This window comes from Parerythrobacter lutipelagi, assembly GCF_005434975.1.
GTDB lineage: Bacteria > Pseudomonadota > Alphaproteobacteria > Sphingomonadales > Sphingomonadaceae > Parerythrobacter_A > Parerythrobacter_A lutipelagi.
Genome location: NZ_SKCJ01000002.1, coordinates 736,964 through 792,959, shown reverse-complemented (window position 1 = coordinate 792,959; position 55,996 = coordinate 736,964). Strand labels below are relative to the sequence as shown.

At 61.5% G+C, this 55,996-nt stretch carries 58 protein-coding genes (2 of these 58 cut by a window edge); 18 read left to right on the top strand and 40 right to left on the bottom strand.

All coding sequences use genetic code 11. The annotated features are described in order from the left end of the window. Positions 1-75: the beginning of an electron transfer flavoprotein-ubiquinone oxidoreductase gene (locus tag E0502_RS12180; RefSeq protein WP_240049056.1), read on the bottom strand. Its footprint begins 1,587 nt before the window's first position; 75 of the gene's 1,662 nt are visible here — the first part of the coding sequence; the start codon lies at positions 73-75; the stop codon falls past the left edge of the window. A 102-nt stretch (positions 76-177) separates the two neighbouring features. On the opposite strand from E0502_RS12180, the gene E0502_RS12175 reads away from it, so the two are divergent. Genes E0502_RS12175 through E0502_RS12155 form a run of 5 tightly spaced genes read left to right on the top strand, consistent with a single transcriptional unit; the run spans position 178 to position 4,922 of the window. Next, positions 178-942: a uracil-DNA glycosylase family protein gene (locus E0502_RS12175; RefSeq protein ID WP_137678263.1), complete on the top strand. Its 765-nt coding sequence runs from the start codon at positions 178-180 to the stop codon at positions 940-942. A gap of 7 nt (positions 943-949) precedes the next feature. After that, complete coding sequence (locus E0502_RS12170) at positions 950-2,713, top strand: lytic transglycosylase domain-containing protein (RefSeq protein ID WP_137678262.1); 1,764 nt, start codon at positions 950-952, stop codon at positions 2,711-2,713. Continuing rightward, positions 2,713-3,240 carry a molybdenum cofactor biosynthesis protein B gene (moaB, locus tag E0502_RS12165; RefSeq protein ID WP_137678261.1) on the top strand — a complete coding sequence of 176 codons (528 nt, stop codon included), beginning with the start codon at positions 2,713-2,715 and terminating at the stop codon, positions 3,238-3,240. Before E0502_RS12170 ends, moaB begins: the two co-directional genes overlap by 1 nt. Position 3,241: 1 nt before the next feature. Further along, positions 3,242-3,781 carry a DUF4304 domain-containing protein gene (locus E0502_RS12160; RefSeq protein ID WP_137678260.1) on the top strand — a complete coding sequence of 180 codons (540 nt, stop codon included), beginning with the start codon at positions 3,242-3,244 and terminating at the stop codon, positions 3,779-3,781. A 40-nt stretch (positions 3,782-3,821) separates the two neighbouring features. Beyond that, positions 3,822-4,922 carry a PA0069 family radical SAM protein gene (locus E0502_RS12155; RefSeq protein ID WP_137678259.1) on the top strand — a complete coding sequence of 367 codons (1,101 nt, stop codon included), beginning with the start codon at positions 3,822-3,824 and terminating at the stop codon, positions 4,920-4,922. Here E0502_RS12155 and E0502_RS12150 read toward each other — a convergent pair. The 3 genes from E0502_RS12150 to E0502_RS12140 are packed head-to-tail and all read right to left on the bottom strand — an operon-like array spanning position 4,919 to position 7,522. After that, a complete protein-coding gene (locus E0502_RS12150) occupies positions 4,919-5,350 on the bottom strand; it encodes a DUF1330 domain-containing protein (RefSeq protein ID WP_137678258.1) in 432 nt (143 codons plus the stop codon). The genes E0502_RS12155 and E0502_RS12150 overlap by 4 nt on opposite strands. A gap of 11 nt (positions 5,351-5,361) precedes the next feature. Further along, complete coding sequence (locus E0502_RS12145) at positions 5,362-5,907, bottom strand: pseudouridine synthase (protein WP_137678802.1); 546 nt, start codon at positions 5,905-5,907, stop codon at positions 5,362-5,364. Between the two features lie 4 nt (positions 5,908-5,911). After that, positions 5,912-7,522 carry a long-chain fatty acid--CoA ligase gene (locus tag E0502_RS12140; protein WP_240049055.1) on the bottom strand — a complete coding sequence of 537 codons (1,611 nt, stop codon included), beginning with the start codon at positions 7,520-7,522 and terminating at the stop codon, positions 5,912-5,914. 80 nt (positions 7,523-7,602) lie between these two features. Here E0502_RS12140 and E0502_RS12135 point away from each other — a divergent pair, with 80 nt between their 5' ends. Next, a complete protein-coding gene (locus E0502_RS12135; RefSeq protein ID WP_137678257.1) occupies positions 7,603-7,947 on the top strand; it encodes a hypothetical protein in 345 nt (114 codons plus the stop codon). Here the strand turns inward: E0502_RS12135 and dnaE are convergent. The 6 genes from dnaE to E0502_RS12105 form a co-directional block, all read right to left on the bottom strand. Beyond that, positions 7,930-11,403 carry a DNA polymerase III subunit alpha gene (gene dnaE / locus E0502_RS12130; RefSeq protein ID WP_137678256.1) on the bottom strand — a complete coding sequence of 1,158 codons (3,474 nt, stop codon included), beginning with the start codon at positions 11,401-11,403 and terminating at the stop codon, positions 7,930-7,932. The two genes, E0502_RS12135 and dnaE, sit on opposite strands and share 18 nt — an antisense overlap. A 64-nt stretch (positions 11,404-11,467) precedes the next feature. Continuing rightward, the gene (locus E0502_RS12125; protein WP_137678255.1) at positions 11,468-11,818 is read right to left on the bottom strand and encodes a hypothetical protein; all 351 of its coding nucleotides are present in this window, start codon (positions 11,816-11,818) and stop codon (positions 11,468-11,470) included. Between the two features lie 49 nt (positions 11,819-11,867). After that, complete coding sequence (locus E0502_RS12120) at positions 11,868-12,347, bottom strand: glutathione peroxidase (protein ID WP_137678254.1); 480 nt, start codon at positions 12,345-12,347, stop codon at positions 11,868-11,870. Between the two features lie 14 nt (positions 12,348-12,361). Beyond that, positions 12,362-12,886: a hypothetical protein gene (locus tag E0502_RS12115; protein WP_137678253.1), complete on the bottom strand. Its 525-nt coding sequence runs from the start codon at positions 12,884-12,886 to the stop codon at positions 12,362-12,364. A gap of 137 nt (positions 12,887-13,023) precedes the next feature. Beyond that, entirely contained in the window at positions 13,024-13,698 is a 675-nt protein-coding gene (locus E0502_RS12110; RefSeq protein WP_137678252.1) for an ABC transporter ATP-binding protein, read from the bottom strand. Next, positions 13,691-14,932: a lipoprotein-releasing ABC transporter permease subunit gene (locus tag E0502_RS12105; protein WP_137678251.1), complete on the bottom strand. Its 1,242-nt coding sequence runs from the start codon at positions 14,930-14,932 to the stop codon at positions 13,691-13,693. The genes E0502_RS12110 and E0502_RS12105 overlap by 8 nt, the downstream gene beginning before the upstream one ends. A gap of 176 nt (positions 14,933-15,108) precedes the next feature. On the opposite strand from E0502_RS12105, the gene purF reads away from it, so the two are divergent. The 3 genes from purF to E0502_RS12090 all read left to right on the top strand — a co-directional run bounded on the left by purF (position 15,109) and on the right by E0502_RS12090 (position 17,777). Beyond that, positions 15,109-16,575 (top strand): amidophosphoribosyltransferase, encoded by a 1,467-nt coding sequence (gene purF / locus E0502_RS12100; protein WP_137678250.1) that lies wholly within the window; start codon positions 15,109-15,111, stop codon positions 16,573-16,575. Continuing rightward, on the top strand, positions 16,576-17,298 hold the full coding sequence (locus E0502_RS12095; protein ID WP_137678249.1) for an SDR family NAD(P)-dependent oxidoreductase: 723 nt from the start codon (positions 16,576-16,578) through the stop codon (positions 17,296-17,298). A 128-nt stretch (positions 17,299-17,426) separates the two neighbouring features. Continuing rightward, positions 17,427-17,777, top strand: a complete 351-nt coding sequence (locus E0502_RS12090; protein WP_137678248.1) for a PilZ domain-containing protein — start codon at positions 17,427-17,429, stop codon at positions 17,775-17,777. Positions 17,778-17,791: 14 nt separating this feature from the next. Here the strand turns inward: E0502_RS12090 and E0502_RS12085 are convergent, their stop codons facing one another. From E0502_RS12085 to E0502_RS12055, 7 genes are all read right to left on the bottom strand, one after another. After that, positions 17,792-18,979, bottom strand: coding sequence for a serine hydrolase domain-containing protein (locus E0502_RS12085; protein ID WP_240049054.1), 1,188 nt, complete (start codon positions 18,977-18,979; stop codon positions 17,792-17,794). Positions 18,980-18,981: 2 nt separating this feature from the next. Continuing rightward, on the bottom strand, positions 18,982-20,220 hold the full coding sequence (locus tag E0502_RS12080; RefSeq protein ID WP_137678801.1) for a class I SAM-dependent methyltransferase: 1,239 nt from the start codon (positions 20,218-20,220) through the stop codon (positions 18,982-18,984). Between the two features lie 56 nt (positions 20,221-20,276). Continuing rightward, complete coding sequence (locus E0502_RS12075; protein ID WP_137678246.1) at positions 20,277-21,665, bottom strand: cryptochrome/photolyase family protein; 1,389 nt, start codon at positions 21,663-21,665, stop codon at positions 20,277-20,279. A gap of 116 nt (positions 21,666-21,781) precedes the next feature. Then, positions 21,782-22,696, bottom strand: a complete 915-nt coding sequence (locus tag E0502_RS12070; protein WP_137678245.1) for a metal-dependent hydrolase — start codon at positions 22,694-22,696, stop codon at positions 21,782-21,784. 153 nt (positions 22,697-22,849) lie between these two features. Next, positions 22,850-23,899 carry a 2-oxoacid:ferredoxin oxidoreductase subunit beta gene (locus E0502_RS12065; protein WP_137678244.1) on the bottom strand — a complete coding sequence of 350 codons (1,050 nt, stop codon included), beginning with the start codon at positions 23,897-23,899 and terminating at the stop codon, positions 22,850-22,852. Further along, entirely contained in the window at positions 23,896-24,246 is a 351-nt protein-coding gene (locus E0502_RS12060; protein WP_137678243.1) for a hypothetical protein, read from the bottom strand. Before E0502_RS12060 ends, E0502_RS12065 begins: the two co-directional genes overlap by 4 nt. Next, complete coding sequence (locus tag E0502_RS12055) at positions 24,243-26,183, bottom strand: 2-oxoacid:acceptor oxidoreductase subunit alpha (protein ID WP_137678242.1); 1,941 nt, start codon at positions 26,181-26,183, stop codon at positions 24,243-24,245. The genes E0502_RS12060 and E0502_RS12055 overlap by 4 nt, the downstream gene beginning before the upstream one ends. A gap of 172 nt (positions 26,184-26,355) precedes the next feature. Here E0502_RS12055 and E0502_RS12050 point away from each other — a divergent pair, with 172 nt between their 5' ends. Next, positions 26,356-27,306 (top strand): alpha/beta hydrolase, encoded by a 951-nt coding sequence (locus tag E0502_RS12050; RefSeq protein ID WP_137678241.1) that lies wholly within the window; start codon positions 26,356-26,358, stop codon positions 27,304-27,306. Positions 27,307-27,317: 11 nt separating this feature from the next. Beyond that, on the top strand, positions 27,318-27,791 hold the full coding sequence (locus E0502_RS12045) for an RNA pyrophosphohydrolase (protein ID WP_137678240.1): 474 nt from the start codon (positions 27,318-27,320) through the stop codon (positions 27,789-27,791). Between the two features lie 4 nt (positions 27,792-27,795). On the opposite strand, the gene E0502_RS12040 is transcribed toward E0502_RS12045, so the two are convergent. From E0502_RS12040 to E0502_RS12020, 5 genes are all read right to left on the bottom strand, one after another. Continuing rightward, positions 27,796-28,299: a tetratricopeptide repeat protein gene (locus E0502_RS12040; protein WP_240049052.1), complete on the bottom strand. Its 504-nt coding sequence runs from the start codon at positions 28,297-28,299 to the stop codon at positions 27,796-27,798. 59 nt (positions 28,300-28,358) lie between these two features. Continuing rightward, positions 28,359-29,540: an RsmB/NOP family class I SAM-dependent RNA methyltransferase gene (locus E0502_RS12035; protein WP_137678238.1), complete on the bottom strand. Its 1,182-nt coding sequence runs from the start codon at positions 29,538-29,540 to the stop codon at positions 28,359-28,361. An 18-nt stretch (positions 29,541-29,558) separates the two neighbouring features. Beyond that, complete coding sequence (gene guaB, locus E0502_RS12030; protein WP_137678237.1) at positions 29,559-31,022, bottom strand: IMP dehydrogenase; 1,464 nt, start codon at positions 31,020-31,022, stop codon at positions 29,559-29,561. Between the two features lie 97 nt (positions 31,023-31,119). Then, a complete protein-coding gene (locus E0502_RS12025; RefSeq protein WP_137678236.1) occupies positions 31,120-32,592 on the bottom strand; it encodes a M28 family peptidase in 1,473 nt (490 codons plus the stop codon). A gap of 27 nt (positions 32,593-32,619) precedes the next feature. After that, a complete protein-coding gene (locus E0502_RS12020; protein ID WP_137678235.1) occupies positions 32,620-33,375 on the bottom strand; it encodes a 3-hydroxybutyrate dehydrogenase in 756 nt (251 codons plus the stop codon). A 117-nt stretch (positions 33,376-33,492) separates the two neighbouring features. On the opposite strand from E0502_RS12020, the gene ypfJ reads away from it, so the two are divergent. Next, positions 33,493-34,359, top strand: a complete 867-nt coding sequence (gene ypfJ, locus E0502_RS12015) for a KPN_02809 family neutral zinc metallopeptidase (RefSeq protein WP_137678234.1) — start codon at positions 33,493-33,495, stop codon at positions 34,357-34,359. Positions 34,360-34,392: 33 nt separating this feature from the next. Here ypfJ and creD read toward each other — a convergent pair whose 3' ends face one another. From creD to E0502_RS11970, 9 genes are all read right to left on the bottom strand, one after another. Beyond that, positions 34,393-35,787, bottom strand: coding sequence for a cell envelope integrity protein CreD (creD, locus tag E0502_RS12010; protein WP_137678233.1), 1,395 nt, complete (start codon positions 35,785-35,787; stop codon positions 34,393-34,395). Between the two features lie 186 nt (positions 35,788-35,973). Then, positions 35,974-37,560, bottom strand: a complete 1,587-nt coding sequence (locus E0502_RS12005) for a M56 family metallopeptidase (protein ID WP_137678232.1) — start codon at positions 37,558-37,560, stop codon at positions 35,974-35,976. Continuing rightward, the gene (locus E0502_RS12000; RefSeq protein WP_275668362.1) at positions 37,557-37,946 is read right to left on the bottom strand and encodes a BlaI/MecI/CopY family transcriptional regulator; all 390 of its coding nucleotides are present in this window, start codon (positions 37,944-37,946) and stop codon (positions 37,557-37,559) included. Before E0502_RS12000 ends, E0502_RS12005 begins: the two co-directional genes overlap by 4 nt. 141 nt (positions 37,947-38,087) lie before the next feature. Next, a complete protein-coding gene (locus E0502_RS11995; protein WP_137678231.1) occupies positions 38,088-38,582 on the bottom strand; it encodes a hypothetical protein in 495 nt (164 codons plus the stop codon). A 52-nt stretch (positions 38,583-38,634) separates the two neighbouring features. Continuing rightward, positions 38,635-39,153 carry an STM3941 family protein gene (locus tag E0502_RS11990; RefSeq protein ID WP_137678230.1) on the bottom strand — a complete coding sequence of 173 codons (519 nt, stop codon included), beginning with the start codon at positions 39,151-39,153 and terminating at the stop codon, positions 38,635-38,637. Positions 39,154-39,174: 21 nt separating this feature from the next. After that, on the bottom strand, positions 39,175-39,933 hold the full coding sequence (locus E0502_RS11985; RefSeq protein WP_137678229.1) for a hypothetical protein: 759 nt from the start codon (positions 39,931-39,933) through the stop codon (positions 39,175-39,177). 4 nt (positions 39,934-39,937) lie between these two features. Continuing rightward, entirely contained in the window at positions 39,938-41,749 is a 1,812-nt protein-coding gene (sdhA, locus tag E0502_RS11980) for a succinate dehydrogenase flavoprotein subunit (protein ID WP_137678228.1), read from the bottom strand. Further along, positions 41,749-42,138, bottom strand: a complete 390-nt coding sequence (sdhD, locus tag E0502_RS11975; protein WP_137678227.1) for a succinate dehydrogenase, hydrophobic membrane anchor protein — start codon at positions 42,136-42,138, stop codon at positions 41,749-41,751. The genes sdhA and sdhD overlap by 1 nt, the downstream gene beginning before the upstream one ends. Positions 42,139-42,149: 11 nt before the next feature. Further along, entirely contained in the window at positions 42,150-42,584 is a 435-nt protein-coding gene (locus E0502_RS11970) for a succinate dehydrogenase, cytochrome b556 subunit (protein WP_137678226.1), read from the bottom strand. A gap of 111 nt (positions 42,585-42,695) precedes the next feature. On the opposite strand from E0502_RS11970, the gene E0502_RS11965 reads away from it, so the two are divergent. The 5 genes from E0502_RS11965 (at position 42,696) to E0502_RS11945 (ending at position 46,645) form a co-directional block, all read left to right on the top strand. Further along, a complete protein-coding gene (locus E0502_RS11965) occupies positions 42,696-43,421 on the top strand; it encodes an SDR family NAD(P)-dependent oxidoreductase (protein ID WP_137678225.1) in 726 nt (241 codons plus the stop codon). Then, entirely contained in the window at positions 43,411-44,325 is a 915-nt protein-coding gene (gene bla, locus E0502_RS11960) for a subclass B3 metallo-beta-lactamase (protein WP_204517958.1), read from the top strand. Before E0502_RS11965 ends, bla begins: the two co-directional genes overlap by 11 nt. Then, positions 44,315-45,223: a 50S ribosomal protein L11 methyltransferase gene (locus E0502_RS11955; protein WP_137678223.1), complete on the top strand. Its 909-nt coding sequence runs from the start codon at positions 44,315-44,317 to the stop codon at positions 45,221-45,223. The genes bla and E0502_RS11955 overlap by 11 nt, the downstream gene beginning before the upstream one ends. Beyond that, the gene (locus E0502_RS11950; protein ID WP_137678222.1) at positions 45,220-45,906 is read left to right on the top strand and encodes a DUF2459 domain-containing protein; all 687 of its coding nucleotides are present in this window, start codon (positions 45,220-45,222) and stop codon (positions 45,904-45,906) included. Before E0502_RS11955 ends, E0502_RS11950 begins: the two co-directional genes overlap by 4 nt. A 67-nt stretch (positions 45,907-45,973) precedes the next feature. Next, positions 45,974-46,645: an SDR family oxidoreductase gene (locus E0502_RS11945; protein ID WP_137678221.1), complete on the top strand. Its 672-nt coding sequence runs from the start codon at positions 45,974-45,976 to the stop codon at positions 46,643-46,645. On the opposite strand, the gene E0502_RS11940 is transcribed toward E0502_RS11945, so the two are convergent. From E0502_RS11940 to ligA, 3 genes are read right to left on the bottom strand one after another with little or no spacing between them, the layout of a single operon-like run. Then, positions 46,642-47,757 carry a serine hydrolase gene (locus E0502_RS11940; RefSeq protein ID WP_137678220.1) on the bottom strand — a complete coding sequence of 372 codons (1,116 nt, stop codon included), beginning with the start codon at positions 47,755-47,757 and terminating at the stop codon, positions 46,642-46,644. The genes E0502_RS11945 and E0502_RS11940 overlap by 4 nt on opposite strands. A 58-nt stretch (positions 47,758-47,815) precedes the next feature. Beyond that, positions 47,816-48,304, bottom strand: a complete 489-nt coding sequence (locus E0502_RS11935; RefSeq protein WP_137678219.1) for a CinA family protein — start codon at positions 48,302-48,304, stop codon at positions 47,816-47,818. Then, positions 48,304-50,391 carry an NAD-dependent DNA ligase LigA gene (gene ligA / locus E0502_RS11930; RefSeq protein WP_137678218.1) on the bottom strand — a complete coding sequence of 696 codons (2,088 nt, stop codon included), beginning with the start codon at positions 50,389-50,391 and terminating at the stop codon, positions 48,304-48,306. Before ligA ends, E0502_RS11935 begins: the two co-directional genes overlap by 1 nt. 78 nt (positions 50,392-50,469) lie before the next feature. Here ligA and E0502_RS11925 point away from each other — a divergent pair, with 78 nt between their 5' ends. Beyond that, on the top strand, positions 50,470-50,955 hold the full coding sequence (locus tag E0502_RS11925; RefSeq protein ID WP_137678217.1) for a DUF2165 family protein: 486 nt from the start codon (positions 50,470-50,472) through the stop codon (positions 50,953-50,955). A 13-nt stretch (positions 50,956-50,968) separates the two neighbouring features. Here the strand turns inward: E0502_RS11925 and E0502_RS11920 are convergent, their stop codons facing one another. From E0502_RS11920 to E0502_RS11895, 6 genes are all read right to left on the bottom strand, one after another. Beyond that, a complete protein-coding gene (locus E0502_RS11920; protein WP_137678216.1) occupies positions 50,969-51,277 on the bottom strand; it encodes a putative quinol monooxygenase in 309 nt (102 codons plus the stop codon). 146 nt (positions 51,278-51,423) lie between these two features. Further along, positions 51,424-52,122, bottom strand: a complete 699-nt coding sequence (locus tag E0502_RS11915; RefSeq protein WP_137678215.1) for a DUF4240 domain-containing protein — start codon at positions 52,120-52,122, stop codon at positions 51,424-51,426. Beyond that, positions 52,119-53,783, bottom strand: a complete 1,665-nt coding sequence (gene recN, locus E0502_RS11910; RefSeq protein ID WP_137678214.1) for a DNA repair protein RecN — start codon at positions 53,781-53,783, stop codon at positions 52,119-52,121. The genes E0502_RS11915 and recN overlap by 4 nt, the downstream gene beginning before the upstream one ends. A 52-nt stretch (positions 53,784-53,835) precedes the next feature. Next, complete coding sequence (gene nhaA / locus E0502_RS11905; RefSeq protein ID WP_137678213.1) at positions 53,836-55,032, bottom strand: Na+/H+ antiporter NhaA; 1,197 nt, start codon at positions 55,030-55,032, stop codon at positions 53,836-53,838. 77 nt (positions 55,033-55,109) lie between these two features. After that, positions 55,110-55,283: an HP1242/YdcH family protein gene (locus E0502_RS11900; protein ID WP_137678212.1), complete on the bottom strand. Its 174-nt coding sequence runs from the start codon at positions 55,281-55,283 to the stop codon at positions 55,110-55,112. A 233-nt stretch (positions 55,284-55,516) separates the two neighbouring features. Further along, positions 55,517-55,996: the 3' portion of an outer membrane protein assembly factor BamD gene (locus E0502_RS11895; RefSeq protein ID WP_137678211.1), read on the bottom strand. 324 nt of this gene lie beyond the right edge of the window; 480 of the gene's 804 nt are visible here — the last part of the coding sequence; its start codon lies beyond the right edge, outside the window; its stop codon occupies positions 55,517-55,519.

Genomic DNA, 55,996 nt, shown 5'->3' with positions numbered 1-55,996 from the left:
CAAGCCCGCCGGGCCGCCGCCAACAATCACCACATCGCAGGGCATGGATTCTCGTTCTACAGTCTCGGCGCTCATTGCGTCTTTGATCCTTAGTTGCCGGGCGCGCTTTCAATCGCGCAGAAAGTGCCGGAAAGCCTTGTATACTGCGGCGCGAGAGGTCAAGACCCGCGCTCTTCTATGGGCAATCCACGAACTCTCGAACTGATCCAGGACTATGAGGCTGCACGCGAATGGTGGCAGCTGGCAGGCGTCGATTGCGAGTTCGAAAATGACGCTACGGACTGGCTGGCGGAGCCGGAGCAAGCGCCACCGGCGGACGCGCCCGCAATGGTACCCAAGCAAACCAAACCAGCTCGTCCAGCCGCGCCGGAAATCCCCCGCGTCCAATTCGGTGGTGAGAAGTCGGCATGGCCGGTCGATATCGCCAAATTTCAGTCGTGGTGGGTCGACTCGCCCGATGTCGATGGCGGTGGCAGCTATCCTCTGATCGCGCCAAGGGGCAACGCCGGCGCCTCGCTGATGGTCATAGTGCCGGAGCCGGAGCAGACCGATCGCGATGCGCTGCTGTCCGGCCCCGATGGCAAATTGCTGGCAAGCTTTTTGTCGGCTGCTGCGATCAGCCCGGACTCCGTCTACCTCGCCAGTGTCCTGATGCGTCACACACCCTTGCCTGAATGGAAGCAGTTAAAGGCCGATGGGGTCGGTGAACTTCTCGCGCATCACATAAGCCTGGTCGCTCCGAAACGCATTCTTGCCTTCGGGCGCAACATTCTGCCGCTTTTGAGCCACGATACGGCGCAAGACCCTCCTGTTTTACAAGATTTTAACCATGACAGGGGCAGCGTAGCTTTGATGGGTGCTGCCACTCTTGGTGAACTGCTTCGGTCGGTCGGCCGTCGCAAACAATTCTGGCGGCGATGGCTCGACTGGACGGAAGGCTGACGTGAGAATGACCGGTTCAATGCGCATTGCCTTTGCAATCGGCCTGGCGGTCACCGGCGGTGCACTCGCTACACCCGCCTCCGCAAACTCTACGGCCGCAGATTATTTCCGCGCTCGCGCCAACTCCAACAATGTTCCGGAACTGCTGTCGAATTCCGACAAGGAATACTACGCAAAGCTATTCCGCGCGATAGACCGGGAGAACTGGACCGAGGTTGAAAACCTGCTTCAGCAGCGCGACGACGGGCCGCTTCATCAGGCCGCCCGCGCCGAATATTATCTCCACGCCAACAGTCCGCAGGTCCCAGCGGACTCGATCCGCCAGTGGTTATCCGCCGGGACGGATTTGCCGCATGCAGACCGCTTGGCAACGCTCGGCGAAAAGCGCGGGCTCGACGCAACTTATCCGGTCCCGCGCGAGCAGTCCTTTGTCAGCCAGGGCTATGCGTCGAAGCGTATCCTGCCCCGCAGAGTCAACGATGGATCGATGCCCGGTTCGGTCAGCGCGGCGATCCTGGACAAGATCAAGAACGATGACCCCGATGGCGCACGCATCCTGCTTGACGGAGTCGACGCCCAGCTGAGCGGCGAGGCACGCGCAGAATGGCGCCAGCGTGTCGCTTGGAGCTACTTCATAGAGAATCAGGACTCGGCAGCGCTTGGCATGGCCCGCACTGTGTCGGAGGGTTCCGGCGCTTGGGTTGCGGAGGGCGACTGGGTTGCCGGCCTTGCAGCCTGGCGGCTCGACGATTGCGAAATCGCGTCGGTCTATTTCCAGCGGTCCGCACAGCGCGCGACCAATCCCGAGCTTTCAGCGGCAGCTTTCTATTGGGCGAGCCGTTCGCTCATTCGCTGCCGGAATCCCGAAAAGGCTGCCGAACAGCTGCGCGGTGCTGCGCGGATGGACGAAACGCTCTACGGCATGCTCGCACTGGAACAGCTGGGACAAGCCGTTCCGCAGGCGCACAAGACGCCCGATTTCGATGAGTCCGACTGGCGAACCCTGCGCAATGTGCCCAACGTTCGCACCGCCGTGGCACTTTCAGAAATCGGACGCAGCGACCTCGCCGACGAGATCCTGCGCCATCAGGCACGGATCGGTAACGCGTCGCAATATGGTGAACTGTCCCGGCTCGCGCGCGAATTGGGCCTGCCTTCGACCCAGCTGTGGATGGCGCACAACGCGCCGCGCGGTGCGCGCTCCGAACCGGCATTGCGCTATCCCGCGCCGCGCTGGCAACCGGTCAACGGCTGGAAAGTGGATCCGGCGCTGGCTTATGCGCACACGCTGCAGGAATCGAATTTTCGCGCCGCCGTCGTCAGCCCTGCGGGCGCGCGCGGGCTGATGCAGATCATGCCGGCGGCCGCCCGCGACCATGCCGGCAAGATCGGGGTATCAGGCAGCGCGCGTGACCTCTCGCAGCCCGAGATCAACCTCGCCTTCGGGCAAGAGCACCTCGAAATGCTGCGTGACAGCAGCGCGACCGGCGGTTTGCTGCCGAAGATCATGGCTGCGTACAATGCGGGTTTGTCACCAGTCACGCGGTGGAACAGCGAAGTGCGCGACCAGGGTGATGCGCTGCTTTACATGGAAAGCATCCCCTATTGGGAAACGCGCGGCTATGTCGCGATCGTCATGCGCAATTACTGGATGTACGAGCGGCAGGCAGGCGGCCCTTCCCCCAGCCGCGCGGCGTTGGCGCAGGGCATGTGGCCAACCTTTCCTGAACTCTCAGGTGGGAGCGGCGTACGCATAACGCGCCGCGACTGATGGCCGTCGACCTTTCTCTGCAATTCACGCCGCTCAACCTTGCGCTACTCACGGTATCCGACACTCGCACCGCCAGTGACGACACGTCCGGCGATATCCTCGCTGAACGGATCAAGGCTGCAGGCCATCGGCTGGCAGCAAGAGCGATCGAACAAGACGACGTCGAAGGACTGGTCCTGCGGCTCAACAACTGGATCGACGATAGCGCGATAGACGCGATCGTCACGACCGGGGGAACCGGGCTGACGGGACGCGATGTCACGCCCGAAGCACTCGACCGGATCAAGACCCGCGACATCCCCGGGTTCGGCGAACTGTTTCGTATGATCAGCTATTCGACAATAGGGACCAGCACAATACAGAGCCGTGCGTGCGCAGTGCTTTCGCGCGGTACATATATCTTCGCCCTGCCCGGTTCGAACGGTGCAGTGAAGGACGGTTGGGACGGCATCCTCGCAGGGCAGCTCGACAGCCGGAACAAGCCGTGCAACTTCGTACAACTGATGCCCCGCCTGACAGAGGTCTGACATGGCCGCCCGGAAAGCCGGTTCCGGCAATCGTGCGATGCGAAGCGCCCTGCGAGCGCATCTCGAACCCGGCATCGAAGCGTTGGGCTTTTCCGGAAAATATCCCGAATGGCGCCGCGAATCCGGAGACGAGGTCCATTTCATCCTATTGCAGCTGGCGAAATATGGCGGTTCCTTTTCGCTCCAGGCTGCGTGGTCGAAAATCGGTACCGATGGCCAAGACTTGGAGAAAGGATTTGCCCGCACCGAGTTCGAGCAGCGGGCGATCCTGACATGCCCGATCGAATTGTGGACAGTCGAAGGTGCTCGCTGCGATTATCAGTCGAAGGCTTTCGATTATCGATTCATGCTGGACGATGCCGAGGCCTGCGAACGCCTGGCGAAGCAATGCGCAGACGGCCTCAGCGCGCTCGATGACTGGCTCATCACGCGCCGTTTCACGCCACGAGCTGCACCGATAGGCAACACCATCGGCGAATTTCCGAACGATACGGTGTTGCGCGCTATCGCCAGGGCCAAGGCTGAGCTTGGCCTCTATTGATCCCGTGACATTGAGACTTTTGTTCTCTATATGTTCCACCATGTCGGAGCAACCGAAACAGATCAATCACGGGCGCGGCGCGCAGTCGGGCACGGTGCCGCTACGCTTTGGCTTGGCAGACCGTGAGGTCGACGGCGAATGGCGCGACGCGATGGAAGCAATCGATGGACCTCCGGTGAAGCTGCGCACGACCGTGACCGAAGAACATCCGAAGACGATCCTGAGTTTCAACCAGTCGCCCGACATCGCTTTCGACCGCTCGATCAATGCCTATCGTGGGTGCGAGCACGGCTGTGTGTATTGCTTTGCGCGACCGACCCATGCCTATCACGATCTGTCACCGGGCCTCGACTTCGAGACCAAGCTGTTCGCCAAGCCCAACGCGGCGCAATTGCTGCGTGCTACCCTGGCGAAGCCGAAGTACCGCCCTCGCCCGATTGCAATGGGGACTAACACCGATCCCTATCAGCCGATCGAGCGTCAATATCGCATCACCCGGCAAGTGCTTGAAGTGTGCCTTGATGCGCGGCATCCGATTACCATTACAACCAAATCCGACCGGGTGATCGACGATATCGACCTGCTGGCCGAAATGGCGCAGCAACGGCTGGTAGCAGTGGCGATTTCCGTCACGAGCCTCGACCCGCGTCTGTCCGGCAAGCTGGAACCGCGTGCAGCTTCCCCGTCCAAGCGCTTGGCTGCGCTGGAGAAACTGGTCGGCGCGGGTATCCCCTCGCATTGTTCCGTTGCGCCGGTGATCCCGGCCATCACGGACGAGTTCATGGAGGAGATTGTCCAGCGCGCGGCCGCAATCGGTGTCGGTAGTGTCGGCTGGATTCCGCTTCGCCTGCCGCACGAAGTCTCGCCGCTGTTCCGTGAATGGCTTGACGTCCACTATCCTGACCGAGCGGGCAAAGTGATGAGCATCGTGCGCTCGATCCGGGCCAATGCAACAGGAGGGGGCAAGGACAATGACCCGAACTTCTTCAGCCGTATGAAACCGACCGGCGTCTGGGCCGACCTATTCCGCGCCCGCTTCCGATTGGCATGCAAGCGTGCCGGCGTCGGCAAGGCGCAGTTCGAGCTCGATTGCACAAGGTTCAGGCCGCCGGAGGTCGGCGGGCAGATGCGGCTGTTTTAGCCGAACCCTCCCGCGGTATCACCCGGTTTGAACCGCACCAGCCGACTGTCTTGCAAAGCAGCCGTGCGGTTTACTACCGCCTTCTGGTAATCCGGGTCCTTGATCATTTCGAAGAACGCCCCGCTGTTTGGATATTGCGCCACGAAGCCATCGTCCCAGCGCATGTCGTCAGGGCCGGTTACCATCGTCTGGAACGTCCCCCTCCAGACAATCGAGCCGCCCACGCGGTGGAAGATCGGGCCGCTCGTCTTGCCGTATTCCTCATAGGCGCGGCGCCCGGTCCAGCCATTGCCGTGATGCTCATGCCCCTGCGGATACTCGGCCAGCTCGCGGTAGTGCAGCAGGTTGAGCATGTGGATCGGCTCATCTCGCGGTAGATCCTTGAACGCCTGGAAATTCGCCGGGCTAGGGTCGATAAATCGGTCCATCGTGTCTCTCCTCAAATGTCAATTTCGCGCCATTCGCCGGGGGCAAGCGTATCTACGGCCCATTCCCCGACGCGCCAACGAACCAGCCGCAGCGTCGGCAAGCCGACCGCCGCTGTCATGCGCCGGACCTGCCGATTGCGCCCTTCCGAAATGGTCACGGAAATCCAGCTGTCGGGTATGCTCTTGCGCACGCGGATCGGCGGGATCCGGTCCCAGATTTCCGGCGGCTCGATCAGCTGCGCTTGCGCGGGACGGGTCATACCGTCGTTCAACTTTACGCCTGCCCGCAAAGCATCGAGAGCCGGCTCGTTCGCAACGCCTTCCACCTGCACGAAATAGGTTTTGGCTGTCTTGAATTTTGGCTCTGCGATCCGTGCCTGCAACCGCCCGTCATCGGTCAGCAGCAAAAGCCCTTCGCTGTCCTTGTCCAGACGGCCAGCCGGATAGACACCGGGGACATCGACCAGATGTGCCAGCGTATCGTCGACCCCGTCCTTGCCGCCGGTGAATTGCGACAGGACCCCGAACGGCTTGTTGAGCAGGATCAAGCGAGAGATGCGATCAAGCCTCCAGCGTGTAGTCGCTGAACCGCTCGCGCAGGTCTTTCTTGCTGATCTTGCCGGTCGCCGTGTGCGGGATATCATCGACGAATTCGATCGCGTCGGGCATCCACCATTTGGCGATTTGTGGTCGCAAATGATCGAGGATATCGTCAGCCGTCACGTCTTTTCCCTCGGCCTTGACCACGAACAGCACAGGGCGTTCGTCCCACTTCGGGTGCGGCATTCCCACACAGGCGGCTTCAGCCACGCCGTCGTGACCGACAGCGGCATTCTCCAGCTCGACCGAACTGATCCACTCGCCGCCCGATTTGATGACGTCTTTGGTCCGGTCGGTGAGTTGCAGCGTTCCATCAGGGTGGATGATGCCAACATCACCGGTGTCGAACCAGCCGTCATTGCCGACCGCATCCTGCTCTGCCTTGAAATAGCGCTTGATGATCCACGGCCCGCGGATTTGCAGCGCACCCGACGCTTCGCCGTCGCGCGGCAGTTCGGTCATCATGTCGTCGAGATCGACCGTCCGCAGTTCCACGCCGAAGATCGGCCGCCCCTGCATCGCGGTCTTGGCGACCTTCTCCTCGAAACTGAGCTGGTCCCAGTCCCATGTCGGACCGCCAACGGTGCCGATCGGGGATGTTTCCGTCATGCCCCAGGCGTGCTGAACGCGCGTGCCGTTCTTCATCAGTCGCTCGATCATGAATTTCGGGCAAGCCGAGCCGCCAATGGTTGCCGCCTTGAGCGGCGGCAAGTCGATGCCTTCCTTGTCGCAATACTGGAAATGCGCGAGCCAGACGGTCGGTACACCGGCGCTATCGGTCACGCCTTCCCGGATCATAAGTTCGTGCAGGACCGCCGGATCATTGACTGCACTGAAGACGAATTTGATCCCCGCCATCGCGCCCGCATAGGGCAACCCCCAGCTTGCCGCATGGAACATCGGCACCACCGGCAACATCACACTGGCGGAACTGAAATTGAACGCTGCTGGCTGCAATCCCGCGAGCGCGTGCATCAGAGTGGAGCGATGCTCGTATTGCACGCCCTTGGGGTTGCCCGTCGTGCCGCTGGTGTAGCAGATCATGCACGGGTCATTCTCCGCCCCTGCTACCCATTCAAAATTGCCGTCCTGCTCTGCGATCCAGTCTTCGAATGCCGGCGAATTCTCTCCGCTGTCATAACAGACGTAATGTTCGACCGTGGTCCAGCGTTCTTTCATCCGGTCGACAATCGGCTGAAATGCCGCGTCGTAGCACAGCACCTTATCTTCGGCGTGGTTGACGATATATTCCAGTTGATCGTCGAACAGGCGCGGGTTCACCGTGTGGAGCACCCCGCCCATCCCGGCGACGCCGTACCAGCTGACCAAATGGCGGGAGTGGTTCATCGCGAGGCTGGCAACCCGGTCGCCTTTCTCGATGCCAAGCGCCAACAGTGCCTGAGCCATCTTGAGAGCATCGGTGCGAATGCCTGCCCAGTTGGTCCGGGTCTCGGCCCCGTCTGCCCAACGGGTCACAATTTCCCGTTCGCCTGCTTCGCGCGCTGCGTGATCGATCACGTGCGTGACCCGCATGGTCCAGTCTTGCATTGCTCCCAATGGTGCAGTCGCCATAGTCACTCTCTCCGATTATGCTTTGTGTCCTGTCATGCCTTTGCTTGCCAGAATTGGCAATCGGTCTAAGGCTCACGGTCATGCGATGGCTTTATGAACTCAAGCTCTTGGCAGTCGGTATGACAGGGCTCGAGAAAGACGCGCTTCATATCTATGTCGCGCTGATCGTTTTCGTCGCCGCGAACCTTGTGTTCCGCTGGAAAGCACGCAGTGGCAAAGCGCTGCTGGTGGTGCTCATCGTGGCGCTCGGAAATGAAGTGGCCGACATTCGCTACAATATGCAGACGGAAGACAATCCTTATTTATTCAGCAGCTTGCACGACATTGTGAACACGATGCTTTTACCGATATTCCTGGTTATTCTTGCACGGTGGACCGGGATGTTCGAGCGGACGGTGCAGAAGACCTCAAGCGACGAGGCGTAGGTGGGTCGTCCCCCTTCGGGTCGTCAGTGACACCTTTTCCAAGCCTTCCACCAGCGCGAGCCGCTCCGCCAATTCGCCATCAAGCGCAAAGTCGCGGCCGAGGCGCAATTGCGGTTCTGGATCTGCACCTGTCCTGAGCCGCACCAGCACTTCGCCGTGCCCCGGCGTGCCCGATACCAGCGCGAGCTTCAGATCATGCAGCGCTGCCGGGTCGTGCACCTCGAGCGACAACAACATTCGCGAGCCGCCCTTCACTTCTTCCAGCGGGCGGGCCCCGCGAACGGTTATGCGCGGCGGTTCATCAGGACTGGGCGAGTCGAGCTCTACGTTGAGCAGTATCGATGTGCTGTCTTCAGCCCATTGCGTGAACTTCTCGACCAGCGATTCCTCGAAACACGCGGCGCTGAATTGTCCTGTCTGGTCCGAGAAATCAGCCCGAACAAAGTCCTTGCCCTTGCGCGTCTTGCCGCGATTCACTTTCTCCACCATCGCCGCCATCACGGCCGGCTGGCGGCCGCCCGGCGGGGCACCGGATTCCATCAGGCTTTGATATGTTCGTGCTCCATTGGCGGAGGCAACCTGCCAATGTTGCTGGACTGGATGGGCCGAAAAATAGAAGCCGAAATTCTCCCGCTCCTTCGCCATCTTGTCAGCGCGCGACCACTCCTCGGTTTCCTTCAGGCGCAACGTGTCAGTCGAGGCTTCTTCGCCGCCGAACAGGCCACCCTGCCCGCTTTCGCGTTCCCGCGCAGCGCTTTCCGCGACTGCCAGCAGCAGATCGGCGTTCTTGAACAGCCTGGCCCGATTGGGCTCGAGCCGATCGAGCGCACCGGCACAGATCAGGCCCTCAAGCTGGCGTGAGTTCATGCTGCCCTTGGGCAACCGCTCGAAAAACTCCTGCAAATTCTCGAACCAGCCATGCGCCTCGCGCTCGGCGACCAGCGCTTCCATCGCTTTCTCGCCAACGTTGCGGATGCCCGCCAAGGCATAACGCACGGCATAGCCATCATCCGTCCGCTCGACAGAAAATTCAGCCACAGAGCGGTTTACGTCAGGCGGCGCGACCTCGATCCCGTGGCGGCGCGCATCGTCGACGAACAGCGCCAGCTTCTCCGACTGGTGCATATCGAAACACATCGAAGCAGCATAGAATTCTTCCGGATAGTGCGCCTTGAGCCACGCTGTCTGATAGGCGAGCAGTGCGTAAGCGGCGGCATGCGACTTGTTGAAACCGTAGCCGGCAAACTTGTCGATCAAGTCGAACAGTTCAGACGCCTTCTTCGCTTCGATACCGGAATTTGCGGCGCAGCCTTCGATGAAGCGGGCGCGCTGCTTGTCCATCTCTGCCTGGTTCTTCTTGCCCATCGCGCGGCGCAGGAGATCAGCGTCACCGAGCGAGTATCCCGCAAGGATCTGCGCGGCTTGCATCACCTGTTCCTGATAGACGAAAATCCCGTATGTTTCTTCGAGAATTTCAGCCAGCTTCGGGTGCGGGTACTCGATCGGGACCTCGCCAGCCTTGCGTTTGCCGAACAGCGGGATGTTGTCCATCGGGCCCGGGCGGTAGAGACTGACCAGCGCGATAATGTCTTCGAACTTGGTCGGTTTGACCGCCGTCAGCGTGCGGCGCATGCCCTCCGATTCCAGCTGGAAAACGCCGACCGTATTGCCCGATTTCATCAGCTCGTAGACTGCCGGATCGTCCCAGGCGAGAGCGCCGAGATCAAGCTCTATCCCGCGTTTTCCCAGCAGCTTCACCGCTTTCTGCAGAACCGACAGGGTTTTCAGACCGAGGAAGTCGAATTTGACCAGACCGGAACTCTCGACATTTTTCATGTCGTATTGCGTCACCGGCATATCCGAGCGCGGATCGCGATAGAGCGGGACGAGTTGCGCCAGCGGCCTGTCGCCAATCACCACACCCGCAGCGTGGGTTGAACTGTTGCGCGGGAAACCTTCCAGCTTCATCGCCAGATCGACCAGCCGCTTCACTTCGTTGTCGTTCTCGTACTCGCGCCTGAATTCGGCTGCACCGTTGAGTGCGCGGGGCAAGGTCCACGGGTCAGTCGGGTGGTTCGGCACCATCTTGCACAGCCGGTCGACATGGCCGTAGCTCATCTGCAGAATACGCCCGCAGTCGCGCAAGACAGCGCGCGCTTTCAGCTTGCCGAAGGTGATGATCTGCGCGACGTGATCGTGGCCGTATTTCTGCTGCACATAGCGGATGACTTCGCCGCGCCGGGTCTCGCAGAAATCGATGTCGAAGTCGGGCATCGACACACGTTCCGGATTGAGAAAGCGTTCGAACAGCAAGCCCAGCTTGATCGGATCGAGATCGGTAATGGTGAGCGACCAAGCGACCAGCGATCCTGCGCCCGAACCGCGCCCCGGCCCCACGGGAATGTCGTGATCCTTAGCCCATTTGATGAAATCAGCAACAATCAGGAAGTAGCCAGGGAAGCCCATCTGGTTGATGACGCCGACCTCGAAGTCGAGCCGGTCGAAATAGACCTTGCGCTCTTCGTCCGACATCTCGCCATAGGGTTCAAGCCGCGCCTCGAGACCCTTGCGGGCGTCGTCCGCAAGCGCTTTCGCCTCGCCTTCCAGATCGCCGGCGAGACTCGGCAGGATCGGATCACGATAAGGCGGGGCATAAGCACAGCGCTGCGCAATCACGAGCGTATTGGCCATTGCCTCTGGCAGGTCAGCAAAGGATTCCTGCATCATCGATGCCGACTTCACCCAGGCTTCCTTGTTTGATCTGGCCCGGTCTTCCGCCTCGATGTGTGTTGACCCCGCGATACACAACATCGCATCATGCGCCTTGTGCATGTGCGGTTCGGCGAAATTGGCCGGGTTCGTCGCGACCAGCGGCAAATCACGCGCATAGGCAAGGTCGATCAGCGCGTTCTCGGCGGTATCTTCGGATAAATTGCCGCGCCGCGCCAACTCGATGTAAAGACGGCCGGGGAACAGGCTGGTCAACTTGTCCAGCAAGGCTTCAGCTGCATCTGCCTGCCCATTGGCCAGCAAATCCGTCAGCGCGCCTTCGCTCGCACCGGTCAGCGCAATCAGACCATCGCTGTGGCCTTCCATGTCTGCCAATTGAACATGCGGATCAAACTCAAGCGGCCGGTCGAGATGGGCTTTTGAGACCAGGTGGCACAGATTGTCATATCCGGTCTCGTCCTGCGCATAGAGAGGCAGGTAATCGACCCGTCGCCCTTCCTCGTCACGTGCAACGCCGAGCAGCGTTCCGATGATCGGCTGGATACCCGTTTCCATGCAGGCCGAAGCGAACATGACCGCTCCGTAAAGTCCGTTGCGATCGGCGATCGCAATCGCCGGGAAACCGCGTTCCTTGGCCAGCTTGGCGATTGCCTTGGGATCGATCGCCCCTTCCAGCATCGAGTAGGACGAAAGAACGCGCAGCGGAATGAACGGGGCATAGGCCATTAGGACAGACTAGGATTTCGCAGCGATTCCTCAAAGGTGCAAAGCGAGGAAATTCTCCACAGTCTCAGTTCCCGGCTTCGTCAGCGTCTTCCGCTTTCGCTTCGGCGATTTTGCGCCGGGTATCACGAATGCTCGACCATGCGCCGTAAACGATCAGCGCGGCGAGAAATATCCACACCCACAAGGGTATATTGCGCCCGGCTATGGCGAGGTAAATATACGCGGAAACGAAGCAGAAACCGGCGCACAGCGTCGGAAGCACCGTCGACCTGCCTGCTTTTGCGCGCCGCACCAACCACGCGATCGACAGCAGGAAAAAGGGCACGGCACCTATGTAGATGCCGCCGAAGATATAGGGATTTACCCCGTATTCTGCGCCGAGCGAAAGAAACCACTGATTGATCGATTCGAGCATGCCGCCCTCCCTCCGGTTTGCCCTCTATTCGCAGGGCAAGGCGTAACGGTTACAGCAGTTTCTCGATATCTTTCCGGATCGCGTCCGGCGTGTCCTGCGGGGCGTAGCGTTTCACCACCTTGCCATCGCGATCAATGAGGAATTTGGTGAAGTTCCATTTGATCGATTTCGAACCCATCAGCCCGGGCGCTTCGCCCTTCATCCAGTCGAACAGCGGGCTTGCGCCGTCACCGTTCACATCGACTTTCTTCATCAGCAGGAAACTGAGGCCGAAATTGACTTCGCAGAACTGCTCGATGTCGTCCTGATTGCCCGGTTCCTGCCCGCCGAACTGATTGCAGGGGAACGCCATGACTTCGAAACCCTTGTCCTTGTAATCCTGAAAGACCGCCTCGAGCCCCTTGTACTGCGGAGTGAAGCCGCATTTGCTCGCTGTGTTGACGACCAGCAGGACCTTGCCCTTCTTTTCAGACAGGTCGAGCGTGCTGCCATCGGATTTCTCGACGGTAAAGTCGGCAAGTGTGGTCATTTCGTTTCCTCGGATCAGAGCGCAGATTGCGACTTGGGCCGATATAGGAAATCGAAACTGGTTTGCCACGTCAGACCGTGATCGAGTGACGCTTCGCCGAACTGACGGACGCTACCGCCATCTTCGACAGTATAGCTCATGCGGATCAGCTGGTGCGGCGCCTGCGCACTGGGCCAATTGCCGGTCAGGACCATTTTCCCGTCGGTCACACCGCCACTGAATTCGACGGCACCGCCGCCGGAACCGATCCATTTCTGGTGCCACTGATCGGTACGCGGGTCGTAGTGATTGAGGCTGGTGCCAGTGTTGCCGCTCGAAGGCATCCAGTTCTCGATCACCGCGCAGCCGTTATGATCGCGCTCGATCCGGCTTTCTCCCACTCGCGCTCCGGTCGGATTAAAGACCTCCCACTCGCCCAACCAGAAATCGAACCCTGCGTGACCTTCGCTGGCGCAGGGTGGAGGGGGCGGCGCAGGCGCGGGATCCGGTGCTACGGGGGATGTCTGGAGCAGCATTGCTGCGAGCAATGGAGAAATCATCTGTAGTCCCCTTAAACCGACTCTGCCGAAAACAGCTGCATCGCAAATTGCTCAGGGGGCAATTTTCTTTCCACCAAAGTTCGACGGTGTTCGACAGAGAAGCACTCAGCCCCTCGACTGCATCGCTAAACCGTCGGTTACTCGATTACGCCTTCGTGCAGTCGAACCACGCGATCCATCTTCGCTGCCAGCCGCTCATTATGCGTCGCCACCAATGCCGAACTGCCTTCCCCTCGTACGAGCTCGAGGAATTGCGCCAGCACACGGTCCGCGGTTTCTTCGTCGAGATTGCCGGTTGGCTCGTCCGCAAGAACCAAGTGCGGGCGATTGGCCAGCCCGCGCGCAACAGCGACGCGCTGCTGCTCGCCCCCTGAAAGCTGGTTTGGCCTATGAGAGAGACGCTCGGCCAGGCCCAGCGCCGAGAGCAATTGCTCCGATCGCTCATTCGCCTCGGCCGTTGATATTCCAGCGATAAGCTGCGGCAGATTCACATTTTCCTGCGCGGTAAAATCGGGCAGCAGGTGATGGAACTGATAGACGAAGCCCAGGTGCGTTCGGCGCAGATTGGTCCGTTCGTCTGACGGCAGCGAGCTGGCTTCGACGCCTCCGATGGCGATCCTTCCACCGAAGCCGCCCTCCAGCAAGCCAACCGCCTGAAGCAGTGTCGACTTGCCCGAACCCGACGGCCCGAGCAATCCAACGATCTCGCCCGGCATGATCGTGAGGTCGACCCCGCGCAGCACGTGGATTGTAGTGCTGCCCTGCTTGAAGCTACGGGTCAGCTTTTCGAGTTTGACCACCGGATCACTCATAACGAAGCACCTGCACCGGATCCGTCTTGGCCGCCTTGTATGCCGGATAGATTGTCGCCAGCAGGCTCAGCCCCAACGCCAGAACGACGATCCAGAAGACTTCCCACGGATCAACCCGGGAAGGCAGTTCGGTTAGGATGCGCACTTGCGGGTCCCAGATTTGAGCACCGGTCGCAATCTGGATAAAATTGACGAGCGGCTGGCGGGCCGCGAGGATCAGAAAGCCGAGCGCAACCCCCGCCCCCGCGCCAATCGCGCCGACGGAAAATCCTGTCGTCACAAATATCTTCATCAAACTGCGCCGGGTCGCGCCCATTGTTCGCATGATGGCAATGTCACGCGTCTTGGCGCGCACCAGCATCACCAGCGAGGAGAGGATGTTGAATGCCGCCACGACCACGATGATCGACAGCGCGAAGAACATCGCCACCCGCTCGACTTCCAGCGCCTGGAAAATCGACGAGTTGATCTCCTTCCAGCTCGAAACGACAGCCCGGCCCTGAAGTTTGGCCTCTATCGGGGCCATGAATTCCTCTACCCGGTCGGCGTCTTCGGTCTGAACTTCGATCATGCCGATCTTGTTGCCGCTCAACAGCAAGGTCTGGGCATCGGGTATCGGCATGATGACAAAGGCCTGATCGAATTCGTAAATGCCTGTCTCGAACAGGGCGGCGACCTCATATCCAATTTGGCGCGGGACGGTGCCGAAAGGCGTCGTTCGGCCCTGCGGATTGATAATGGTCAGCGTATCACCAACCCGAATTCCGATATTCTCCGCCAGCCTCGCTCCGATCGCAACCTTGCTCGCTCCGGCTTTGAGTTGCGAAAGATCGCCGATTACCAGCTGTTCGTTGAGTTGTTCGATATCTTCCGCAGTGTTGCCGCGCATCACGATGCCTTCGACCCGCCCGTTGAAACTGGCGAGCAGAGGTTGTTCGATCAACGGGGACGCTTCAGTCACGCCTTCGGCTTCGCGGATATCGTCGAGCACGGCCTCCCAATTGTCGAGCCGGCCACCATACGCCTGCACGATCGCATGACCGTTCATGCCGACGATCCGGTCGAGGAGCTCGCCGCGGAAACCGTTCATCACGCTCATCACTGCGATAAGCATGGCCACGCTGAGCATGACCACCACGACGCTAATGCCTGCGACCAGCGCGATAAAAGCCTCGCTGCGCCCTGGAAGCAGGTAGCGCTTGGCGATGGTCCATTCGAAATTGGTGAGAAACAAGATGGCTGCGGCCCGGATAGTGGCAAAGGTGCCGCACGTTTAGGCAGGCTTTCCTGTCGCTGCAATGAAATAGGCGCGACAGTCCACCGGCCAAGCCTCTTCGCGGGGACACTAGCCTTGTAATCTGACTGCAACATCGCCAATGACGCGCGCAGGACAGGCACAGGCGGTCGGCTATGAATTTCACCCACCCCTTCAGGGACGAAGATGGCGACAAGCTGCGCGAAGAGTGCGGCGTATTCGGGGCCATCGGCGCTGAGAAAGCCGCCGCGGCGACCGCGCTCGGTTTGCACGCGTTGCAGCACCGCGGGCAGGAAGCGGCCGGCATTACCAGCTTTGACGGGACGACATTCTTCACCCGGCGCGGCCTGGGTCATGTCGGCGAGAATTTTTCGTCCCAGGGCCAGCTCGACGAATTGCCCGGTCACATGGCGGCGGGCCACGTCCGCTATTCGACCACCGGCGGCGCAGGGCTGCGCAATGTGCAACCCTTATACGCCGATCTTGCAAGCGGCGGCTTTGCGGTTGCGCACAATGGCAATTTTTCCAATGCTCAGACGCTGCGCAATGAACTGGTCGGCCGCGGTGCGATTTTCCAGTCGACCTCCGACACCGAGGTTATCATCCATCTCGTTGCGACCAGCCGCTATCCGACGATTGTCGATCGGCTGACCGATGCGCTGCGCATGGTCGAGGGCGCTTATTCCCTCATAGTGATGACGCCCGAAGGCATGATCGCCTGCCGCGACCCGCTCGGCATCCGGCCTCTGGTCATGGGCCGGATGGGAGACGCGGTCCTGTTCGCCAGCGAAAGCGTAGCGTTCGATGTCGTGGGTGCGGAATTTATCCGCCAGGTGGAACCGGGCGAGATGATCAAGGTCGGCTTCGATGGCAAGATCGACTCGCTGCATCCGTTTGGCAAGCACGCCTCGCGCCCGTGCATTTTCGAACATGTCTATTTCAGCCGTCCGGATTCGATCTTCGACGGGCGCAGCGTCTATGCCGCGCGCAAGGCCATCGGCGAGCAGCTCGCCATAGAGAACCCCGTTGAAGCGGACCTGGTCGTGCCAGTGCCGGACAGCGGCGTTCCCGCAGCGATCGGTTTCGCGCAGCAATCGGGCATTCCTTTCGAGCTCGGGATCATCCGTTCGCACTATGTCGGGCGAACATTCATTCAGCCAAACGACGGTGCACGAAACAGCGGTGTGAAGCGCAAGCACAATGCCAACCGCAGCCTGGTAGAAGGCAAGCGCATCGTGCTGATCGACGATTCGATTGTCCGCGGCACAACTTCGCTCCAAATCGTTGAAATGATGCGCGATGCCGGCGCGAGCGAAGTGCATTTCCGTGTTGCCAGTCCGCCAACGGCGCATAGCTGTTTCTACGGCGTCGATACGCCTGAGCGATCCAAGCTGTTGGCCGCGCGGATGGATGTCGAACCGATGCGCGCTTTCATCAAGGCAGACAGTCTGGCATTCGTTTCGATCGACGGGCTCTATCGCGCTGTCGGGCACGAAGCGCGCAAACCAGCATGCCCGCAGTTTTGCGACGCATGCTTTACCGGCGATTATCCGACGTCTTTGACCGATCTTTCGCGCAAGCAGGACGACGACGCCCAGCTCTCGTTCGACAAGGTCGCCTGAATGTCTGACAGCAAGCCTTTCGAAGGCCGTCTTGCCCTTGTCACCGGTGCCAGCAAGGGGATCGGCGCGGCGACCGCACAAGCGCTCGCCGCTGCCGGTGCGCATGTTATTCTGACGGGGCGCGATGTGCGCGCGCTGGAAGCGGTTGAGGACCTGATCCACGATGCGGGCGGGCAGTCGACCATTGCCCCGGTCGATCTGACTGAAGCAGATGGTATTGCACGTCTGGCAGCGGCCGTCGCAAGCCGGTGGGACAAGCTGGATATTCTTGTGCTTTCAGCGGCCTATCTGCCGATGCTCACGCCAGTGACACAGATCGATCCGAAGCAATTCAGCACTGCTATCACTACGAACCTGTTGTCGACCCAAGCCTTGCTCGCAGCATTCGACCCGCTGTTGAAGCGCAGCGGTCATGGCCGGATTATCGGGCTGACCAGCTCTGTCGGCTCTGCACCGCGCGCTTACTGGGCCGCCTATGGCTCAACCAAGGCGGCGTTCGAATCACTGCTGGATAGCTACGCCGCCGAAGTCGAGAAGATCGGTGGCGTGAAAGTCGCAATTCTCGATCCCGGTGCCACGCGCACGGCCATGCGGGCAAAGGCGTATCCAGGTGAAGATCCCGCCACGGTCAAAGATCCGATGCGAGTCGCGGAACGCGTGGTGGCTCTGCTGAGCGAGGATTTCGCCACCGGCCACCGCGAAAGAGTGCCGGATTCCGCCTAAGGCGCTGGTAAATTCTTCTTAAGTATCCTGCGCAACCAGCTCGAAACCAGAAACGTCGACACTGTGCAAAGTCTCCCGCGCAAGGATGCGGAAAGGCTTTGGTCAATTTTTAGATGGGGTTTCGGGCTATGATGATGGATACACAGGACAATTATCATCTCGCAGCGCAAGAAGATCGTTGCAGCCCGCGCACGAAGATCACGATTCCCGCGCAATTGCGGGCCTCGGGCGGGCGTGCCTTCCAAACGGTGGTGCACGACCTTTCAATTTCCGGCTTCTCAGCCTCGGCGATCAGCCGGATGCACCTCGGTCAGGTTTGCTGGATCACTCTGCCCGGCCTCGAATCACTTCAGGCCGAAGTGGTGTGGTGGGAAAATTCGATTGTCGGCTGCGCATTCATGGAACTGCTAAGCCCCATCGTGCACGACAACATCCTGCAGCAGTACAGCCCGTCTACGGTGTACCGCAGCACGATCTAACTCGGGACTATGGGCTACTCACCCTGGGCGATTGCCGCACTCGCCATCAACAGTTTGAGCCGGTTCTCGCGGCTCGTTGCACTTGGCCAATTGCTAACGACGGCAATCACGAGGTTATTTTCCGGCACGATGGTGATCGCTTGTCCGAAGATACCCTGCGCCCCGAAATTATCGACCGGATAGGTCCACCATTGGTAGCCGTAGCCGAATCCACCACCGAACTGGACTTTCGAGTCCCCCGCGTCTTCAAACCATCCAGCGGGAACGACATTGCCGCCGCCCTCAAGCACGAATTGCCCAAAACGCGCGTAATCCGCGAGCCTTAGCGAAAGGCAGCAGCCACCGACATTGCGGTTGGACAAGTCAGTCTGCCAGAACAGCGAGCCTTCGAAGCCAGCCGGGCCGACAATCTTCTCCGCAGCATAATCGGCAAGCCTGCGCCCGGTCGCTTCCTCGACCAGTACGCCGATCAGGTTGGTCTCGCCGGTCTTGTAGACAAACTTCTCGCCTGCGGGCGCTTCACGCGGCAAGTTTTTCATATATTCGACGACCTGGTCCTGTCCTGGCTCCGGCGTCGTGTTGAACATCAGGGCCACGTCGCTTGTGGGATCGGTGTAGTCCTCGTTCCAACGCACGCCAGATGTCATCGTGGCCAGCTGTTCGACGGACACGTCGTCATATGCGCTGCCTTTCAGACCGGTGATGTATTGCGAAACCGGATCCTGAAGACTCGATATGTATCCGTCCTTCAAGGCTGCGCCCATCAGGGTCGAAGTGAAACTCTTCGCCACTGAAAAGCTGGTCCAGCGCTGCTCCGGACCAAAACCCAGTGCGTATTTCTCATAACGAATCTTGCCATCCTGCAAAACCATAACACCCGCGGCGTTGGTGTCGGCCATAAAGGCATCAAGCTCAGCGACGAGATTCCCGTTCAGTGCGTTGCCGCGCTCCAATTTGATTGGGTTGCTTGGCGGCGCTACCTCAAGGCCAGGGAAGAAGTCTTCCATCTTGCGGAAGCGCGATGACCGTGTGGCATCATCCCATGCGAGTATCTGCGCACCGTCCATCACGACTTCGCCCTTCGGCATGCTCATTGTGACATTCGAGAGCTTGCCCGTAGCCGACTCGTCTGATGGAACAGTGCTGCAGGCTGAAAGCAATCCGGCTGCCAGAATCATCGCGACCGTTGGGCAATATTTCACATCTATTCCTTCACAAGTGTCACTTGATGAACGTCGATCCCGCGACCGCGGAACCCGCCCTCGCAATACATCAGGTAATACCGCCATAGCCGCCGGAACCGCTGGTCAAAGCCGGCAGGCAGGTTGCCGTCAGCAGATGCGCGATCGAAATTCTCCCGCCAGACCTTCAAGGTTTCGGCATAGTCGATCCCGAAGTCGTGCTGGTCGCGCCATGCAAGGCCGCGTTCTTCAGCCAACTGGCGGAATTCGCTGGTCCGGATCAGCAAGCCGCCGGGGAAGACGTAAGCCTGAATGAAATCCGCGCTTTTGGCGTAGGAATCAAACAGCGAGTCCCTGATCGAGATATACTGGATCGCAGCCTTGCCGCCTTGCTTCAGATTGCGCGCGATGCAGTCCATGAAGGTGGGCCAGTATTCCCGCCCAAGCGCTTCGACCATTTCCACGCTGACGATCGCGTCGAATTTGCCATCCGTGTCGCGATAATCCTGCTTGAGGAACGAGATCGAGGGGTCGTGCCGCTCGCGCGCCCACGCCAGCTGCTCGTCCGACAGGCTGATCCCGGTGACGCTTGCCCCGCCTCTGGCGAAATGGTCGGACAAGCCGCCCCAACCGCAGCCGATTTCCAGCAAGCCGTCGGGAGACCCAAGCCGGTCTGTCAGCGCTTGCCACTTGTTTCGCTGCGCCGTCTCGAGATCGCAATCGGCCGCGAACAGTGCGGAGGAGTAACTCATCGTCGGGTCGAGCCACTGGCGGTAGAAATCATTGCCCAGATCGTAGTGCGCATTGATGTTGCGCTCCGACCCGGATTTGGTGTTGCGATTAAGCCAGTGCGCAAAGCGCGCCGCCCATCGGAATGGCCCTGAGGCACGGCCCGTCTCGCCCAGTGCATCCCCATTGGCGGCGAACAGCGCAAACACTGGAACCGGGTCAGGGCTGTCCCACTCGCCCGCCTCCCACGCCTGGTACCAGCCAATCGAACCGTTGGTTGCCAGCCGCATCAGGCCGCGCCAGTCATTGAGGTTCACATGCGCTTCGAAACCGGGATTTCGGCCACCCAGAACGCGGGTCGTGCCGTCAGGCAGATGCCCGTGCATCACACCGCATTCCATCCCCTGATCCACCTTGTCCAGGATGGTTTCAAAGGCTGGCGCGACCGTTCGCGCGATCAGGCCGGGCTTGCGTTCGAATCGTGACGCGCCCGCAAGCAGGGCTTTGCCCCTACCCGAATTATCCGATGTCATGCCTCTCGACGCCATGGAGGCATCTATGCCGCCGCCCTGCGCTGCGGGCAAGCGCGCTAACCCTTCATTTCACGATAGGTTTGCAGCGCTCGCTCCCGGGCTTCACGGTGGCCGATAATTTTGGACGGATAATCCTCCGGCTTGCAGCCATGCTCCTCAGGGTCGTGGATCGTCGTGTCCGAAAGTCCGGCGAGTTCAGGCACGTATTCCCGAATATACCCTGCCGCGTCGAATTTCTCCGACTGGCTCAGCGGCGCCATGATCCGCACGAACATATTGCTGTCCACGCCGGTGCCCGCCACCCATTGCCAGTTGGTGCCGTTGGAACCGTAATCAGCATCGACCAGTGTATCCCAGAACCACCGTTCTCCATGGGTCCAGTCGATCAGCAAATGCTTGATGAGGAAACTCGCCGCGATCATTCGCACGCGGTTGTGCATCCAGCCCGTTTGCCACAGCTGGCGCATTCCGGCATCGACAATCGGATAGCCGGTGCGCCCCTGCTGCCATGCCTCGAGCTCTTCCTGAATGATGTGCCCGCGATTTGGGTTGCGCCAACCCATCTCTTCCCAACCGTCGCGATAGCTTGTCGTCGCGTAGTCAGGAAACTGGCAGATTACGTTCTGCGCATAGTCGCGCCAAATCAGCTCTTTCTCGAACGTCTTCCATCCCTGGCTGCGCTTGTTCTTGAAGCAGTGCCAGATCTGGATCGGCGAGATTTCGCCGTGATGCAGATGCGGCGACAGGCGGCTGGTTTCGTCGACCGACGGAAAATTGCGACCCTCGTCATATTTGTCGACTTCGCCCAGCCACCAGTAGAGACGGTCGTGCGCGGCGCGTTCACCGACTTCCCAGAAAGCGCGCAAGCCGCCCGCCCAGTCCGGCTTGGTCGGTAGCAGGCCCCAGTCTGACAGTTCGTCCGATGCAGGCCATTCGTCGGGCGAGGAGAGCGTTTCCGGCTCGGGCAGTTCGTCGCGCGGCGGCATTGCCTGAAGCGCGGATCTCGAGAACGGGGTGTAGATCTTGTACGGATCGCCCGAACCGGTCGTGATTGCGCCGGGCGGGAAGAGGTAGTTGCCGTCGTAAAGCTGCAGATCGATTTCTGCTGCAAGCTCGCCCTGCAGCTTGCGCCACCACGGCTCGTAGTGGCGGTTGGCGTGGATGGTTTGCGCGCCGACCGAGTGCGCGACCGCCATCAATTCTTCCATCGCATCGCCGCGCCGCAGCACCAGCCTCGCGTTGCGCGCGCCAAGGCTTTTCGACAAACTCTCGAGAGAATGGTGCAGCCACCAGCGCGACGCCCCGCCCAGGCTGTGATGCTTGGGGCTTTCGTCATCCAGAACATAGACTGCGACCACAGGCCCGGCCTGCGCCGCGTGGTACAGCGCCGGATTGTCCGCCATGCGCAGGTCGCGCCTTAGCCATACGATTTGTGGTTTGGTCATTGGTTCCCTGTCACGATTGCCCCTCATCCGTCATTGCGAGGCGACACAGTCGCCGCCGCAATCCAGGGCGTATCGCACTCGGCTCTGGATTGCTTCGCTACGCTCGAAATGACGGTTCAAGGGTCAGGAAGTTCCTCACACTTCACATCGGGCAGCGCGACAGAAAAACGGTCACGCGCACGCGGATCGTAGAAGCGCGCATCTCGGAGGAGGACGGAGCCATCGGGCGCAAACTCTGCAAAGGGCGCACGGGACCAGAAAAGGAAGGCTTCGACTTCTGAGTTTTCCGCTCGTGCCGAATCCAGATCGCATTGCTGCAAAAGCATCGCATCGCCGACCTCTTCATAATCGATCAGGTAAGTACCGTCTCCGTTATCAGCTATGATTTCGCGCTCCCAAAACTTGATTGGCACGGGGCTCATAATAGGGTCATCAAAGGATGGGGCGTGCAAAATCACGAGTTGTGTGTTGATCCAATTCAGCCCGATATACGCCAGCGCCACGGCAATCGCGATCCTTGCAGGCCGCATCCACTCCCCGCCCCGCTTCTCCCGGCGCAGCGAGAACCATGTGGCAAAGCCCATCAGCGCCCAAAGCCACACATCAATGATGAACAGCGTATCGCCATAGAACCACTGGCTCGAAAACGGCTCAAGCAAGCGGATGCCGTAGACGTTGAGCCAGTCGAGCGCAGGGTGGGTCAGGCAGCCGATAAAGCTCAGCAGGAAGAGCCATTTGAAACTGATCGGCAGCCGCCCTTCCGGTCGCTTGCCGCGTTTCGTTTGCCAGCGGTCGAAGCCCCACAACAGCCCCGCGAGTATCAGCGGGAGCAGCACCAGCGCGGGCGGCCCATGCGTAATCCCGCGCCGGAAGCCGAGATGCTCGACCCCTTCGAGCCAGAAAAGGCACGCCGCGTCGACATCGGGCAGGTTCGCCCCGATGATCAGCGCGGGCATCGCAAGGCCCGTCTTCTTTTTCAGCCCCGCCTGTCCGAGCAATGCGCCAACGAGGGAGTGAGTCAGATTATCCATGCGCGGCGCGGACCCAAGTGGAACATGTGGAACACTGTTCAAAGCAAGGTTTTTCGCCCCGTGTATGCTGGCCTGAAACAGCAGTGAACAGAGTGGGGACTATGGCCATTTCAGCACCTTAGCCCAGCTGTGTGCGAGTAGGAAAGCTGCGTGTCAGACAGGATCCTGCGCCGTACCGCTGACCGTCCAAGTCTGCCCCTTGCCAAGCAGCTTGGCGAGGTTTGCGTCCTTGCCTGCACTCGCCCGTGCGCGCTCTTCGACGACCGCGCTTTCGAAAGTCGGGCGCGGATCGTCATACAGCACGCCCAGCGCCATCGGGAATGGCCCGAACGGCATTTCGACCAACATATGCGCCACGGTGCGATTGGTGACATCATGGACAATCACGTCAGCCGCTTCCCAATCGGGTGAGCCGTCTTCACCGGCGGCGACATCGACCACTTCGAGACAAAGCTTCTCGCGGTTGAGCGTCAGCCCCTTGGTGTCTTTAGCGAACAGCATCGGCTTGCCATTCTCCAGCCACAGCTGGCGATCTTCCGCCCCTTTGGGCGCCGCGAAATCGTCGAACACGTCCTTGTTGTAGACGATGCAGTTCTGGAAAATCTCGATGAAGGCCGCGCCCTGATGGGCGTGTGCCGCCTTGAGCACATCGGGCAGATTCTTCGACACGTCGAACCCGCGACCGACGAAGCGGGCACCCGAGCCCAGCGCAAAGGCGGCAGGTCGCGCGGGATGGTCATAGCTCCCCAGCGGGGTCGAAGGCGATTTGGTCCCTTCGCGGCTGGTGGGTGAAGCCTGCCCCTTGGTCAGGCCGTAAATCTCGTTGTTGAACAGCATGATCTGCATGTTCACATTCCTGCGAAGAACATGCATCAAGTGATTGCCGCCAATGGATAATCCGTCACCGTCGCCGGTCACCAGCCAGATATCGAGATCTGGATTGGCCAGTTTCACACCGGTCGCCACCGCCGGCGCGCGGCCGTGGATCGTGTGGAAACCGTATGTCTCCATGTAATAGGGGAAGCGGCTCGAACAGCCGATCCCGCTGATGAAGCAGGTGTTCGACGGGTCCGCCCCCAGCTGCGGCAGCGTGCGCTGCACGGCCTTCAGGATCGCGTAGTCCCCGCAACCCGGGCACCAGCGAACTTCCTGGTCGGTTTCCCAGTCCTTGAGCGTGGTTTCGATCTTAACGGGTGCGTTCATTGAATTTCACTTTCAAGAGCTGGCGAGGCGATCATGTCGAGTGACATACCAAACGAGAATACAATGCAAAGCAGGCTCAGCAATTCGGCCGGAGCGTTCGTCTCGATTAAATGTTGTCCGATTAGCACAACCGGTAAAACCATTGCGTAGACTAGTGCTTGCACCCGGTTATTATGGCCAGAAGGGACTTCCAATCGTTTGTCGATAAAGTAGGCCAAGCCCCCGCCGACCAGCAATCCCCAACACCCTGCGATCCAGTACTTCGACTGAAGATCGGCTATCCACACCACTGGGAACAGGGATATGACCGTTGCTCCAACCACGATTGCGAACGAACCAAACCTCATCCATCCGCCTCCGGGCTCGGCAACTGCTGGTCATTAACCGGCACCTCGCCGCCCTCGTTGCCTTCGATCCCATCGAAAAATTTGCCGATGGCCTCTTCCAACTCTGCGATCTGGAATGGCTGGCCGCTGGTCTTGGTGAGCGGCTGCGCATCGACGAGGAACTGGTCACGCAGCACAGTCTTGAACTGGCCGGTGTTCATTTCCGGCACCAGCACATGGTCGAAGGACTTGAGCAAATCCCCGAGGTTGCCCGGCAGCGGCCAGATGTAGCGGACATGGATATGGCTGACGTCGACGCCCTTGGCCCGCGCTCGGCGCACCGCCTGATGGATCGGGCCGAAGGTTGATCCCCAACCGACCACCGCCAGCTTGCCCGAGGTGTCACCCAGGCAAACTTCCTGATCGGGCACGGCCACGCCCAGCACCTTGTCACGTCGTGCGTCGGTCATCGCCTGATGGTTGTCGGGCGCATAGTCGATGTGGCCGGTATCGACCGCTTTCTCGATCCCGCCGATGCGGTGCATCAGATCGGGCGTGCCCGGCTTGATCCACGGACGCGCACCCTTTTCATCGCGCTTGTACGGCAACAATGTCTCGCCGCCCGCGCTATCGGTGCCGTTCTTCTGCTCGAGGAATTTCGCGGGGAACGGGGTATAATTGGCCGGATCGGGCACCTTCCACGGCTCGGCTGCGTTGGCGATATAGCCGTCGGTCAGCAGCATGACGGGGGTCATGTATTCCACCGCAATCCGGCAGGCCTCGATCGCTGCTTCGAACGCATCGCCCGGGCTGGAGCATGACACCACCGGCATCGGCGCATCGCCATTGCGGCCATAGACCGCCTGATAGAGGTCGCTCTGCTCGGTCTTGGTCGGCAGGCCGGTCGACGGGCCGCCGCGCTGGCTGTTGACGATGACCAGCGGCAGCTCGGTCATGATGGCAAGGCCCATCGCCTCGCCCTTGAGCGCAATGCCGGGGCCGGATGACGAGGTAACGCCAAGGCTGCCCGCATAGCTCGCGCCGATGGCGGCGCAGATCGCGGCAATCTCGTCTTCCGCCTGGAAGGTGGTGACACCAAACTCCTTCAGCCGCGCCAGATGATGCAGGATCGCGGAGGCCGGCGTAATCGGATAGCCGCCGAAGAACATCGGCAATTCAGCCAGCTGCGCGCCAGCCACAAGGCCGAGCGACACCGCTTCCGCGCCCGTGATCGTGCGATAGAGCCCCGGATCGCTTTCGACCGGCTCGATCGTGTATTGCTTCATCGGACCGGCCAGTTCGGCCGTTTCGCCGTAAGCATGACCCGCATCGAGTGCAGCAATATTGGCATCGGCAATATCAGGCTTGGACTTGAACTTGGCCTTCAGCCAGTCGTGGATCGGCTCTCGCGGGCGGTCGAACATCCACAGCGCGAGGCCGAGGGTCCACATGTTCTTGGAGCGTAGCGCGTCCTTGTTGCCTAGGCCGAACGGCTTGACCGCTTCGATCGTCTTTTCGCTGATGTCGAACGCCAGCACATCGTATTTCGCGAGGCTGTCATCTTCCAGCGGGTTGGCACTGTAATGCGCCTTGTCGAGGTTGCGCTTGGTGAAGGCGCCCGTGTCGGCGATCACCAGCCCGCCCGGTTTGAGCGCGGCTATATTTGTCTTGAGCGCGGCCGGGTTCATCGCGACCAGCACATCGGGCGCGTCACCTGCGGTGTTGATCTCGCGGCTGCCGAAATTGATCTGGAACGCGGAAACGCCGAACAGCGTGCCTTGCGGGGCGCGAATTTCCGCCGGGAAATCGGGGAAGGTCGCCAGATCGTTGCCCGCCAATGCGGTCGAGAGGGTGAACTGCCCGCCGGTCAGCTGCATACCGTCGCCGGAATCCCCGGCAAAACGGACAACAACGGCTTCGGGATTTTCGGTGAGAGGCGCCTTGGCCTGCGTAGCCATAAAATTCCTTTTCGTGCGCGACTGCCCGCCGCGCCTTGTGGTCGAGCCGGGCACCTATGCACCCGGTCCTGCTCCCGCAATCAAGTTTTTCTCTGCTACTGGCAAAATGTCGAGTGGAAAAGGGGCAGCGGGCCGCTAAGCTGTCGGCAAAGCGATCAGGGAGAGAAATACCATGGCCGATACCGAGCATTTTGTGCGCGACGATGTGAAGGCCTTTCTGGCCATGCTGGAGCAGATGGGCAGCCAGGGCGTGGAGGAAGTCGGCGCTGTGGAGGGCCGCGAACAGATGCGCGTCCTTGGCTCGGTCGCGGAAGCCGAAGCGCGGCCGCTGGCAGTGGTCAGGGACCTGGCCTGTCCCGGCCCTGCGGGCGAGATCCCGCTGCGGCTATACGATACGCAACAAAACCGCGATCCCGGCCCCTGCGTCATATTCATCCACGGCGGCGGTTTCGTGATCGGCGATCTCGAGGTTTATCACAATCTGTGTACGGAGATCTCGCACCATCTCGACCTGCCCGTGGTGTCGGTCGACTATCGCCTCGCGCCAGAACACCCCTTCCCCGCCGCGCCCGACGATTGCGAAGCTGCCGCGCGCTGGATTGCCTCATCACCCGAAGCGCTGGGGCGGGACATTACCGGACTGGTCATCACCGGGGATAGCGCAGGCGGGAACCTGACCATTGTCACCACCAACCAGCTGATGGCCGACCCGGCCGATGTGCCGGTGGTTGTCCAGGCCCCGATCTATCCGGTCGCCAGCGATGTCAGCCAGCATTCCAGCCTAGCATCCTTTGCCGAGGGTTTTCTTCTGACCGGCGCGGCGATGGCCTGGTTTACCGAGCAGTATGGCGGCGATGCCAGCGATCCGCGCCACACGCCGATGGTCGGGCCGTGCGACAACACCCCGCCGACCGTGATCTGCACCGCAGGGCTCGACCCTTTGCGCGATTCGGGCCGCGAATACGCAGCGCATCTGATCCAGCAGGGCACCGAAGTCAGTTACTTCGAATTTCCCGGTATCATTCACGGGTTTACAACTTTGCGTAAGGCTATACCGAGCGGGCAGTCAGACCTCGAAGCGTTCCTCGGAGCGATCAAGGTCAAGCTCGGACGCTACGGATAGGTTCACTACGCATGTCGGAACGCAATTACCGCCCCTGTGCCGGGGTGATGCTGGCCAATCGCCAGGGCCGGGTCTTCGCCGCTCAGCGCATCGATTCGAAGGACATCGGTGCATGGCAAATGCCGCAGGGCGGAATCGATCCGGGTGAAGAAATCCAGGCCGCTGCATTGCGCGAACTGGCTGAGGAAACCGGCGTAACCGCCGATCTGGTCGATATCATCGCCGCAATGCCGCATCCGGTGCGCTATGATCTGCCGGAAGAGCTGCACGGCAAGCTATGGGGCGGCAAATACCGCGGTCAGGAACAGCATTGGTTCCTCGCGCGCTTCAAAGGCGAAGATGCGGATATCGACATCAACGCGCATGACCCGCCGGAATTCTGCGAATGGAAATGGGTTGACCCGGAAGATCTGCCGGGCCTCATCGTATCCTTCAAACGCGATGTCTACCGCGCGGTGGTCAGGGAATTCCGCGAGCTGATCTGAGTGATCAGTTCTGCGTCACCTGCGTATCGGGCAGAACATTTTCCGCTGCCAGCACGCGCGGCTGCGGGCCGCGGGCGATGGCGGTGGCAAGTTCCTGAGTCTCTGCGCAACCCGAACCGCATTCGGATTCAAGCTTGGCAAGATTGGTCTTCGCCTTCTCCAGCGCGCCTTTCTCCACCAGAGCTTCGCCTTCGCCCGAAATCGCAGCGAAATTGTCCGGATCGCGGGTCAGCACTTCACGGTAATAGGCGATAGCCTTGCCTTGCATCCCGTCGCGGCGCGCGGCCTCGGCGAGGTGCAGATAGGTGCCGGTATAGGCCGGATCCACCACCAGCGCGGCTTCGAATGCGTCGATCGCCTTCTGCGGCTGCCCGGCATCCAGCGCCGCCTTGCCTTCCGCGATGAGCATCGCCGCGCGCGGTGAAGCTTCGCGTTCGCCCGCTGCGCCCATGCTCGAAGTCACAGCCAGCGCGAGTGACAGAGCGGCGGCAAGCGGGGCGTAACGCATGATGAACTCCTTGACGGCAGTCGGTCGTGAGGTGGCGGAATCTGCCATAGACTTCATCGTTAACATGCCAAAGATAGACTCGCGATGAAAAATCCGTCCGTGCCGTCATGGTACGGAGTGAGCCGCGTTCCTGCGCCGTGCTGGCGGCCGACCGGCAGGTCGAGCGGCTGTGCAGTCCATGCCGGATGGCTGGTCAGGAAAGCGGCGATGCCGTCCATCCCTTCCGCATCGAGCAGCGAGCAAGTCACGTATACCAGTCTGCCGCCGGGCTTGACCAGTTGCGATCCGATATCGAGCAACCGCGCCTGCGCCTCGGCATAATTCTCGATCTGTTTGCGATCGATCCGCCAGCGCGCCTCGGGATTGCGGCGCCATGTTCCGGTGCCTGAACACGGCGCGTCGACGAGGACTGCGTCTGCCTTGGCGCGGTAGTCAGCCAAGGTCTCGATTTCCTTGCCCGGGTCGAGCAGCACGGTTTCGATTATGCCTGCACCGGCCCGCTCTGCACGCGGCGGGAGATTGCCCATCCGGCGCTTGTCGGTGTCGCTCGCAATCAGGGTGCCGCGATTGTCCATCGCTGCCGCCAGCGATAACGTTTTGCCCCCTGCCCCGGCGCACAAATCGATGATTGTTTCGCCGGGCTGCGCCTTGACCGCCGCACAGGCCCATTGGCTGCCATGATCCTGCACTTCGATCCGGCCTTCGCGATAGGCGGGCCATTGCTCGACCTGCGTGCCGGTTGCAAAGCGCAAAGCGTGCGGTGCGGCCAGCGTCTCGCCTGCTTCTGGCAATTCGACTGTCCCGCGATCCGCCTTCAGAGCGTTGACGCGGATGTCCAGCGGCGCGCGTTCCAGCAGGCTTTCGCCCTCTTCCCGGCTGATACCGGATTTCGCCAGCAAATTGGCCAGCCAATCGACAGCCACTCCGCCCTTCGCCACCGGTTCGGCCGGGTCGATTGCCGCGGGCCCGTAATTCGAGCCATCGAACAAGGCCCGCAGCGCAGCATCTTCGCCAAAATGGCGCAACATCGCTGCGCGGCCGGTTGCCGGGATGGGCCCGCAATCACGGATGGCACCGTATACCAGTTCGCGCACCGCGCGGCGATCTTTCGACCCGGCGTAGCGGTTTGCCTTGGCCCAATCCGCCATGATCCTGTCCGCTGGCGCACCATTGGAACGCGCAGCGTCGATGATGGCATCGAGGATCACGATCGCCGACTGGACGCGAGCTGCGGGCGTCACGCCCCTGCTCCTGCAAGGCTAGCGTGTCGGATAATTCGGTGCTTCCCGTGTAATCGCGACATCATGCACATGGCTTTCGCTGAGGCCCGCATTGGTAATGCGAACAAACTGCCCGCGCGCCTGCAGGTCGGTGATTGTGGCGCTGCCGGTGTATCCCATCGCAGCTTTCACTCCGCCGACCAGCTGGTGAATGACATCCGCAGCAGGTCCTTTGAACGGCACCTGGCCTTCGATCCCTTCCGGAACCAGCTTCATGGCTGAAACATCGGCCTGGAAATAGCGGTCTGCGCTGCCGCGCGCCATCGCACCCACGCTGCCCATACCGCGATAGGCCTTGTAGCTGCGGCCCTGATACAGGAAGGTTTCTCCCGGACTTTCAGCTGTGCCCGCCAGCATCGAGCCGACCATGATGGTCGACGCGCCGGCGGCCAGCGCCTTGGCCGCATCGCCCGAGGTGCGCAGCCCGCCATCGGCAATAACCGGCACGTTTGATTTGGCGGCTTCCTCTGCGCTTTCGATGATCGCGGTCAGTTGCGGAACGCCGACCCCGGCGACCACGCGCGTGGTGCAGATGGACCCCGGCCCGATACCGACCTTCACTGCATCCGCACCGGCATCGATCAGCGCCCGGGTCGCTTCGGCAGTCGCGACGTTGCCTGCGATGATCTGGACCGAATTGCTCAGCGTTTTCGCCCGCTCGACCGCTTTGGCGACATCCTTGTTATGGCCGTGAGCGGTGTCGATGATCACCACATCGACTTCGGCATCGATCAGCGCTTCGGTGCGCGCAAATCCCTTGTCGCCCACTGTCGTTGCAGCGGCCACCCGCAGACGTCCGGAATGATCCTTCGTCGCATCGGGGTAATTCACCGCTTTCTCGATATCCTTCACAGTGATCAGGCCGATGCATCTGTAATCATCGTCCACTACCAGCAGTTTCTCGATCCGGCGTTGGTGCAGCAGACGGCGCGCCTCTTCCTGACCTGTTCCGAGCGGGACGACGGCAAGATTTTCCGTGGTCATCAACTCGCGCACCGGCTGCATCGGGTTCTCAGCAAAGCGCACGTCGCGATTGGTCAGGATACCGGCCAGCTTGCCGCCGCGGTCCGTAACCGGGATACCGCTGATGCGGTGCTGGGTCATCAGCGCCTGCGCTTCGCCCAAAGTTGCGTCCGGCGCGATGGTGATCGGGTTGACCACCATGCCGCTTTCGAACCGCTTGACCGCACGCACAGCGGCGCATTGCTCGTCCACTTCGAGGTTGCGGTGCAACACGCCGATGCCGCCCAGCTGTGCCATGACAATCGCCATGTCGGCTTCGGTCACAGTGTCCATCGCAGCGGATACGATCGGGATATTGAGCGCGATCTCGCGCGTCAGCCGCGTCGCGGTGTTCGCCATGGAGGGAAGAATCTCGCTCGCAGCCGGGCGCAACAGCACGTCGTCGAAGGTGAGGCCGAGGGGGATATCGTTAATCTGCACGAGGCGCCTTTCAAAAAAATTCGCGCGGGAGGGATCGTGCGCCGCCCCTTAACCGGAACCATGACGCTCGGCTAGCCCATGCGCGCAGAAAGTGGCGCTATTGCTCGGGCGCGTCTTCGCCCGGATTGTATGTCGCTCCGCTGCCGAAATATTCGAGCAGCGCCACATGGAGGAAGATATCCTCCGTCGCACCGCCCAATTCGAGGTCTTCGCGCCACTCATCACTCGCTGCGTGATAGTGAGTCGACATGAAATCCGAGAACGCCTGTTCGTCACCCATTGCTGTGCCGACCAGAACCGTTGGAACATCGCGCGAAAGTAGAGCCCAGCCATCCTGCCGCCGGACAAACTGCTGGTGTTCCTCACGAATATCAAGCGTCCGGCCGAGTGCTCCGGCCACTTCGCGTATGCCGCGATCAAGCGGAGTACGTCCGTCGCCGATCACCGTTATCGGCGCACCTCGGGGCGAAATTGCCATGGTATCCATATTGAACGCCGCCACGACTGTCGGAAGCGCGAACGGCGGGTCCTCGGCCAAGGCTTCGGCCCCCAGCAAGCCGAGCTCTTCCGCCGTCGTACCGACGACGTAAAGATCGCGGTCGAGCGGTCCGCTGGCGGCGACAATGCGAGCGGTCTCGAGCATCACGCCGACGCCGCTCGCATTGTCCACTGCGCCATTGCACAGCCGATCTTCATCGTCTTCGTTGCCGCAGGTTCCCAGATGGTCCCAATGCGACAGCATTAGCACCACACCGCTGCCGATTTCCTTGCCCGGGAGACGACCGATGACATTTGCAGTCTCGATAGTTTCGCGGCTCTGTTCGCCAACCAGACTGGCGGTCGCGGCCAGCAGGATCGGCCCGTTGGCTGCGCGTGCCTCTTCGGCAATCTCCGCGACAGGAGTGCCGAGCACGCGCGAAAGAATCTCGACATTGGCAGGCGACAACAGAGCGAACGCGGTTGTTTCGTCCTCTTGTGTCGCAAGACTGAAACGGCCGCGGCGGAAACCCCTTGCAAACTGCTCGTACCGTTCCTGATCTTCGAACAGGGCAACGATCGCTCCCGGTTCTGCCGCCAACAGGGCGGTCGCGACAGATTGCACATCATCTGCATGGACGAAGGCGACCTGCCCTTTGAGTGATCCTTCGCGCAGCCGCAGGTCCGAACCGACGAACACCGCGATCTTGTCGGCGAAGCTGAAAGTCTTGGCCTCCATTCTGACGACCAGGCCCTCGCCGCTGATCGTCGCATCGCGGCGGCCCTGAACGACTGTCAGGGTTGATGAGCGGGGCGCATAGCTCGAAAGCTCGATTGGCTGGCGCCATTCACCGCCGCCCGCGCCAGGCTCGAAGCCATAGGCCGCCAGCTGGTCGGCGATATATTGTTCGGTCATCCGGCCGCCTTCAGTGCCAGGCGCGCGCCCGCCATATTCAGGCGCAGCGAGCACCCTGATATGTTCGTCGAGCGCGCTGCGAGCGGCAGCGAAGTCGGTTTCGGCCGAAGGCACGGTTGCGCAGGCGCCAAGCGCCAATGCCGCCAGCAAGGCGATCAGGCTGCGCAACCCTGTCATAACCCCTGCTTCCTCTCCTCGCCTGCGCTACTGAGCGGTCCAGCCGCCATCGATGCTCCAGTTCGCCCCGGTTACATTGCCAGCTTCCTCGCGGCAAAGGAACGCCGCGAGCGCGCCGATTTCTGCCGGCTGGACGAACTTCTTTGTCGGCGTTTTCGCCAGCAGGACATCGTTGATCACTTCGTCGCGGGTCATGCCGCGCGCCTTCATGGTGTCCGGTATCTGGTTTTCGACCAGCGGGGTCCACACATAGCCCGGGCTGATGCAATTCGCCGTCACACCGGTCTGCGCGAGTTCCAGCGCGATCGTTTTCGTGAAGCCGTCGATCCCGTGTTTGCTGGCGTTATACGCGCTTTTGAACGGTGAGGCAGTCTTCGAATGCGCGCTGGCGGTGTTGATGATCCGGCCCCACCCCCGTTCCTTCATATGCGGCACAGCCAGCCGCACGGTGTGGAACGCCGCTGTGAGATTGAGCGCAATGATCGCATTCCACCTGTCGACCGGGAAATCGTCCACCGGCGCGACGTGCTGCATACCGGCGTTGTTGATGAGAATATCAACCGGCCCGGCTTCGGCCATCAATTGCTCGCAGCCTTCCTGCGACAACAGATCCGCACCGACATGCCGGGCCGATAACTCGTCGCACAGCGTCGCGATCTCAGCAGCATCGCCAAACCCGTTCAGGACAATGTCTGCCCCTTCAGCGGCCAGCGCGCGTGCGACAGCCAGACCGATGCCCGATGTCGAGCCGGTCACAAGTGCGCGTTTGCCGGAAAGGAACATTGCGATCTCCTGGAGGTTGTGAATCTTGCGGGCTTTACCTGCGAGCGTATTTGCGAGCATTAAGTTCCGTGTCCAGCGCAATCGCCGGACGAGATATAACACTCCGGGGGAGCATCCATGCGTCTGAACCGCTTCGATCCTAGCAATATCCGTGTCGGCACCACTCGCGGAGGCGGCGGCGGATTCCCCGGCGGCGGCGGAGGCAAGGCGGGCTGCGGGACTTTGGTCATAGTGCTGATTGCTGCGCTGGTATTCGGCGTCGATCCGGCACAAATGCTCGGCGGCGGTGACACACAAACCGCTCCACGAATGGAGCAAGCCGGCGGTCAGACGGCGGAAGAACTCTGCAATTCGAACCAGTATGCGCTGGAGACCTGCAACGCTCTGTCATCGCTCAACGACACCTGGCAGCCGGTTTTCCAACAGGCCGGCGTGCCATTCCAGGACCCGATCCTGCGTTTCCCCGCAAGCAACCGTTTCAGCACCGGTTGCGGCAGCGGCTCTGTCGGCATGGGGCCGTTCTACTGCCCGGGCGACCAGACGATCTACATCGATGTGAATTTCTACGACCAGCTGGCGAGCATGTCGGGCAAAGGCGGTGATTTTGCGCGCTACTATGTCATCGCGCACGAATACGGCCACCATATCCAGTATCTGACCGGCGTTGCCGGCCAGATACGCAGCTTGCAGCAGCGCAACCCGCGCCAGTCGAACCAGCTGCAGGTGCGGATGGAACTGCAGGCCGATTGCTATGCCGGCGTGTGGGCGGGCAAGAACCGCAACCTGATCGAACCGGGCGATCTCGAAGAAGGGATGCGCGCTGCCGCTGCGATCGGGGACGACACGCTCCAGAGAAGCGCCGGCCAGCGGGTCAATCCGGAAGGCTTCACCCACGGCACCAGCCAGCAGCGGATGCAGGCGCTACAGCTTGGTTTGCAATCGGGCGATGACACCCAGTGCGACCGGATCGTCGAGATGCAGTAAGGCGGGGACCAAACTGGCCCCCGCCTGTCCCCATCACACCGCAAAGCTTTCCTCGTGCTCCTCGCCCTGCCTGAGCGACCATTCGACGTTGCGCGTGGCGTACATAACGGCAGCGAGCGCGGCGAACAGCAACACTGAGCCGATCATCAGCGCCCATGCTTCAAGGCTGAGCAGAATGTAGAGCGTCACGTAGAGGCCGGTCAGCATGCCGCCGATCATTCCTGCCCGTCGCCATCCTCCCAGGATTGCCGCGCTGTAGCTTGTCAGCAGCCCGATCACCGCCGCGCTGGCCACAATGTACGCCCAGGTGAATCCGACCACTTCGGCGAAAGCGAGCAGCATGACGAAGAACAGCACCAGCCCGACACCGGTCAGCAAATATTCCGCCGAAGCGACACGTGCGCCGCCAACCACATCGAACATCAGATAGGCCAGGAAGGTGAAACCGATGAACAGGAAGCCATATTTCACCGACCGGTCGACCTGGCTGTAAAGGTCGACCGGCTCGACCAGCCTGATCGTGGCAGACTTGCTCTGACCAGCTGCGATCGGTGCATCATAGGCCATGCGCTCGGACGCATGCGGTGGCGGCGGTCCGGCCTCGTCGAGAGTCACCAGCGCTTCTCCCAAGGCAAGGTTGGTGATCCCCGAATAAGTCGCCTTGAAACCGTCGCTCGTGACTTCGCGGCTGTCGTTCTCAGGCAGGAAGCTGCCGCCGAAACTCGGGTGCTGCCAGGGTGATGAAATCGTCCATTCGGTCTCGCCGCCTCGTGGGACCATGGCGAATGATTTGCTGCCCCGCAGGCCGTAGACCCAGGCGACTTCCAGCGAGGCGCTCCCATCCCAATCCACAGCGGTCGAGAAGCCGTTCCCGCCCGTGCTGCGCGGGCCATTGCCAGGCTGCAACGTCATCGCCTGACCACCAACCGAAACCGATGTCCCGTCAGTCAGTCCGCGCGGATCGGAAATGCCGAAACGCAATTCGGCCTGATCGAGCAGCAAAGCGCTGCGCTCGATGCCAAGTCGCGAAAAATCCTCCGGCAAGTCAAAACTGGCGGTGCCTTGCGTATCGGAATCGTAGATCACCGAACGGTAAATCGAATATTCCTTGTAGTCCGGTGTCAGCTCGGTCGCGATGCTCTGCTGCGTGGGCGCAAGAAACAGCTCCCGCCGCGCCGTCACGGTCCGGCGGCGTTGCTCCCCATTGACCGTTTCCGTCTCGACCGAAGTGCCGGTGAAAGGAATGACCAGCACCGGGCCGGCAATAGTCTGCTCACCGCCCCAACCTGCGGTGATCGCATCCTGCGCGACCTCCGATTGGGACTGCCGGTCGTTGACCAGCGCGTAGACCATGATGAGCGGCACAAGCAGCACGAAGCCGATGATGCACACGAACAAAAGCTTCAGCCCCGGGCTGCGCTGGGTCATTCCAATCCTCCTCCATTACGACGAGCCGTGCAATACGAGCGACGAATGAATGTCTACTGAATGTGGAGGATGGCCGCGACAGGCGCGATGCCATGGATCGGGCATGAGCCGTCCCAGCCCATGAGAAAGGGCGGAGAAGCCTCTGCCTCCCCGCCCCATGCGGAACTTTCGCCTCGGGAAAAGCGGTCAGTCCCGACTTTTCCAGCTGGCGATTTTCTCGTCGAGCGCCTTGATCACTTCAGCGCGCATTTCCGCGTCCATTTCTCTGGTGCGCGCAATTTCCGCGCGGGCCTGCTTCAGCCCTTCGAGTGCCTGCGCCATCACATCGCTGGTGCACAAGCGGGTTACAGTCTCGCCGTCTTTGGTCCGCCATTCGGCACCCTTGTCTCCGCCGCGGCATTCAATGCTGACCTTGGTCATGCCATGTTTGGCACCATCGAGCTCGATCTTTGCGACGCGCATTTGGTGCATCGCCGCATCGATTTCCGCATCCGCTTCGTCGAGGCTGCGGCGAACTTCAGCCATGATCTTGTCCCGATCGGCAGCGCTAAGCTTGTTTTCCGGATCGCGGATCATGACCTTGCGCTCGACATGCTTTGCCGGATGCTCTGAACCATCGGCATGCTTTTCAGACGTGTTGTGCACGATGACCCGGCGCTCGACCCGAACCGTATCACCGTTTTCATCGACTTCGACTTCGATGTCAGGCGCAGCCTGGAGCATCATCGGCAACGGCGGCGCCGGGGGTGCGGGCGGCACCGGTACCGCACCCGGTGCAAGTGACGAGAGAGGTGCAGCCGGGGCCGCTGGCGCAGCCGGTGCGCTGGCATAAGTGATGGTTGCAGTCAGCGGCAGGGCGAGCAAGCCGGCGGCCATCAAGGCGCGGCCGGCTGTGCGGCGGCGCGGGGAAATATCGGACATCGTCAAACTCCTGAGACGGTGGATAATGGATTTGTCGCCCAGCACCGGGCACGCCATGGGCGCTGCCAGTGCGACATGAGGACCGGTCGCAAAACCGGCTATGACGGAAGCGTAAGCCCCCTTGTGTTCAGTCCCGCGCGACGCGATGACCCGGGCATCGCAGGCGGCTTCCTGGTCGCGCCGCATCGCCCGCCAGCCAACCCACCCCAATGGGTTGAACCAGTGCATTGCGAAGAGCGGCTGGACCGCGAAATTGGCGAGCAGGTCATGCCCGCGGTGGTGAGCAAGTTCGTGCTCCAAGGCGAGATCACGCGTGGTCCGCTCGGTCAGGGCCATGAAACCAAGCGGCAATGCGATGATCTTGTCGCGCACGCCGAATGCTATCGGGGCATTGGTCGCTGGCGTTTCAATCAGGCGGACCTTGCCCGCTTCGCCCATTGGACGCGCTTCTGCGAGCAACTCTCGGCGCATGGCAAAATATTGCTGGAAGCGGCGGACCAGAAAAGCAGTGGTTCCCAGCGCCCAGATAACCAGCGCGATCGCCAGCCAGTTGACCGGCTCTGCTGCAGGTGTCGCGGCAAGCGGTGCGGCAGCTTCCTCGCTGGTCATGACGGTATAGGTGAACGAAGCGTCGGGCGCAGCAGGTTCGGCCGGGGCAAGCCATGCCGGCAGTTCAAGCGGCGGCATCAACAGGCGCGCGAACGGCAAGGCCCACAGCGCATAGGCCGCCTGCGGGCCGAGCCAGCGGCTCACCGGCCGGCGGAGCAGCAGAACGATGCCGATCAGCACGCCGGTCCACAGCAGCGTTTCGAGCAGGAATTGCTCGGGCCCCTCACCCACCAGCGCGCTCATTTGCGCAGCTCCTTGAGCAGGGCTTCCATTTCGTCGATATCTTTCTCGCTCAACGCTTCCCGTTCCGCCAGATGCGCGAACAGCGGCGCAGCGCGGCCAGCGAACAGGCGATCGACCAGACGGCGCGATTCCGTGCCGATATAGTCGGCCTTCGCGAGGACCGGCGTGTAAAGGAAACGGCGACCGTCAGGTGCGGTGGCAACGGCATTCTTGGCGACAAGGCGGCTCAGCAAAGTCTTGACCGTCGGCATCGACCAGTCGCGCGCTTCACAAACCGCTTCGCAAACCTCGGCAGCGGTCAGCGGGCTGCGTTCCCACAGTACCTCCATCACCGCATGCTCGGCTTCGCTTATCCGCTCTGGCTTGTTGTCTGCTGGCAGTGCCACGCCGGACCTCCCTCTTGTCGTCGCTCTGGACGATTACGTCTGTAGGCGCATCGACTACGGTTGTAAACATGAAGCGTGGATGAACGGGCGTTCATGTTCGATGAACGACATTTCAGGGACGTCCAATTGCCGACAGAGAGCCTATTCGCCGCAGTAGAGGTGGAGTTTCCTGGTCCGTTCTTCGCCGCGCAAACGGGCGTGAATGGTCAATTGCCCGGCACAAGTGCTGTCGGGCAGATACAGCGCGGCAGACGCGCGTCCGTCACTGCCGAGCACCATGCCCTGGACAGTCCGGCGGCCAATTTCCACCAGCGGGCCGCCATCCTCACCCGGCCCGCGCTGCGAAGCGGTGACCCAAATCTCGAGAGGATCGGCGATATAATCCTCCGAGCCGCTCGAGACTTCGACCACCACCAACACATCGTCGGCTGGGCCCCGCGTGAGTTCGTCAGCGATAATTGTGTTCCAGCCGACGAAGCCGGATCCTTCCGCAAGGATGTCGTCCGACAATGTGCCATTGTGGGTGAGGAACAGATGTGCGCGAATATCCTCGATCCCGATATCCGGCTCGCACGGCACAGCCGGATCGGCGGCAACTAATACCGTGGTTGCGGCAAGAAGATGAAACCAGCGCATAGCGCCATTTACCACAATCCGCTGGCCGATGCGCAGCCAGACCTATGGCGGTCTATCGCAGCAGCCGCGGCGGGGCGAATTGCGCGATGGCGTCGAGCAATTCCGCGTGGCTGCGATTGGTGTTGTTGACGACGACCGAATTGCCATAGCCGTTCATGCTCCGGTTCATCGGTATCGTCATTCGCCGGAACCACCCGAACTCCGCCTCGCGCGCGTCCACCACATCGAACAGCAGCATGTTGGTGCCCATCATGTTCTGCGTGCTGAGCGCGGTGAAGTCATCCCAGGGGATGGTCTTGTCCGAATAGTCGCGGAGCAACATCCCGCTTTCATCGATCCGCACCGAAATTCCGCCGGTCACGGCCTTGTACAGGTGCAGCGCCATGAACGGTCCGAAGAAGACGATAGCGAGCCAGCCGATAACCGGCACCGCCCAGTCAGGCAGACGCCGACCGCCCCCCGGCACCTCGCCAAACACGCCGAGCATCCACAGTCCGACTGCGACGAACCCTGCGGCCAGCAGCGCAAGCAAGATTGAGCGGGTCGGCGAGTAATGGGCAGCGAAGGGCATGGAAGGTTCCAACCTCTCCAATTATCCTGGAGCTTGTTCGTCAGGGATAGGCGCTGCCATGACAGCAGCCCGGCTTGCAAGGAAGAGATAGATGAAGACGATGATCGCCGGTGTCTGGAGAAATCTCGACGTCGTTGCTGCCAATAAAAGACAAAAGAGCGCCAGCAGCGTTGGGACCAAAAATGCTAAGGTTGTTAGCCAGGATCTAACTGTCCTGCGCGTGTCCCAGACAGCCAATGAGACAGGCAAAGCTCCGAACCCGCCAGTAATAACTCGACCGAATGTCCAGACGATCAGGGCTGAAATCGGAGCCATCACCAACATTCTGAAAAAGGTGAACGCATAGGCGGGGCCCCCGCCAACGAGCATGTCGCCACGCCTCTCGTCGAGATCGAACGATACGAATTCGGCAATCCAGAAAACGGCGACGCACGCAAGCCCAAGTGAAGTGAAAGTTGAGCGTTCGTGAGGCGTTCTCAGGCCAAACCCCGGTTCGCAACGAAACGCCAGAAACAGCGCGGCAAGTGTCGTTCCGGCCAGTCCAAGACTGATCCCGCCTTGCATAAAAGCGTGTCGCGACGTGCGAAGGCCTCTCAGCTGGTCGCCCATTTCCGTGAGGCTGCGCCCATCGTCAGGGTTGAAGACCGCCATCTTCAAAGCCGATGCCAATTGTTGGTCGGTGTATACCGGAATCGTCTGGCCATGGGCGAACAACAAACACCCGGCCGGCACCGTCAGCAAGCAGGCGATGTACACCCAATTGCGACGGAGCCAGTCCAACAGGTCAGTAAACCCGCTTCTTCGGCTCGATGTAATCGATGTCGTCGGTCAGCGTGTACTCGTGGACCGGGCGGTAGTCGATTTTCACCGCGCCGCCATTGCCGCCCCAGCCTTCGAACCAGGCTGCGGTGTGCTTCATCCAGTTCTTGTCATCGCGGTCCGGGAAATCCTCATGCGCATGCGCGCCGCGGCTTTCCTTGCGGTTGTCCGCGCTGGCGATGGTGACATTGGCCTGCGCCATCAGATTGTCGAGCTCGAGCGTTTCGATCAGGTCGCTGTTCCAGATCAGCGAACGGTCGTGGACCTTCACATCCTGCAGCTTCTTGTTGACCGATTTGAGCAATTCGACACCGTCGCCGAGCAGCTTGCTGTCACGGAACACGGCGGCGTGCTTCTGCATGCCTTTCTGCATCTCGCCGCGAATTTCTGCGGTCGGCAGGCTGCCGTCGGCGTGGCGGAAATGGTCGAGACGGGTGAGCGACAGATCAGCGCTATCCTTCGGCAGCTCTGGCTGGCTGACGCCGGTCTTGAGATTTTCCTTCAGATGGAGGCCGGTCGCGCGGCCGAACACCACAAGGTCGATCAGCGAGTTGGAGCCGAGGCGGTTTGCGCCATGGACCGAAACGCAGGCGGCTTCGCCCACGGCATACAGGCCCGGTACCACAGTATCGGGATCGCCATCCGGCCCCACTGTCACGACCTGGCCGTGATAATTGCACGGAATGCCGCCCATATTGTAATGCACTGTCGGCGTTACCGGCAGCGGCTGGCGGGTCAGGTCGACCCCGGCAAAGATCTTGCCGCTTTCGGTGATGCCCGGCAGGCGTTCGGCGAGCACTTTGGGATCGATATGATCGAGGTGCAGATAAATGTGGTCGCCGTCATCGCCCACGCCGCGCCCTTCGCGCATTTCCAGCGCCATCGAACGGCTGACGACATCGCGCGATGCGAGGTCTTTAGCGCTCGGCGCGTAGCGCTCCATGAACCGCTCGCCCTCGGAGTTGGTCAGATAACCGCCCTCTCCGCGTGCGCCCTCGGTGATCAGTACGCCCGCGCCATAGATGCCGGTCGGGTGGAACTGGACGAACTCCATATCCTGCAGGGGAAGCCCTGCACGTAGCACCATCCCGCCGCCGTCGCCGGTGCAGGTGTGGGCCGAAGTCGCAGTGAAATAGCAGCGGCCATATCCGCCGGTCGCCAGAACGACCGATTGCGCCCGAAACCGGTGGATCGTTCCATCATCGAGGCACATCGCCATTACGCCGACGCATTTGCCGTCCGACATGATCAGATCGAGCGCGAAATACTCGATGAAGAAGTCCGCGTCGTACTTGAGGCTCTGCTGGTAGAGCGCATGCAGCATGGCGTGGCCGGTGCGGTCCGCGGCGGCGCAGGTGCGCTGGACCGGCGGGCCTTCACCCATGTTCTGCATGTGGCCGCCGAACGGGCGCTGGTAAATGGTGCCGTCTTCGTTGCGGCTGAACGGCACGCCTGCGTGCTCCAGCTCGTAAACCGCTGCGGGCGCTTCACGCGCAAGATATTCGATCGCATCCTGGTCACCCAGCCAGTCCGACCCCTTGACGGTGTCGTACATGTGCCAGGTCCAGTGATCGGGGCTGTTATTGCCAAGCGAGGCGGCAATACCGCCTTGTGCCGCAACCGTGTGCGACCGGGTCGGGAAGACCTTAGAGATATTCGCTGTGCGCAGGCCGGCTTCCGCCGCACCCATCGTGGCGCGCAGGCCGGATCCGCCGGCGCCGACCACGATGACATCATAAGTGTGGTCGATAATTTTGTAGGCAGAGGTGTCGGCCATTATGCGGCTCCTCCGGAAAGTGCGAGACGGGCGACGCAGAAGATGCCGAAGGCACCGCCACCGATGGTTGCAAGGTTGAGCAGGGCGAGCGCGGCGAACTTGTTGCCCGGTGTGTGGACGTAATCCTCGATCAGGACCTGCAGGCCGATGCGTGCATGCCAGAACAGGCTGAGGACCAGCAGAATCATGGCCACAGCCGGTACCGGCTTGGCAAAATAGCTCGCCAGCGTGCCGTAGCCGAGGTCCGGCAGTAGCAGGAAGCTGCCCAGCAGCCACAGCATCAAAACGAGGTTTCCGATCGCGGTGAAGCGCTGGACCAGCCAATGATGCGGTCCTTCGTGCGCCGAGCCTAGCCCGCGCACTTTTCCGATGGAGGTTCCGTTACCCATGGTTCAAATCCTCAGCGAAGCAGCAGCAGGGCCCAGAAGCCCGCGGTAAGAATGACGGCGATCACCGGCGATGCGATCGACCACAGCCTGTTGGTGTCGAGCTCGTAACCCGCACCGATATCGAGCACGAAGTGACGCAGCCCGCTCAGCATGTGGGTGAAGAACGCCCAGCTCAGCCCGATCATCACGATCTTGAGCAGCACTTTGAGCAGCGACCAGAGAATGTCGATCCCGCTCCACTGCAACGCGCCGATGTCTGCCCACATCCAGCCGGTGAAGCTGTCGTAAGCGGCGGGGCCGGACGCAAGCGCGCCGAGCCACCACAGCAGTATCGCGAGGCCCGCCAGGGCCATCCCGTCTCCGGTGACGCGGTGCAGGATGGAAACCAGCATGTGCGGCCCCCATTTCCAGATGCTCAGATGCGGTGAAAGCGGTCGATTGCTCATAGGCCTGGTCCGGTAGTGTCCCCTGATTTAAGCCATTCCCTAGGCGCACTCGCTTGGCGAAACAAGGCATCGGCGCTCGACATTGCTTGCAAATTTTTGGATAGGGTTTGCATGGCAGGCATTCTTGTAACCGGTTCAAGTCGCGGAATCGGCGCGGCAATTCGCGAACAGCTCGAATCCCGTAACGTCAGGGTGATCGGCCATGGCACGATCGCGCATGACGAACAGACCATCGGCGCGAACCTCGCAGACCCGGCAGCCCCCGCACTTTTGTGGAACGAGGCGCTGGATCGTGCAGGCGGCGAAATCGACGTTCTGGTGAACAATGCGGGCCTGTTCGAAGCCAGCGCGCTCGACCGGTCGGACATCGAATGGCTCGACGCGTGGGAGGACACGCTGCGGATTAATTTGAGCGCCGCGGCGCAGCTATCCCGCTTCGCCGTGCTGCACTGGCTGGAACGCGGCGCTCGCGCGGGGTTCAAGGGCGGCCGGATCGTCCATATCGCCAGCCGCGCGGGCCATCGCGGCGATTCGCCCGCGCACTGGCATTATGCGGCGGCAAAGGGCGGGATGCTGGCGATGCACAAGACCATCGCGCGGCAATATGCGGCGCAGGGCATCAGCAGCTTCGCGGTGACGCCGGGCTTCACCGACACCGCCATGGCAGGCGATTATCTTGCCAGCCGCGGCGGTCCCGATTTGCTGGCCGACATCCCGCTTGGCCGTGTCGCCGAGCCGGAGGAGATCGCCAATATCGCAGTCTATTGCGCGCTCGACGCGCCCGAAAGCATGACCGGCGCGACGATCGACGCCAATGGGGCAAGCTATGTTCGCTAGATCGCTGGCGCTAACGCTGGCGGCGGCACTGGCTGCAGGCAGCGCTACTGTGGCCCACGAGGGCGCGTCAGATGTCGCACCTGACCGGCAGGCATGGCTCGAAGTTTGCGAGGATTGGGACGAGTGGGACAAGCCTGCCCCGCCCTACCGGATCCATGCGAACACTTATTATGTCGGCACATGCGGGATCGCAGCAATACTGGTCGTCGGTGGCGACGGGTTGATCCTGCTGGATAGCGGCACCGAGCCGGGATCCAAGGTCGTCTCCGACAATATCGCCGCGCTCGGATATGATATCGCTGACGTCAAAGCGATGCTCGTGAGCCACGAGCATTTCGATCATGTTGGCGGCATGGCACGCCTTCAGCAATTGAGCGGCGCGACGATCTACGCTGGCCAAGGCGCTTCTCCGGTCATTCGTTCGGGCAAAGCGGACCCGCGAGACCCGCAGGCGGGAATGCACGAACCGATGCAGCCAGTGCCGGGCTCTGTCCGCTCGGTCAAAGGCGGGGAATCGGGAATGATTGCCGGCGTGGTATTCACCCCGACAACGACACCGGGCCATACGATCGGAGCGCTCAGCTGGCATTGGAGCAGCTGCGATGCTGTCAGCTGTATCTCTATCGTCTATGCAGACAGCCTCAGCCCGGTCAGCCGGGATGATTACCGCTATTCCGATCACCCGGCTTTGGTCGCTGAATATCGCGCGGGATTGGCGCGGCTCGCGGCACTCGATTGTGATGTTCTGCTGACCCCGCATCCCTCGGCGAGCGAGATGGTCAAGCGGATGAGCGGGGGCGCGCCCTGGACAAATCCGGACGGTTGCAAAAATTATTCTGGAGCAATCGGGCTGCGGCTCGATCGACGTTTGGCAGAAGAGGAGCGCGCGGTCGATGACAGGTAGCTGGAAAATTACCGCGTATGCGTCAAAGCCGCTCGTGCATCAGGCATTGCTGGCCCATGAAGAAGAGACGGACTGGGATCCCGAGGTCATCCTGTCGGGCCGCGAGGAAACCCCGCAAACGCCAGACGATTGGGTGCTGGAGGCGTGGTATTCGCGCAAGCCGGTTCAGGCTGATAAAGCGGCGGTTGCCGCCTTGTTCGGCGACGATGTTCCGGCCCTTGGCATCGAAAAATTGCCTGACGAGGATTGGCTAACCATCAGCCAGCAGGGCGTTAAACCGATCCACGCGGGCCAATTTTATGTCCATACACCGGACTATCCGCCACACGGCGATCCCGCAGTTTGCAGCCTCTCGATCCCTGCCAGTCAGGCATTCGGCACCGGTCATCACGAGACGACAGCAGGGTGCCTCGCCATACTCACAGCAATGAAGCGGAGCGGCGTGGTGGCGCGCCATATGGCCGATATCGGCACCGGGACCGGGCTGCTTGCTTTTGCCGCGCTGGACCTTTGGCCGAATGCTCTGGCCACCGCGAGCGACATCGACGCGATTTGCGCTGAGGTGGTCGAATTCAACGCAGCAGAAAACCACGTCGCGATGGGCCCCGGCAACGGCCAGCTGGCAATGGTCATTGCCGACGGAATGGATGACCCGCTGCTTCAGGCGCGTGGCCCTTACGACCTGCTGATCGCCAATATTCTTGCCGCCCCCCTGATCGAGCTTGCGCCCGATTTTGCTGAGGCAGTCCCGCCAAGCGGACATGTGGTGCTCGCAGGTCTGCTGGAGACGCAGGAGGCAAAGGTGCGTGCGGCCTACCGGCGCGCCGGTTTCCGCCTCGCATCGCGCCTGGTCAATGGCGACTGGTCGATCCTGTGGCTCCGCCGTCGCCGCGCATGACCGGCCGTTGGGCGAGGCGCGGCAAGCGCATCGCCCTGTGGCTCCTCGCTGCTCTTGCGGCAGCGATTGGCTTGTTCTTTCTCACCGCTTGGATCGGCAGCGCAATCCCGCGCAACGGCGCTTGGCAGGAGCCAGCGACAGGCGTGACAATCATGGTCGAAACCAACGGCATTCACACCGCGATCGTCATGCCATTGGTATCCGCGCAGAAAGACTGGCGGACGGATTTTCCCGCCAGCGACCTGCCATCGCCCGACCGGCCTTACACCCATGTGTCGGTCAGTTGGGGAGAGCGTGAAGTGTTCCTCAACACCCCGACCTGGTCCGACCTGTCGATCGGCACTGCGCTGAATGCCGCAATCGGCGGCGACGGCTTGCTGCATGTCGCCCATTACATTCGCCCCGGCCCGTCCGAGTATCATCGGCGGCTGACGATCAGCGAAGCCGAGTATGGCCGCCTGGTCACGGCAATCGAGCGGCAGGTCCTGCCTGCGAGCCAACGCGAGACCTATCGCGGCTATGCCGGTTACGATGTGTTTTACAATGCGCCCGGCACTTATCATATCGGCAACACCTGCAACCAGTGGACCAGCGATACGCTTGCCGAAGCGGGCATTGCCACGGGATGGTGGACCCCGATGGCGGGCGGCGTGATGAAATGGGTTCCCCCTCCATCAGACTAAGCGTGCTGGAACTCCTGCCGTTGCGGCGCTTTGAGTGGGTAACACTTTCAACAAAGCGAGACCTATCATGGCACAGACACTCCTCATTACCGGCGCATCGACCGGCATCGGCGAAGCCACCGCACGCGCGGCGGCCAAGGCAGGGTGGAACGTTGCCCTGCTCGCTCGCTCGAAAGACAAGCTCGACCGCATCGCGGCCGATATTGGCGATGGCGCGCTGGCAATCGAGTGCGACGTCACGGACCGCGATCAGATCGTTTCTGCGGTGTCGCAAACCGTGGCGAAGTTCGGTTCGCTCGACGGTGTTTTCGCCAACGCCGGCAAAGGGGTGAGCAATGCCGGGGTCGAAGGCGGTGATCCGGACGAATGGCACGACATGATCCATCTCAATGTGCTCGCCGTGCTTTACACTGCCCATGCGGCGCTGCCCGAACTGAAGAAGGTCAAAGGCCATTTCATCGTCACCGGCTCCAAGGCCGGACGCGAACATTTCAAAGGTTCGATCTACAGCGCGACCAAGTGGTTCGTGCACGGCTTCGCGGGCAATCTTGCAGAGGAAATGCGCGAATGGCAGGGCCGCTGCACGGTGATTTCACCCGGCATGGTCGACACCCCTTTCTTCGACGAAGCCAAGCCGACCAAATTGCAGCCGCAGGACGTGGCCGATGCGGTGGTCTTCGCGCTGGGACAACGCGGCACCTCGTGCATCCGCGAAATCCACCTGATGCCGAACGACTAAGGGATCGCGAGCGCTGCGGGCGGCGGTTTGCCGTATTGCTCCGCGTCGTATTCGAGCACGGCGTGGACAACCCGCTGCATCAACTCCATCCGCCGGGGATTGGGCGCGCGGGTCCGGCCGATCAGCACCGCGACGGCATAAGTCTTGCCTTCTGGCGAGGTGATCAGGCCGATGTCGTTATAGCCTGACTGTTCACCCGCAAAATACTGGCCCGTGCCGGTCTTGTGCGCGATTGCCCAGTCGGGCGGGACTGCGCCCTTGAGCCTGCGCGGGCCGCTGCGCGTCCTGCTCAGAATGCCGAGAAGTTCTTGCGTGCTTCGATCCGACAGCAGCTCGCCTCTGGACAGGCTGGCAAGAGCCTGCGCGATGGCGACAGCCGAAGCACCATCTTCGGGGTCGGCGAGATAGGCCTCGAACGCTTCGCGGCGCTCGTCATCGGGTACATCACCGCGCGCTTCGAAAAAGCTGTTGCCGTAGGAATAGGAAGGTCGCCATGCGAGCCCGGCGATACGGCTCTGCTTGGTTCGCTCATCGCTGCCGAAGCGGATGCTGCCGAGCTCATGATCGTCGAGAAACGCCTGCACGGCATCCGGTCCGCCCACCCTTTGCAGCAAGCGGTCATTGGCGGTGTTGTCGCTGGTAATGATGGCGCGTTGCAGCAGATCCCCGAAATCGGTCACGACAATGCCCTGTTTGAGCACTTGCGCGCGCAATGGCTGGTGAAACAGGGTCAAATCATCCCGCATGATGGCGACAGTCTCGGACAGGTCGAGCTCGCCCTGGTCAACCATGTCGAGCGCGGTCAGCGCGACCCACAATTTTGTCACGCTCTGCTGCGGCAATTGCTGCAACCCGTTGTAATGGACGCTGGCATCTTGCGCGATGTCGACGACCGCGATCCCCACCTGTCCGTCAAATGTGCCGCCGAGTTCGCTGAGTCTCCTGTCGAGCGCTTGCAGCTCCGGACTTGTCGGGGCGTTCTCTGCCATCCGTTCGGCCTCTTCGATCACTGGATCGGAGGCGGGCCGCAGCAAGCGCGGCAGGAATGTGATCGCCAGCGCGAGCGCTATTACGGCCATAGCGCCGAGCAGGAAACGGAGCGCCGGACGCATTATCGGCTCTGCCACCGAGCGGGGGTGACCAGCGCGCAAGCCAGGCCGCCACTATGCATCATGGTGTCAGCACCGCCTCCAGATGCGCCAATGCCGCGCGGGTAAATCGGTCCATATTGGCAATTCGGTCATCGCTGCCCGTCTCGGTCAGATGGGTCCACTCGCCATGCGGGCCAGTGACCGCGACAACGCTGCGACCCGCTGGCGCACCAGAAGGATGGCTCGATCCGCCGACCGAGCCGCTCTCGGCAATGCCCCAGTTGGCCCGGAAGTTTTCGCGGATCGCACGTGCCTGAAGCATGGCATACTCTTCGCTCGCCCCGCGCATGCCCTTGTAGGCATCGCGCGGCAGGTCAAACAGCACATCGCGCGCCCGCAGCGAATAAACCACCCCGCCCCCGACAAAGAAATCAAGCGCGCCCGGCACAGTCAGCAGGCTCGCGGCGATGAGGCCGCCCGTCGCCCCGTCGGCAACTGCGATTGTCTCGCCGCGTGCTCTGAGCATACCGGCGATGCGCAACGCCTGCGGGTGGACGTCTTGCAGCATCACCCCGCTGCCGCCACTATGGCCGCCCAGCCTGCCTCGTCGATCACTTCGATGCCGAGCTCGGCGGCCTTCTTGAGCTTGCTTCCGGCACCCGGCCCGGCAACCAGCAAATCGGTCTTCGCACTGACCGAGCCGGAGGCCTTTGCGCCCAGCCGCTCGGCCTGTGCCTTGGCTTCGTCACGGCTCATGGTTTCGAGCTTGCCGGTAAACACCACGGTCTTGCCCGCGACAGGGCTGTCGAGGGTTTCGACCTCGTAGCGCGGCGGTGAGACTTCGCTGAGCAGGTCGTCCCACACCGCGACATTGTGCGGCTCGTGAAAGAAATCGCCCAACGCTTCGACCACAGCACCGCCGATGCCGTCGATGCTGGTTAGCGCCTGTACTGCTTCTTCGTCTCCCGCATGCGCTTTTTCGGCTGCATCGCGCAGTGCAGGCAGTTCATGGAAATGCTTCATCAGGTCGCGAGCAGTCACTGCGCCAACATGCCGGATGCCGAGCCCGAACAGCAGCCGCGCGGCATCGGGCTGGCGCTTGTTTTTCACCGAAGCCAACAGCTTATCGACAGACTTGTCCTGCCACCCTTCGAGCGCCAGGATCGCTTCGCGCCGGTCCTCCAGGCGGAAGATATCAGCCGGGCTTTCAAGCCAGCCGAGGGCAAAGAACTGGTCGATGGTCTTCTCGCCCAGCCCGTCGATGTCGAGCGCGCCGCGGCTGACGAAATGCTTGAGGCGCTCGGTGCGCTGCGCCGGGCAGATCAGCCCGCCGGTGCAGCGCACGTCGACTTCGCCTTCCTCGTTGACCGCTTCGCTGCCGCAGTCGGGGCAGTGATCGGGAAAATCGAACGCCTCGCGCTCAGCATCGGGCGTCAGGTTCTTGACCACCTGCGGGATCACGTCACCCGCGCGCTGGACGAGCACCCGGTCGCCCGGGCGCACGCCGAGACGGGCGATTTCGTCGCGGTTGTGCAGTGTGACATTGGTCACTGTCACCCCGCCGACCAGCACCGGTGACAGCCGGCCAACCGGGGTCAGCTTGCCGGTGCGGCCGACCTGTATGTCGATGCTTTCAAGCGTCGTCTCCGCCTGTTCGGCAGGAAACTTGCGCGCAATCGCCCAGCGCGGCGCTTTGGCGACGAAGCCGAGCCGCTGCTGGTAGTCGAGCCGGTCGACCTTGTAGACGACCCCGTCGATCTCATAGGGCAATTCGGACCGCTGCGCGCTGATCGCCTCATACTGCGCCAGCATTTCAGACAGCGTATCGCAGCGCTTGAACAGGGGTGAGATCGGGAAGCCCCACTCGGCCAGACGCGCTATGACATCGCTCTGCGTTTCGCCCGGCACTTCGGACGCCGCGCCCCAGCCATGTGCCCAGAAGTTGAGCGGCCTTTGCGCGGTGACATTGGCATCCTTTTGCCGCAGCGATCCGGCTGCAGCATTGCGCGGGTTGGCGAACTGTTTGCCGCCCGCTTTTTGCTGCGCAGCATTGAGTGCGGTAAATGCCTGTTTCGACATATAAACTTCACCGCGCACTTCGAACACGTCGGGCCCTTTGCTGCGCAGCATTTCAGGAAGCATTTTCGGAATATCGTCGATGTGCCGGACGTTGGCTGTCACGTCTTCACCGACCTGCCCGTCACCCCGTGTCGCGGCGCGGACAAGCTCGCCATTTTCATAGCGTAGCGAGCACGACAGCCCGTCGATCTTGTCTTCTGCGGTGAACGCGATAGGCTCATCTTCGCCGAGATTAAGATAACGCCGGACGCGCGCTTCGAATTCGGCAACTTCTTCGTCCGAAAACGCATTGTCGAGGCTCATCATGCGAACCTCGTGCGTTACCTTGCTGAGCGGCGATGCAGCAACCGCATGCCCCACAGCCCGGGATGGCGAATCCTCGCGCACCAGATGCGGAAACGCCGCCTCCAGCGCCTCGTTACGGCGCGCCAGCGCGTCGAACTCCTGATCACTTATCTCTGGATCGTCGTCGGCATGATAAAGCCGGTTGTGATGCGCGATCTGCTTTGCCAGCCGCATCAACTCGTTGGCGGCTTCGGCTTCGGACAGATCGGACGGCGATTTCTCGATTCCCATGCTTTGCGCTATGCATGAGCCAAGCGCTTGCGAAAAGTGCCGCCGAAGGGTCGCGAACAGGGATTTTGGGGGGAACCGATGATCGACCGTACAATCAAGCCCGTGATCGTGACGAGCGTCGCGCTGATGGCGCTGCTCTATGTCGCGCACAATATCGCCAACTGGCAGCAGGCGTTCGACTTCTTCGTCTACACAACCAGCCATGCCGATCAGAAGGCCTATCCGGTCACCCTTCTCCCGGTGCCGCCGACGTTCCTTGTCGTGGCGGCAATGGTGCTGGTCTTCACGCTGGAACTGGTCGCCGGGATCGGCGGCCTGTTCGGTGCGTGGAAGCTGTGGTCGCTGCGCAAGGCCGATGGTGCAAGCTACGAAGCCGGGAAGAAATGGGCCAAGATTGCCCTCGCCTGCGCGGTGGTCAACTGGTGGGGCCTGTTCCAGGGCATCGCCGTTGCCGGCTACCAGCTGTGGCAGATGCCGCTGGGCGGTGGCCCCGACCATGGGTCGTGGGTGTTCGGGGGCATGGCGATGATGACGCTGATCTACCTCAGCATGAAGGACGACTGAGCGCGAGCGCGCGTCACACGCCGAGCGGCAGAGTCTCCACCCGCGTGCCGAACCCTGCGATCAGCGAGCGGCCCTTGGCGATGGCAGCTTGCACCTGCGGCAATTGCAGGCTGTCGGCATGCGCGGCCTTGCTGGTCCATACCTCGCTGACCCAGACCGAGTCCGGCTGTTCCACCCCGACCGAGACGAGATAGGCGATATTGCCTGGCATCCCGCCCTGCGAGGCTTCGAGCAGGATCTCCGCCAGCTCGCGCCCCTTGCCCGGCGCCGCCTTGATCTCGCCGATCAGGCCGTAGAGTTCATTCGGATAGAGTTCTTCCATGGCGTGTATCCCTGATTTCGGCGCACAGGCTGAGAGGAGGGTTAGCGCAGATGCGCCGATGAAGGTGCGGCGGCTTGTGGTCAGCAACTAAGCCCCCTCTTCTTCAGAGGAGGGGCTCGGAGGGCAGTGCCGCGACGCTAGCCCCATTACCATCCCCCCAGCGGCTCATGGCCAAAGCGCTCCCAAAGCTTTGGGAAACGGCTCGTGAGCGCTTCTTCCGTCTCTTCGAATGGTTCGCCCTTTGGTCCGTCAACATAGGCCTGCGTCGGCTGGCGAGGCATTTCGGTGAATGCCTTTTGTGTTTTTGATGCCCACACATAACCAGCTACGTAATCGAGCGCTTCGAACTCGGGACTGTCCGTCGCTGAAGGCGAGATCAGGTCTGTAAGGGAGTCGGGATCGGCACCTGCCGCCTCGAAAAATTCCCGACCATTTGAAATCAACCATGAGCGGAAATAGTCGAAGCAGTCGTCGCTGCAACCGCCCATGATGATATACGCCGCACCCCACAGATCCCACGAGTAGGATCCGTCCCTTACCCTGTCGTATTCAGCTGAGAATATCTCGACGTCGTCCGCCGGGTAGGATTCGAGAATACGGGCCAAATTCAGGGTTTGCGCGTCCTGAGACGTCGCTCCTCTGCGAGACATTTCGATGATCTGCCAGAACCAGTTCTCGCGCTGGTCCGGTGTCGCATTTGCTGGCAATCCGGGAGTCGACAACTCGGCGGCGCTCGCTGCCGGAATAAGCGAATCCGACCCCTCGCTGAAATTACCTCGAACTACAAAAAATGCGACAGCAACAATGCCAACCAACAATAGGCCAAAAACGAGCTTACCCATCATACCCCCTCCAGCAGCCGGTCGGCCTGCGCCCTCGCCTCGCTCGTAATTTCCGCGCCGCTGAGCATGCGGGCGATCTCTTCCTGGCGGCCTTCGGCGTCGAGCAGTGCGACGCCGGTCTTCGTCACCGTGCCTTCGCTGCTCTTGGCGATGACGTAATGCGTGCCGCCGCGTGCGGCGACCTGCGGGCTGTGGGTGACGGCGAGCAATTGCCCGTCCGCCGCCAGCCGCGCGAGCCGCTCGCCGATCGCGCTCGCCACCGCACCGCCCACGCCGCGGTCGATCTCGTCGAAGATCACCGTTGCCGCCCCGCCTTTCTCCGCCAGCGCCACCTTCAGCGCGAGGATAAAGCGCGACAGTTCGCCGCCCGAAGCGATCTTCCCGAGCGGGGCGAAATCCGCGCCGGGATTGGTCGCGATCAGGAATTCGACCGCATCCATCCCGCCCGCGCCCCATTTTTCTTCGGGCAATTGCTCGACCTTCGTCTGGAAGCGCGCTGCGTCCAGCTTGAGCGGCGCAAGTTCGGCCGCGACCGCCTGATCCAGCTTGACCGCCCCCGCCTTGCGCGCCCGATGCAATTTTTCCGCCGCATTGCGATAGGCGAGCGAAGCTTCCTTTGCCGCCGCTTCCAGCGCATCGAGCTGTGCCTCGCCGCCTTCGATTGCATCGAGCTGCGCGCGGAAATCGCGCATCTTGTCAGGCAGTTCATCCACTTCGCAGCGGTGCTTGCGGGCCAGTGCGCGCAATTCGAACAGCCGGGTCTCCGCCGCATCGAGGGCCGCCGGATCGTGCACCAGCGCCTCCGCCGCTGCCTCCAGTTTTTCTTCCGCTTCGCCCGCTTCGATCACTGCACGGTCGAGCGCGGCCAGCGCATCGGCCAGCAACGGATGTTCGCCGCCGATCCGGTCAAGCTTGCGCGCCGCGACCCGCAGCAATGCGAGCGGCGAATCCGATCCGTCCCAGACGGCGCGCAATTCTTCGAGATCGCCGGTCAGCCGTTCGCCCTTCTGCATGTCGGATCGCGCCGCCGCCAGCCGCGCTTCCTCACCCGCCTGCGGTTCGAGCGTGGTCAATTCTGCCAGATGCGCGAGCAGCAAATCCTGGTCGAGCTTCGCTTGCTCGATATCGTCTTGCGCCGCCTGTAATTTCTCGCGCGCCGCGTGCCATTTGCGCCATGCATTTGCGACAGCCTCGACATCGCCGCCTGAATACCGATCGAGCAGATCACGGTGGCCGCGCGGATTGACCAGTCCGCGGTCGTCATGCTGTCCGTGCAGTTCGACCAGAGCGCCGCCGATTTCTCGCAGCAGCGCCACCCCAACGGGTTGGTCGTTGATCCATCCTTTGGACCCGCCATCGGCCTTGACCTGGCGCCGGATGATCAGCGGTTCGCCCGGCTCAATTTGGATATCGGCATCGTCCAGTGCGCTGGAAATCGCAGCCGGCAATGCAGCAAATTCGAAAGTTGCCGAGACGCTCGCCTTCTCCTCGCCCGCGCGCACCAAGGCGGTTTCGGCACGGTTGCCGAGGACCAGTCCCAGCGCATCGAGCAGGATCGATTTGCCCGCCCCGGTCTCCCCCGTCAGCACACCGAGCCCGCGCCGGAAATCCAGCTCCAGCGCTTCGATCAGCACGATGTTCTTGATGGCGAGATGGGTCAGCATTGTCTTGTCGGCGATTCTCCGCCTGACTGGTTAGACAATGCCGCCCGCCGCGTCACCGCTCCTCGGTGTTTTCCTCACGGTTTACCGCCGGCAGGGTCGAGCGCAGCAGGAAGTATCCGGCCAGCGCGGCGATCCCGCTACCGGCCAACACGCCCAGTTTGACTGCATCGACCATAGCCGCGTCGGTAAAGGCGAGGTTGCCGATGAACAGGCTCATGGTGAAACCGATCGCAGCCAGCAGCGACAGCGCGTGGATCTGGCGCCAGCTCACTTCGCGCGGGAGCTTCGCAAAACCGAGCTTCACTGCGGCGAACGCAAAGCCGAAGATGCCGACCTGCTTCCCGATGAGCAGGCCCAACGCGATGCCGAGCGGCAGAGGCGCCAGCACCGCCGAGGCTTCGACCCCGACCAGGCTGACACCAGCATTGGCAAAGCCGAAGATCGGGATGACGAGGAACGCCACCCATGGGTGCAAGGCGTGCTCCATTCGCTCCAGCGGGCGGGAATCGCCGCGAGCGATCAGCGGCACCGCCATGGCAGCAGCGACCCCGGCCAGCGTGGCGTGAACGCCCGATTTGAGCACGAAGGCCCACATCAGAATGCTGAGCAGAATGTAGGGAATGCTCGAGGCAACGCGCATCCGGTTGACCGCGATCAGGGCGACGAAGACTATCCCGGCAGCACCCAGCATCCCGGTGTCGATGTTCCCGGAATAGAATATCGCGATAATCGCAATCGCACCGATATCGTCGATCACTGCAATCGCGAGCAGCAGAGCCTTGAGCGCGACGGGCACGCGGGGGCCCAGCAGCGACAGCACACCGAGCGCAAACGCAATATCGGTTGCCGCCGGAATCGCCCAGCCCGACAGGTTTTCAGGCGTGTCCATATTGATGCCGAGAAACACGATCGCCGGAATGGCCATACCGCCCAGCGCTGCGACCAGCGGCAATGATGCCTTGTCCCAGCTCGACAGCTGTCCCTCGAGTATCTCGCGCTTCACTTCGAGACCGACGAGGAAGAAAAACACCGCCATCAATCCGTCGTTGATCCACAGCAGCATGGGCTTGTCGATCACGAAGCTGCCGATACCGGCAACCACCGGTATGCCGAGAATGTCCGCGTAAGCGCTCGCCAGCGGGCTGTTGGCCACCGCCAGCGCGAGCGCCGCTGCGATGATCAGGACAATGCCACCAGCGCTTTCTTTCTGGAGGAAATCTTTCAGCATCGGAGCAACACGGGAAACCATCGATAGTTCTCGTCAAATGGGAATGGCAGATATGGGCAGCGCGCGGCACCAGGCAGTGCCGCGCGCCGATGGGCAAATCAGGCTGAGGCCGGCTGGCCGGTAAGCCGGTGCAGCGCATCTTTTGCGCGCAGCTTCATCCGTTTGAGGCGGGAGAGCTTCAGCCCGTCCGGGCGGGATTTGCGCAGTTCGAGCCGAATTCGCTCGTCAATGCGCTGATGGATCTGAGCCAATTTGAACATTCGGGCCGACATGACAGTCTCCTCAAAAGAGATTGAAACGATCGGACTACCGATGGTGCCGCGAGGAAGGGAGGGAATGGGGTCAGCCCCGCCAGCCACGCATCGGTAATCCGATGCGGTCCGACATCACAGATGGCTTGCACCAATCTGCCAGAGGGGCCCGGCCCGCACCACCTCAATTCACCAGAGCTGGCAGGGTTCCCGAGCGGGACAAATTTTCCGTTGCGTGTTGCCGCGCCGGTGCCTCAGCTGGCCGTGACGCCCGGCGCCTTGTCCTGCATCAGTTCATAGGCGCGTTCGTACCACTCGTTGCCCGGATAGTTCGAGCCAAGCACAGCGGCATATTTCTGCGCTTCCTGCGGAACCCCGAGCGCTAGGCTCGACTCGACCAGCCGGTAAAGCGCTTCGGGCGCGTGGCTGGTGGTCTGATAGGTATCGACCACGTTCTGGAAGCGGATCTGCGCGGCGAGCCAGCGGCCGGAGCGCTGGTAATACCGCCCGATCTCCATGTCCTTGCCTGCCAGGTGATCGTTGACCAAGTCGAGCTTGAGCCGCGCATCGGCGGCATACTCGCTCTGCGGGAACCGGCGATTGACTTCCGTCAGCGCGACCAGCGCCTGTTCGGTGATCTTCTGGTCACGCGTCACATCGCTGATCTGCTCGTAATAGCTGAGCGCGATCAGGTAATAGGCGTAAGGCGCATCCTTGTTGCCCGGATGGATAGA

Coding starts and splice junctions, on each gene's coding strand:
- E0502_RS12175 (WP_137678263.1), top strand. CDS start 178: ATGGGCAATCCACGAACTCTCGAACTGATCCAGGACTATGAGGCTGCA.
- E0502_RS12170 (WP_137678262.1), top strand. CDS start 950: ATGACCGGTTCAATGCGCATTGCCTTTGCAATCGGCCTGGCGGTCACC.
- moaB (WP_137678261.1), top strand. CDS start 2,713: ATGGCCGTCGACCTTTCTCTGCAATTCACGCCGCTCAACCTTGCGCTA.
- E0502_RS12160 (WP_137678260.1), top strand. CDS start 3,242: ATGGCCGCCCGGAAAGCCGGTTCCGGCAATCGTGCGATGCGAAGCGCC.
- E0502_RS12155 (WP_137678259.1), top strand. CDS start 3,822: ATGTCGGAGCAACCGAAACAGATCAATCACGGGCGCGGCGCGCAGTCG.
- E0502_RS12150 (WP_137678258.1), bottom strand. CDS start 5,350: ATGGACCGATTTATCGACCCTAGCCCGGCGAATTTCCAGGCGTTCAAG.
- E0502_RS12140 (WP_240049055.1), bottom strand. CDS start 7,522: ATGGCGACTGCACCATTGGGAGCAATGCAAGACTGGACCATGCGGGTC.
- E0502_RS12135 (WP_137678257.1), top strand. CDS start 7,603: ATGCGATGGCTTTATGAACTCAAGCTCTTGGCAGTCGGTATGACAGGG.
- dnaE (WP_137678256.1), bottom strand. CDS start 11,403: ATGGCCTATGCCCCGTTCATTCCGCTGCGCGTTCTTTCGTCCTACTCG.
- E0502_RS12125 (WP_137678255.1), bottom strand. CDS start 11,818: ATGCTCGAATCGATCAATCAGTGGTTTCTTTCGCTCGGCGCAGAATAC.
- E0502_RS12120 (WP_137678254.1), bottom strand. CDS start 12,347: ATGACCACACTTGCCGACTTTACCGTCGAGAAATCCGATGGCAGCACG.
- E0502_RS12115 (WP_137678253.1), bottom strand. CDS start 12,886: ATGATTTCTCCATTGCTCGCAGCAATGCTGCTCCAGACATCCCCCGTA.
- E0502_RS12110 (WP_137678252.1), bottom strand. CDS start 13,698: ATGAGTGATCCGGTGGTCAAACTCGAAAAGCTGACCCGTAGCTTCAAG.
- purF (WP_137678250.1), top strand. CDS start 15,109: ATGAATTTCACCCACCCCTTCAGGGACGAAGATGGCGACAAGCTGCGC.
- E0502_RS12095 (WP_137678249.1), top strand. CDS start 16,576: ATGTCTGACAGCAAGCCTTTCGAAGGCCGTCTTGCCCTTGTCACCGGT.
- E0502_RS12090 (WP_137678248.1), top strand. CDS start 17,427: ATGATGATGGATACACAGGACAATTATCATCTCGCAGCGCAAGAAGAT.
- E0502_RS12080 (WP_137678801.1), bottom strand. CDS start 20,220: ATGACATCGGATAATTCGGGTAGGGGCAAAGCCCTGCTTGCGGGCGCG.
- E0502_RS12075 (WP_137678246.1), bottom strand. CDS start 21,665: ATGACCAAACCACAAATCGTATGGCTAAGGCGCGACCTGCGCATGGCG.
- E0502_RS12070 (WP_137678245.1), bottom strand. CDS start 22,696: ATGGATAATCTGACTCACTCCCTCGTTGGCGCATTGCTCGGACAGGCG.
- E0502_RS12065 (WP_137678244.1), bottom strand. CDS start 23,899: ATGAACGCACCCGTTAAGATCGAAACCACGCTCAAGGACTGGGAAACC.
- E0502_RS12060 (WP_137678243.1), bottom strand. CDS start 24,246: ATGAGGTTTGGTTCGTTCGCAATCGTGGTTGGAGCAACGGTCATATCC.
- E0502_RS12055 (WP_137678242.1), bottom strand. CDS start 26,183: ATGGCTACGCAGGCCAAGGCGCCTCTCACCGAAAATCCCGAAGCCGTT.
- E0502_RS12050 (WP_137678241.1), top strand. CDS start 26,356: ATGGCCGATACCGAGCATTTTGTGCGCGACGATGTGAAGGCCTTTCTG.
- E0502_RS12045 (WP_137678240.1), top strand. CDS start 27,318: ATGTCGGAACGCAATTACCGCCCCTGTGCCGGGGTGATGCTGGCCAAT.
- E0502_RS12040 (WP_240049052.1), bottom strand. CDS start 28,299: ATGCGTTACGCCCCGCTTGCCGCCGCTCTGTCACTCGCGCTGGCTGTG.
- E0502_RS12025 (WP_137678236.1), bottom strand. CDS start 32,592: ATGACAGGGTTGCGCAGCCTGATCGCCTTGCTGGCGGCATTGGCGCTT.
- E0502_RS12020 (WP_137678235.1), bottom strand. CDS start 33,375: ATGTTCCTTTCCGGCAAACGCGCACTTGTGACCGGCTCGACATCGGGC.
- ypfJ (WP_137678234.1), top strand. CDS start 33,493: ATGCGTCTGAACCGCTTCGATCCTAGCAATATCCGTGTCGGCACCACT.
- creD (WP_137678233.1), bottom strand. CDS start 35,787: ATGACCCAGCGCAGCCCGGGGCTGAAGCTTTTGTTCGTGTGCATCATC.
- E0502_RS12005 (WP_137678232.1), bottom strand. CDS start 37,560: ATGAGCGCGCTGGTGGGTGAGGGGCCCGAGCAATTCCTGCTCGAAACG.
- E0502_RS11995 (WP_137678231.1), bottom strand. CDS start 38,582: ATGCGCTGGTTTCATCTTCTTGCCGCAACCACGGTATTAGTTGCCGCC.
- E0502_RS11990 (WP_137678230.1), bottom strand. CDS start 39,153: ATGCCCTTCGCTGCCCATTACTCGCCGACCCGCTCAATCTTGCTTGCG.
- sdhA (WP_137678228.1), bottom strand. CDS start 41,749: ATGGCCGACACCTCTGCCTACAAAATTATCGACCACACTTATGATGTC.
- sdhD (WP_137678227.1), bottom strand. CDS start 42,138: ATGGGTAACGGAACCTCCATCGGAAAAGTGCGCGGGCTAGGCTCGGCG.
- E0502_RS11970 (WP_137678226.1), bottom strand. CDS start 42,584: ATGAGCAATCGACCGCTTTCACCGCATCTGAGCATCTGGAAATGGGGG.
- E0502_RS11965 (WP_137678225.1), top strand. CDS start 42,696: ATGGCAGGCATTCTTGTAACCGGTTCAAGTCGCGGAATCGGCGCGGCA.
- bla (WP_204517958.1), top strand. CDS start 43,411: ATGTTCGCTAGATCGCTGGCGCTAACGCTGGCGGCGGCACTGGCTGCA.
- E0502_RS11955 (WP_137678223.1), top strand. CDS start 44,315: ATGACAGGTAGCTGGAAAATTACCGCGTATGCGTCAAAGCCGCTCGTG.
- E0502_RS11950 (WP_137678222.1), top strand. CDS start 45,220: ATGACCGGCCGTTGGGCGAGGCGCGGCAAGCGCATCGCCCTGTGGCTC.
- E0502_RS11945 (WP_137678221.1), top strand. CDS start 45,974: ATGGCACAGACACTCCTCATTACCGGCGCATCGACCGGCATCGGCGAA.
- E0502_RS11940 (WP_137678220.1), bottom strand. CDS start 47,757: ATGCGTCCGGCGCTCCGTTTCCTGCTCGGCGCTATGGCCGTAATAGCG.
- E0502_RS11935 (WP_137678219.1), bottom strand. CDS start 48,304: ATGCTGCAAGACGTCCACCCGCAGGCGTTGCGCATCGCCGGTATGCTC.
- ligA (WP_137678218.1), bottom strand. CDS start 50,391: ATGGGAATCGAGAAATCGCCGTCCGATCTGTCCGAAGCCGAAGCCGCC.
- E0502_RS11925 (WP_137678217.1), top strand. CDS start 50,470: ATGATCGACCGTACAATCAAGCCCGTGATCGTGACGAGCGTCGCGCTG.
- E0502_RS11920 (WP_137678216.1), bottom strand. CDS start 51,277: ATGGAAGAACTCTATCCGAATGAACTCTACGGCCTGATCGGCGAGATC.
- E0502_RS11915 (WP_137678215.1), bottom strand. CDS start 52,122: ATGATGGGTAAGCTCGTTTTTGGCCTATTGTTGGTTGGCATTGTTGCT.
- recN (WP_137678214.1), bottom strand. CDS start 53,783: ATGCTGACCCATCTCGCCATCAAGAACATCGTGCTGATCGAAGCGCTG.
- nhaA (WP_137678213.1), bottom strand. CDS start 55,032: ATGGTTTCCCGTGTTGCTCCGATGCTGAAAGATTTCCTCCAGAAAGAA.
- E0502_RS11900 (WP_137678212.1), bottom strand. CDS start 55,283: ATGTCGGCCCGAATGTTCAAATTGGCTCAGATCCATCAGCGCATTGAC.